This window comes from Bradyrhizobium sp. I71, assembly GCF_022354745.1.
In the GTDB taxonomy this organism is placed as follows: Bacteria; Pseudomonadota; Alphaproteobacteria; order Rhizobiales; family Xanthobacteraceae; genus Bradyrhizobium; species Bradyrhizobium liaoningense.
In genome coordinates this window covers 2,406,463-2,463,416 of sequence record NZ_CP059398.1, presented here as the reverse complement: position 1 = coordinate 2,463,416, position 56,954 = coordinate 2,406,463, and the positions used below count along the sequence as shown (strand labels likewise).

Here is a 56,954-nt window from a genome sequence, read left to right as displayed (position 1 = left end):
CTGGCCGTCCGGGGTGCCCTTGTAGAAGCCGCGCTGGGCCAGCAGCTGCTGCAGTTCCAGCCGCTCGGTGCGCGCCAGCTCGCGCTCCTGTCGCGGCCAGGGCTGCACGAAGGGCTGCCCCCCGCGCAAGCGATCGGCGAAATGGCCGATCGCCAGCGCATAGGCCTCGGCCGGGTTGTACTTCATGATGACGCGGTAGTTCTGCAGCATCAGGAAGCCCGGTCCTTGCGCGCCGGCCGGCGCCAGCAGATAGGCTTTCTCCGCCGGGTGCGGGAAGGGCTGCCCCGTCGCCCGCTTCAGCCCAAGCTTCTCCCATTGCGCGATCGTCATCCCCTTGGCGCGGTCGGCCAGCATGTAGTTGAAGCCCTGGGGCACGACGACCTCGTAGCCCCAGGTCTGGCCGGACTGCCAGCCGTCCTTCTTCAGGTTGTTGGCGGTGGAGGCGATCAGGTCGGTGGGATTGTCGACGACGTCGCGCCTGCCGTCACCGTCGCCGTCGACGGCGAAGCGCTTGAAGGCGGTCGGCATGAACTGGGTCGGGCCGAAGGCGCCGGCCCAGGAGCCGCGCAGCTGCTCAAGCCTGAGATCGCCGCGGTTGAGGATCTCCAGCGCGGAGAGGAACTCGTCCTTGAAATAGGCCTGGCGGCGGCCGATGCAGGCGAGCGTCGCGGTCGATTGCAGTACGCTGCGGTCGCCCATCTGCGTCGAGTAGTTAGACTCGATGCCCCAGATCGAGGCGATGATGTAGCGGTCGACGCCGGTGGCCCTTTCGGTGGCCTCGAACTGCGCCTTGTACTTGGCGAGAATTTCGCGGCCCTTGGCGAGGCGGTTGTCGTTCACCAGGATGTCGAGATAGTCCCAGATCGACTTGGTGAACTCCGGCTGCGAGTCCATGAGGTCCATGATGCGCAGGTCGGGACCAAGGCCTGCGGTGAAGCGCTGAAAATTCTCCTGCGTGATGCCGCGCCGTGCGGCATCGGGCCACATCGCGGCGACGCAATTGCTGAAATTGCCGGCGGCCTCGCGGATCGCGGCGGCCGTCATCAACGGATGGCCCGAGGCGCCGTCCTCGCCGCTCCAGGGTTGAGCGCCGCCGGGGCCGGGCGGCGCTTGTGAAGGTGCCGGACTGGAGCCGGAGAAGATGCCGCCGAACAGGTTGGACAGGCCGTTCTGCGCCTGGGCGTGCGCGCAGGCCGGCAGCAGCGAAGCGGTAGCAACCATCGCTGCGCCGGTCAGAAATCCCGCCCGTTTTGCCAGCCCTGCCATCGTTTGCATCATGTCCCACCCGTCGGCCTGAAAAAATCCGCCACAGGAGGCCCGGTTAGCGTTGCCAATAGCTTAACAAAGGTGAAATTTTGGTGACGGCCTTTTTCTTAACTCTGACCGGGCGAGGCCCCACATCCGCCTTTGTTGGCGGCTGCAAACAGGCTAGCAAGAAGCCATTGCTCCCGTCACATGTGCCCCCAGGTATTCGATCAATCACATGAGAATTCGCAAAGCTGTATTCCCCGTCGCCGGCCTCGGCACCCGCGTCCTGCCTGCCACCAAGGCGATGCCGAAGGAAATGCTGACCATCGTCGACAAGCCGCTGATCCAGTACGTCTATGACGAGGCGAAGGAAGCCGGCATCGAGCACTTCATCTTCGTCACCGGCCGCAACAAAAACGTCATCGAGGATCATTTCGACCGCATGTTCGAGCTCGACACGACGCTGGCCGCGCGCGGCAAGAAGGCCGAGCAGGACATCCTGGCGCAGAACCAGCCGGAAGCCGGCGCCGTCAGCTTCACCCGCCAGCAGGCGCCGCTCGGCCTCGGCCACGCCGTCTGGTGCGCGCGCGACATCGTCGGCAACGAGCCGTTTGCCGTGGTGCTGCCGGACGAGCTCGTGCTCAACACGCCCGGCTGCCTGAAGCAGATGATCGAGATGGCATCCTCGCTTGGCGAGAAATCCAATCTGATCGCGGTCGAGGCGGTGCCCGATCACCTGACCCACCAATACGGCATCTGCGGTGTCGGCAAGCGCAACGGCAAGATGTTCGAGGTCGACGGCATGGTCGAAAAGCCGGCCAAGGGCACGGCGCCCTCCAATCTCTCGATCACCGGCCGCTACATCCTTCAGCCGGAGATCTTCAAGATCCTGGAGACCCAGGAGCGCGGCGCCGGCGGCGAGATCCAGCTCACCGACGCCATGATCGGCCTTGCCAGGACGCAGAAATTCTATGGCGTCGAGTTCGATGGCGAGCGCCATGATTGCGGCTCCAAGCCGGGCTTCCTGCGTGCCAACATCGCCTACGGCATGAAGCGCCCGGAACTGCGCGACGGGCTGATCGCCGAGATGAAGAAGTATCTGGGGCAGGAGTAGGCGCTATCTCTCCACTCGTCATTGCGAGGAGCGAAGCGACGAAGCAATCCAGGCTGGCTCTGCGGAGGCAGTCTGGATTGCTTCGTGGAGCCTGTCATCGGGCCGCGCTTCGCGCGGACCCGGTGGCTCGCAATGACGACGGCGAGAGAGTTCGTTAGGCCACCCGCGACAGCTTCGGAATGCTGGCGACCACCGACTGGTTGCGCCCACCGGCCTTCGCGGCATAGAGCGCCTTGTCGGCGGCAGCGACCAGGACCGGCCAGTCCATGCCGGCGGCGGGCACGAGACTGGCGATGCCGCAGGAGACCGTCGAGGCCGCCTGGCCGTCGGACCAGCCCTGCACCTTGAGGCGGATCTTCTCGGCGACCTTGAAGGCATCGTCGGCCGAGGTGTTCGGCAGCAATACGGCGAATTCCTCGCCGCCATAGCGCGCGGCGCAGTCGCCGGCGCGGCTCACGGAATCTGAAATGCAGATGGCGATGCCGACCAGCACCTGGTCGCCGGCCTGATGGCCGAACGTGTCGTTGTAGGCCTTGAAATGATCGGCATCGATCATCAGGAGCGCGAGCGGCGCCTTCTGGCGCATCGCGCGCCGCCATTCGACGTCGATGACGGTATCGAACTTGCGGCGGTTCCTCAGGCCCGTGAGCGCGTCCGTCGTCGCCATCTCCTCGAGCTTGCGTTCGGCCTCGGCGCGCCGCCCGATCTCGCGCGCGAGCACGAGCGTCGATCCCAGCACGAACAGCGCGAGTGCCAGCACCACGGCGCCGATGCGGAACGCCTCCCTCTGCCAGAGTGCGAACACTGCGGCCAGGGGCCTGCCCGCCACCACGAACAGCGGTCCGCTGTCGCCGCTGCGGACATAGAGCCGCGGCGTCGGATCGACCGGGCCCTGTCCGGAATAGGAGGCACCGGCCGGGAGATTGTCGGCCTTCCAGCTCCGGCGGTCGTTCAGGTTCGTGCCGATGATGTCGAGATCGAACGGCCGCCGCATGATGATGGTGCGGTCGCGCTTGAGCACGGTGATGGTGTCTTCAGGGTCCAGGTTCAGCCGCTCGAACAATTCGTGGAAATAGCTGAAGCGGATCGAGCCGGCGACGACGCCGAGGAAGCCGCCGTCGGTATCGCTGATGCGCCGGCTCAGCACGATGGAATAGGCGCCGCGGAACAGCATCGGGCGGCTGATGAAGAGCCCGGCTCCGGGATTGTCGCGGTGGACCGTGAAATAGTCCTCCTGGCTCCGGTTCTCGGCGAGGGGATCGAGCGTGGAAGCGTCGATGATCAGCCGGCCCTCGGCATCGAACACCTGGATGGCGCCGAAATGCCGGGCCGTCGTCGCGTGGTCGAACAGGATCAGGTGGCGGATCGTCTTGGAGACCGTCGCGAGCTCGGGCAGCAGCATGTTGCCGGCGACCGCCTTCAGCGACAGGTCGTAGATCTCGATGTTGCGGCCGATGTCGGACTCGATGGAGGTCGCGAGGTTCTCCAGCGTCTGGCGGGCGAGCGCCTCCTCGCCGCGGCGCATGTCCAGCATGACGTTGACGCAAATGGCCGAGAAGCCGATCACCGTCACCACGGACGAGATGATCAGCAGCTTCGCCGAAATCCGCCATGGCCGCCGGACCGTGATTTCGCGCCATCCAAAGGGCATCGTTCGCTCCCCCTACCAGTGGATGCGCCCGAAAGCTTGCGTAGTGTTTAAGGCAGGACGGCGCTACCGCAATGAGTTAAGAATCGGTGTATGGGTCGAACGGTTTTTGGCAGATCGGACGGGACTTCGGACGAGAGGACGCTTGTGAACGACTACGACGCGTTGCGCGACTATCTGATGCGGCAGAAGCAGGAGGAGCTCGTGCTGAGCTTCGAGCAGATCGAGGAGATCATCGGCGCCGCGCTGCCGCGCGCGGCGCATCGTGCCTCCTGGTGGGACAGCCTGCGCAGCCCCGACATCCAGATGCCGCAACGCGAAGCCTGCCTCGCCGCGGGCTTCGTGGCGACGCGGATGCCGGACGGTGCGAGCGTGCGGTTCAGGAAGCAGAGGAACGAGCGGCGGCGTTGACCTCGACGAGGCGTGCTCTTCGCCTCTCCCCTTGTGGGAGAGGGTGGCTCGCCGCGAAGCGGCGAGGCGGGTGAGGGGTTCTCTCCGCGCGCTAGTCTCGCGCATTTGAATTCGCGGAACGAACCCCTCATCCGGCGCTTCGCGCCACCTTCTCCCACAAGGGGAGAAGGAAAGACGAGAGCCGTCAGCTCGCCGCTTCCAGCCGCACTTCCGTCAGCAGGCGCATCGCGGCATCGGCGTCCATCGGCTCGCCGAAGGCGAAGCCTTGCGCGTATTCGCAGCCCATCTGGTAGAGCTCGACCGCATCGGAATCGGTCTCGGCGCCCTCCGCCACCACATCCATGCCGAGATCGTGCGCGAGCGCGATGATCGACTTCAGGATCACCGGACGGGTGCCGCGGCTGGTGGTGCGCACGAAGGACTGGTCGATCTTGATGGTGTCGAACGGGAAACGCTGGAGATAGGCCAGCGAAGAATGGCCGGTGCCGAAATCGTCGAGCGACAGCCCGGTGCCGAGCTCGCGGATGCGCGTCAGCATCTGCGCCGCGTGCTCCGGATTCTCCATCACCAGCGATTCCGTCAGTTCGAGCTTGAGCGTGCCGCGCGCCACCGAGGAGCGCGACAGCACGGTGCGGATGTCGTGGATCAGATCGTGGCGCAGCAACTGCCGTGAGGAGACGTTGACGGAGGCGAAGATCGGGTCGCGCGAGCGCATCGCGCGCTGCCACACCGAGAGCTGCTTTGCGGTCTGGTCGAGCACGAACATGCCGAGGTCGACGATCAGCCCGGTCTCTTCGGCGATGGTGATGAATTCCGACGGCGCCATGCGGCCGAGCTTCGGGTGATCCCAGCGCGCCAGGGCCTCGAAGCCGGCGATCGAACGATCCTCCAGCCGCACGATCGGCTGATAAAGGATGGTGATCTCCTGCCGCTCGATGGCGCGGCGCAATTCGCTCTCCAGCGTCAGCCGGTCCGTCTTCCGCGCACGCATGGCGGGCTTGTAGACGTCGATGCGGTCGCCGCCGATGCGCTTGGAGTGGTACATCGCCAGCTCGGCGTCCTTGATGATCTCGTCCGTGAGCTGCGTCTGCGGATCGGACAAAGCGAGGCCGATCGAGGCGGTGAGGAAGATCTCGCGGTCGTTGAAGGCGATCGGCGCGCGGATGGTCTTGCGGATGGTCTCGGCGAAGGCGGTGATGCGGGCCGGGTCCTGTTCCGAGAGCAGGATCAGGCCGAACTGGTCGCCGGCCAGTCGCGCCAGCGTGTCCTGCGGCTTCAGGATGCGGGTGAGGCGGCGGGCGAGGGTGAGCAGGATGGAATCGCCGACCGCGATGCCGACGGAATCGTTGACCTGCTTGAAGCGGTCGAGATCGATCACCATCAGCGTCGGCCGCAGCGTCGGCATGGTCTTGGAGAAGTTGGCGACAGCGCCCAGCCGGTCCATGAACAGCTTGCGGTTGGGCAGGCCGGTGAGGTTGTCGTGCACGGAATCGTGCAGCAGGCGTTCCTCGGCGTTGCGGAGCTCGGTGACGTCGGTGAGCGTGCCGACGACGCGCGAGACCTCGCCGTCGGAGCCGACCACCGGGCGGGCCTTCAGCGCGAACCACATGAAATGACCGTCCGGCGTGCGCAGGCGGAAATCCTGCACCAGGCGGCCGCGGCGCTGGTCGAGCACACTGTCGAGCGCGGCGCGGAAACGGTCCTGGTCGAGAGGATGCAGCACTTCGAGCCAGGACGCCGCGGGTCCTTCCAGCGTGCCGCGCTTGAGTCCGAGCAGGGCCTCGGTCTCGGGGCTGGTGAACACCTTGTCGGCGGACACGTCCCAATCCCAGATCAGATCGCCGGAGCCGGCGAGCGCCAGCGCCCGCCGCTCGATGTCGGAGACGATGCCGGTGGTGGCGCCGCCGCCGGCGAAGGCGTGCTGCATCACCGTGAATCCGATCAGCATCACGATCAGCACGAGGCCGCCGAGCAGGGCCGGGCCGACGATGTCGTTGGTGACGGAGCCCGCGACGGTCATGCCGGCCGCGACCACCCAGACCACCAGCAGGAACCAGGTCGGGATCAACAGCACCGCGCGGTCGAAGCCGTGGGTGGAGAGATAGACGATCAGCGCGAAGCCGGCGAAGGCGATCAGCACCAGCGAGATGCGCGCGATGCCGGAGGCCACCGCCGGATCGAACAGCGCCAGCGCCACCAGCGAGCCGAGGAAGGCGAGCCAGCCGATCGTGATGTGGGAATAGCGCACGTGCCAGCGGCTGAGATTGAGGTACGCGAACAGGAACACCAGCAGCGTTGCCGCGAGGATGGCCTCGCCCGCCGCGCGCCAGATGCGCTCGGCGTTGTTCGACATGTCGAGCACCTTGCCCCAGAAGCCGAAATCGACGCCGATATAGACCAGCACCGCCCAGGCCAGCGCGGCGGCGGCCGGGAACATGATGCTGCCCTTGACGACGAACAGGATGGTCAGCACCAGCGCCAGCAGGCCGGAAATGCCGATCACGATACCCTGGTAGAGCGTGAAGGAATTCACCTTGTCCTTGTAGGATTCCGGCTCCCACAGATAGAGCTGCGGCAGCTTGTCGGTGCGCAGTTCCGCGACGAAGGTGACGACGGCGCCGGGGTCGAGCGTGATGCGGAACACGTCGGCGGTGGCGCTTTCCTGACGCTCGGGCCGGTCGCCGATCGAGGGCGTGATGGTCGCGATGCGCGACAGGCCGAGGTCGGGCCACAGCAGCCCCGAGGAGACGATGCGATAATGCGGGGCGACGATCAGGCGGTCGAGCTGGTCGTCGGTGTTGTTGGCGAGCGCGAACACCACCCAGTTCTGCCCGCCTTCGCGGGCGCGCACCTCGATGCGGCGGACGATGCCGTCGGTGCCGGGCGCGGTGGAGACCTGGATGCGATCGGCATCGCTGCGCTGATGCTCGAGCACGCCGGTGAGGTCGATCGCGGGCGCGTCGCTGCGGACGCTGACGGCGTCCAGCGCGCGCGCGGGATACGCGGCGACAAGAATCATGAGGCCCAGCGCGATGGGCGCGAGGCACCTGATCAGACGCAAGGTCAATTCTCCGCGTTCGACGCAAACTCTGAGTGCAAGGCGAATCTAGAAGGCGATTCAGACCGGACCGAAGTGGTTCGGCGCGTCGCGATAGATGCCACGAAAGCGAGGAAAATCAAAGGGTTTCCGGCCTGGCCTGTGGGCCGGCGGCCTAGGCCTCCAACACAATTTTGCCAATATGTGCGCTGGTTTCCATGCGCCGGTGGGCATCCGCCGCCTTTTCCAGCGGGAAAGCGCTGTCCATGACCGGCTTGATGCGGCCTTCGCGCAAAAGCGGCATCACTTTCGCCTCGATCGCGGCCACCATCGCGGCCTTGTCCGCATTAGTACGGGGGCGCAGCGTCGAGCCGGTATGGGCCAGGCGCTTGACCATCACCTTGGCGATGTTGACGCTGACCTTGGGGCCGTTGAGGGTGGCGATCTGGACGATGCGGCCATCGACCGCCGCGGCATCATAGTTGCGATCGACATAGTCGCCGGCGACCATGTCGAGGATCAGGTTGACGCCAAGGTTGTTGGTCTCCCCCTTGACCACGGCGACGAAATCTTCGGTCTTGTAATTGATGGCACGGTCGGCGCCCAGCTTGAGGCAGGCGTCGATCTTGTCCTGCGATCCCACGGTGACGAACACCTTGGCGCCGAATGCTTTCGCAAGCTGGATCGCCATGGTGCCGATGCCGGAGGAGCCGCCATGGATCAGCAGCGTCTCGCCGGCCTTGAGGCCGCCGCGCTCGAACACGTTGTGCCAGACCGTCATCAGGGTTTCCGGCAGCGCGCCGGCTTCCTTGAGCGACAAGGCCGGCGGCACGCTCATCGCCTGGGCATCCTGGGCGATGCAGTACTGCGCATAGCCGCCGCCGGCGACCAGCGACATCACCTTGTCGCCGACCTTGTGCCGCCTGGCATTGCTGCCGACCGCGACCACCTCGCCCGCAATCTCGAGGCCCGGCAGGTCGCTGGCGCCGGGCGGCGGCGGATAGGCGCCGGAGCGTTGCGCGACGTCAGGCCGGTTCACGCCCGCGGCTTCGACCTTGACCAGGATCTCGTCCGGGCCGGGCTGCGGAACGGGGCGTTGTTCCGGCACCAGCACCTCCGGTCCGCCGGGCTTGGAGATGGCGATCACGGTCATTTGCGCGGGCAGCTTGTCCATGATGTGTCCTTGAGTGCATGGGATCGGCGGATGGCATATCGCCTTTTCCGCCAAAGTGAAACGACATTAAGGCCCGAACCGCGTTGCCAGATGCCGTGCTCTCTCGAGAGAGATTTTCTCGACCAATGGACGGATCGGAGCGACGGCCGTGCCGGCACCGCCATCGAGCAGGTCCGCGAGTGGGCCAACGGGCCAGCTAGGAACAGCGTCAATGCGACCGAAGGCGCGCAGCACATTTTCCGAGAGGCTGGGTATGATACTCCAAGCCAGCACGGCGCAGACGCTGATCAGATTGAGTCCTGTCCGAGTCACGAGCGCTGCGCGTACCGGATCGGACTTGCTGGCCGTCCATGGCGCGGCGTGCTGCAGGTAAGCGTTCGCGACATCCCAGATCGCGCGAGTTGCCGCCGCCGCCGCACGAAACTCGAGCGCCTCGTGGTGCCGTCGCAGCGTCGCGATACGTTGCTCGAGTTCGCGTGCGAGCAGGTGCTCGGCCGCGCCCGGCGCACCGCCTTCCGGAATTCGGCCGTCGAAGGCCCGATGGGCGAAGCGGACGATGCGATTGACGAGGTTGCCGAAGATGTCAGCGAGATCCTTGTTCACGTCGGCGACGAACTTCGCGATACTGAAATCGGTGTCGGCGCTTTCGGGCGCGTTGGCGATCAGCCACCAGCGCCAGAGATCGGCCGGCAGTTCTTCCAGGGCCTGATCGGTGAAGATGCCCCGATTGCGGCTGGTCGAGAACTTGCCGCCTTCGTAATTCAGCCAGTGGAATCCCTTGACGATATCGACTGTTTTCCACGGCTCGTTCGAGCCGATCAGCGTTGCCGGAAAGCTTACAGTGTGGAATGGGATGTTGTCCTTACCGAGGAACTGGATGTAACGGACGTCATCGGCCTGCCACCACCATTTTCGCCAGTCGCGGCCTGGCGCGGCGGCGGCCCATTCCTCCGTGGCTGCGATGTAGCCGATCGGCGCGTCGAACCAGACGTAGAATACCTTGTTCTCGAATCCCTGGCGCGGAACCGGAATGCCCCAGGTCAGATCGCGCGTAATGCAGCGATCGCGCAAATCAGCCGTGAGCCAGCTTTTCGCAGTTGACACCACGAAGGAAGGCCAGCCGGACCGGCTGTCGATCCACTCGCTCAACGCTGCGACAAGCCGCGACTGCCGCAGGAACAGATGGCGGCTTTCGCGGGTCTGAAGCGCGCGGTCGCCCGACAGCGCAGATCTCGGATCAATCAGTTCGGGCGGATCGAGCAGCGTGCCGCAGTGGTCGCATTGATCGCCGCGTGCGGATGGGTCGCCACAATGCGGGCAAGTGCCGAGCACGTAGCGATCTGGCAAGAAACGGCCGTCCACCGGGGACCAGACCTGTTGCAACGCGCGTTCCTCGATCAGTCCGCCCTGTTCGAGTCTACGATAGAAGTGCTGCGTCAGGGCGCGATTCTGCGGCGAGCTGGTCCGCCCGAAATGGTCGAATGACAGGCCGAAGCGGCGGTAGATGTCGGCCTGCTTTGCATGCTGCGTGCTGCAGAAGGTCTGGATGTCCTGTCCGGCGCGAACGGCGCCGAGCTCGGCCGGCGTGCCGTGCTCGTCCGTGGCACAGACGAAGAGCACCTCGTCGCCGGTCTGCCGTCTAAAGCGGGCATGGACATCGGCAGGCAGGAGCGACCCGACCAGATTGCCGAGATGCTTGACGCCGTTCACATAGGGAAGGGCGCTGGTGATGAGAATTTTGGACATGGCTGCGTCTTTCGCGTTTGGTGATGCCGACCCGGAAGAGATCAAACCGGAAAATCAAAAGCCCTCCCGCATGATCGGAAGGGCTTGGGGTCGGCTCATGCCTCACGCGCGTGGACGCGCTCTCATCCCGTCCGGTCAGCCTCCTTGCGGTCGGGCCGGGGCATTCGCGTCAAATGTTGCGCGCTCGCGAAAGTCACTGCACATTTCTCCTTGTACAGAAACGATAGCATTTCGGGATGGAGAACGCCAGATCAGCGTCCTTCAGGACCGCTCGGGAGACACACATGGCCATGGAAGACGACGACCGCCCGCGCAGGAAGATCACGCACGAAATCGGCCAGGATCTTTCACTGTTGTCGGTCGAGGAACTGACCGAGCGCGTCGCGCTGCTCAAGACCGAGATCGCAAGACTGGAGGAAGCCGCCACCAGGAAGCGCGCCTCGCGCGATGCGGCGGACAGCTTCTTCAAGTCGTAGGATTGTCCCGACTCTCGTGTCCCGGACGCGGTGCGGCACCTAGTGACGCGCCGCAGAGCCGGGACCCATGCCTCACCAACACATCGGCCAAAGGGCTGGGCCCCGGCTCAGCAGTGCAGCACTTCGTGCCGCACTGCGTCCGGGGCACGAGACCTCGGCTCGGCCGCTGGCCGACATGGCTAACGAACTCTCAAAAAATTAGCTCGTTTACGGTCGATTAAGCTTTCGGGTTTATGACTGGAACTGTCCTCGTTTGGACACCGAGTGGCTCCTGTCCACTCTGTTTGACGCCTCCCTGTTATCAACTTTCAAAGCCGCCGGTCTCCGGCGGCTCTTTTTTTGCGCAAAGCGCAGCGGATACCGCTTCGCGTCGAGAAGACCTGTCGAAACAAGAATATCCCCTCAGTTGCATTTGCGAGGAATGTCCCGCGGAAACCATATCCGCGCTTGTCACTGGACTCCGCGCTCCGCCCGCGCAATGATTTGTTCATCATAAGCCGGCGCCAAGCCGGACAGTCAAACAGTTGCGTAAGGGGCGTTAACCATGGAACGTTTGCAGGCCGAAGGCGCTCTCGTTCAGCTCAGCGAGCGGTTCACCAATTCTGCGGCGTTCGGCGCTCTGTTCCGTGAAGGCATGGACCTCGTCGAAGAGACCGCCGCCTATCTCGACGGCGCCGGTCGCGTCGAGGCCAAGGCACTCGATCGCGCCGTCAGCCTCACCTATGCGACCGAGAGCATGCGCCTCACCACGCGCCTGATGCAGCTTGCTTCCTGGCTGCTGCTGCATCGCGCGGTGAAGGAGGGCGAGATGACGCTGAGCCAGGCCAACCGCGAGAAGACCAAGGTCAAGCTCACCGCGGCCGATCCTGGTCCCGTCGACACCATCGAGAAGCTGCCCGCGCAGCTCCAGGACCTGATTCATCGCTCGATGAGCCTGCAGATCCGCGTGCGCCGCCTCGACAGCACGATCCACACCCCGCCGGCCGAGCACGTGGCGATCGGCAACCCGCTGGTGCCGCACCTCAACGCGCTGAAGGCCGCGTTCGAGCGGTAAGCCTCTCGCTGTCATTCCAGGGCGGCTCGTAGAGCCGAACTACGGTGCGCACTTGCGCACCTGAGAATCTCGAGGTTCCGGGTTCGATGCTACGCATCGCCCCGGAACGACCGCCTGAAAACAAAAACGCCCCCGGCTTGCGGGGGCGTTTTCGTCTCCAGCTTTTTCGTCTTCAGCCTTGCGGCCGGCTCAATCCTTTTTGAGAAAGCCCGAAAACTTCTTCTGGAAGCGCGAAACGCGGCCGCCGCGGTCCATGATCTGCGTGGAGCCGCCGGTCCAGGCCGGGTGCGACTTCGGGTCGATGTCGAGGTTCAGCGTGTCGCCTTCCTTGCCCCAGGTCGAGCGGGTCAGGTACTCGGTTCCGTCGGTCATGACGACCTTAATCGTATGATAATCCGGATGAATTTCGGCTTTCATGGCAATTCCTCGGCGCTCCGGCGCCTTCTTGGGTGGCTAGCGAATGACGGATTTGGGCGGCTCTATACCGCACGAAACCTTGCAAAACAAGCCGTGTCGGGCCGTCAAACCGGGTTTGCCCCTAAGGGACTTCCCGGATTTGCCACTACCCCTACACCAGCCTATTGGGTGCAAACCAATGCAACAGGTCGGATATCATGAGCGCAGTGGAACGGCTTGATGACCACGATGTCAATCGGCCCGCAATGAACGTCGCGGACATCCCGTCGATCGAGGCCGAGCTGATCGAAGAGCCCGCCAAGGGGCGCGCCAAGCTGCGGCCGCTGCTTGCGCTCGCGCCCTATGTGAGCCGCTATCGCGGCCGGGCGGCGCTGGCTTTCGTCGCGCTCACGGTCGCCGCGCTGACGACGCTGCTGGTGCCGATCGCCGTGCGCAGGATGATCGATTTCGGCCTGACGCCTGAGGGCATCGAGCTGATCAACAGCTACTTCTCGGTGATGCTCGCGGTGGTGGGCGTGCTCGCGCTCGCGAGCGCGGCGCGCTACTACCTCGTGATGACGATCGGCGAACGCATCGTCGCCGACCTCAGGCGCGACGTCTTCGCCCACCTGCTCTCGCTCTCCCCCGCCTTCTTCGATTCCGCCCGCAGCGGCGAGCTGATCTCGCGGCTCACCGCCGACACCACCCAGCTCAAATCGGCCGTCGGCGCCTCGGTCTCGATCGCGCTGCGCAACCTGATGATGTTCCTGGGCGCCGCGGCGATGATGGTGATCACGAGCCCGAAGCTGTCCGGCTTCGTGCTGCTGGCCATTCCCTTGATCGTGCTGCCGCTGGTGGCCTTCGGGCGGTGGGTGCGGCGTCTGTCGCGCAATGCACAGGATACGCTCGCCGAAGCCTCGGCCTATGCCGGCGAGCTGGTCGGCGCGATCCGTACCGTGCAGGCCTATACCAGCGAGCAATTTGCCGAGAAGCGTTTCGGCGGCGAGGTCGAACAGGCCTATGAAGCCGCGCGAACCTCGACCCAGGCCCGCGCCGTGCTCACGGCCATCATCATCTTCATCGTGTTCGCAAGCGTCGTCGCCATCCTCTGGATCGGCTCGCACGACGTGCTGAGCGGCGCGATCACGCCGGGCCGGCTCGGCCAGTTCGTGCTTTATGCCGTGTTCGCCGCGGCGGGCCTCGGCCAGCTCAGCGAGGTCTGGGGCGAGGTCTCGGCGGCGTCGGGCGCGGCCGAGCGCCTGTTCGAGATCCTGCAGGTGAAGCCCGAAATCGCCGCGCCCGCGGCGCCGCGCGTGCTGCCGGTGCCGGCGCGCGGCGAGGTCGGCTTCGATCAGGTCAGCTTCGCCTATCCGGCGCGGTCCGACGTCAAGGTGCTCGATGGCGTGTCGTTCACCGTGCGCCCCGGCGAGAAGGTCGCGATCGTCGGTCCCTCCGGCGCCGGCAAGAGCACGATCTTTCATCTTCTGCTGCGCTTCTACGATCCGCGGAGCGGGACGATCTCGCTCGACGGCGTGCCGGTCAAATCCGCCGACCCGCGCGATTTCCGCGCCCGCATCGCGCTGGTGCCGCAGGACTCGGTGGTGTTCGCTGCGACCGCCCGCGAGAACATCCGCTTCGGCCGGCCCGATGCGACCGATGTCGAGGTCGAGCGTGCCGCCGAGCTCGCGCATGCCGCCGAGTTCATCCGCCGCCTGCCCGAAGGTTTCGAGACGGCGCTCGGCGAGCGCGGCGTGACGCTGTCCGGCGGCCAGCGCCAGCGCATCGCGATCGCGCGCGCCATCCTGCGCGATGCGCCGCTGCTGCTGCTGGACGAGGCCACCTCCGCGCTCGACGCCGAAAGCGAGACGCTGGTGCAGACCGCGCTGGAAGAGCTGATGCGCCACCGCACCACGCTGGTGATCGCGCATCGCCTCGCAACCGTGCTGTCCTGCGACCGCATCCTGGTGATGGACCAGGGCCGGATCGTCGAGCAGGGCACGCATGCCGAGCTCGTGGCGGCGAACGGACTCTATGCGAGGCTGGCGCGGTTGCAGTTCGAGGGGGCGTAGAGGGTCAACGCTGGAGAGAACGCCTACGGCTTCCATTCCATCTTCAGCACCGGCCGGCCCGAGGTCGGGTTCACGTCGTCGCCGGCATGGGCAAAGCCGTTGCGCTCGTAGAAGCGGATGGCGCGGGCATTGTCCTTGTTGACGAGCAGCGTGATTCCTCCCGGCGAGAGGCGCTTGGCCTCATCCACCAGCAGCCGCGCTGCATCCGAGCCCCAATGCTCCGGATCGACCACGAGCTGGTCGAGATAGCCTTCGCCATCGATCGTGACGAAACCGGTCAACGCACCGTCCTGCTCCGCCACCGCGATCGAGGCCTTCGGCACCAGGTCCTTGCGCCAGCGCTCGCGCCACCATTCCAGCCGTGCCGCGAAGTCGATCTGCGGATAGGCCTGCTGCCAGGTGCGCTGCCAGAGCTCGATCGCAGCGGCCTCGTCCTCGGGGCGGTAGGGGCGAAGGTGGATCATGAGGTCGTCATGCCCGGGCTTGTCCCGGGCATCCACGAGCGGCGGCGCACGCGGAAGCAAATACGTGGATGGCCGGGACAAGCCCGGCCATGACGGTGTGGTAAGTATCGCGCGGCCCTCACCACTACCGCTCCGTCAGCTTCAGCTCGATGCGGCGGTTGCGCTTGTAGGCCTCCTCGGTGTTGCCGGGATCGAGCGGCTGGAATTCGCCGAAGCCGGCCGCGACGAGGCGCTGGGCGGGCACGCCGAGCGAGATCAGATATTGCACCACCGAGATCGAGCGGGCCGCGGACAGGTCCCAGTTCGACTTGAAGTTCGGGCCGTTGACCGGACGCACATCGGTATGGCCGTCGACGCGGAGCACCCAGGGGATCTCGCTCGGGATCTTCTTGTCGAGCTCGATCAGCGCAGTCGCCAGCGTGTCGAGCTCGGCGCGGCCCTCGGGCAGCAGCGTCGCCTGGCCGGTATCGAAGAACACTTCGGACTGGAACACGAAACGGTCGCCGACGATGCGGATGTCGGGGCGGTTGCCGAGGATGGCGCGCAGGCGGCCGAAGAATTCGGAGCGGTAGCGCGACAATTCCTGCACGCGCTGCGCCAGGGCAACGTTCAGGCGAGAGCCCAGATCGGCAATTCGATTTTGCGATTCCTTGTCGCGCTTCTCGCTGGCATCCAGCGCCTCTTCCAGGGCCGCCAATTGCCGGCGCAGCGCGCTGATCTGCTGGTTCAAGACCTCGATCTGCGCCAGGGCCCGCGCCGAGACAGCCTTCTCCGAGTCCAGCGCCTTGCCGAGTTCGGCGGACTTGCCTTGCGCGTCGTTGCCGGCGGCGGCAAGGCCGTCATAGAGACCCTTGATGCGGTCGCGCTCGGACTCGGCCGAGGCGAGGCCCGCCTTCAATTGCGAGACCTGATCGTCGAGGCTGAGCTTGCCGAGCTTTTCCAGCGACAGGAGCTCGTTGAGCTGGGCGATCTTGGCGTTGAGCTGCTCCAGCGCCTTGTCCTTGCCGGTGACTTCCTGCGACAGGAAGAACTGTACGACCAGAAACACCGACAGCAGGAACACGATCGACAGCACCAGCGTCGACAGCGCGTCGACGAAGCCCGGCCAGTAGTTGAAGGCGCCTTCGCTGCGGCGGCCGCGCGCTAGAGCCATGTCCGTTGATCTCCACTCTCGTGTCCCGGACGCGCTGCAGCGTGCAACGCTGCTGCGCAGAGCCGGGACCCACTATCGTTCAGAGGATTCCGGGCCCCGGCTCAGCAGCGCATCACTGCGTGCTGCGCCGCGTCCGGGGGCACGAGACCCTCCACTTTACTCTCAACTCTTCTCGGGCTGACGCGCGATGCGCTCCAGCAGGCGCCGGATCTCGCGGTTCTGCTCGCCCTGGCCGTCGGCCCATTCGCGGATCATCTGCTGCTCGGTGCGCATGTGCGAGACCAGCGCCTGGATCGCTTCGGCAAGGCTCGCCATCGCCGCCGTTGTGCCGCGGCTGGCGCTGCCTTCCTCGAACACGGAGCGCAGCCGTTCGACCGCGGCCTGGAGCTCGCCGCTGGCGACGCCGCCGCCGCCTGACGCAACGGGCGCTTCGCCGCTGCCATATTCGCGCACGGTGGTGGCGAGCCAGTCTTCGAGGTCCGTGTAGAAGCGGTTCTGCGCCTGGCTCGATTGCAGGTCGAGGAAGCCGAGGATCAGGGAGCCGGCGAGGCCGAACAGCGAGCTGGAGAACGAGATCCCCATGCCGCTGAGCGGGGCGGCGAGGCCCTCCTTGAGCGTGTCGAACAGCGAGCCGGCATCGCCGCCGACCTTGAGCCCGTCGATCACCTTGCCGACCGAGCCGACCGTCTCGATCAGGCCCCAGAAGGTGCCGAGCAGGCCGAGGAAGACAAGGAGGCCGGTCATGTAGCGCGAGATGTCGCGGGCCTCGTCGAGGCGCGTCGCGATGGAATCGAGCAAATGCCGCATCGTGGTCTGTGTGATGGTCATCCGCCCGGAGCGCTCGCCGCCGAGGATCGCCGCCATCGGCGCCAGCAGCTTCGGGTGCCGGGCCGGCGCCAGGCCGGGGTCGGCGATGCGGAAATTGTTGACCCAGGAGACTTCGGGATAAAGCCGGATGACCTGGCGGAAGGCCAGCACGATGCCGATGAACAGCACCGCCCCGATCAGGGCATTGAGCCCGGGATTGGCGAAGAAGGCCTGGATGATCTGCTTGTAGAGCACCACGCCAACCAGCGTGCACAGCACCAGGAAGACCAGCATCCGCACCAGGAAGACGCTGGGCGAGGACAGTTTCGTGTACTCGATATCCAAGGTGGAGCGGGAAGTGCCAGACGGCATGGCCGGTATCATCCGTTACGTAAGCTTGCTTGCGGTGCGCACTATGGCACAGCGCCCGCCCAAAAAAAGCGCCGGATGCGCCAATTTCGGGGACAGCCTGGGGAACCGGGCCGGAAGCGGCGCTTTGATGAGCAGGTATCTGCAGAAGCTCGCCATTCGGGAGGTGCATGAGCGTCGTTTCCGCGATCATCGGGAGTGCCGAACACGTGCCGCTGCCGGACGTGGTCGTCCGTGCCGCGATCCAGCGCTTGTGCTCCCGCACGGCGAGCCGCCTGTCCGCGCTGGGCGCCGCCGATGACGCCGCCTTCGCCGGGCGGATGATGCTGCGGCCGATTGCCGAGGGCGCGGGGCCCCGGCATGACGAGGCGCCTGCTTGCTTCTTCGCCGAAGTGCTCGGCCCCAACCGCAAATTCTCCTCCTGCTTCTACAAGACCGACGCGAGCACCTTGCGGGAGGCGGAGGAGGAGGCGCTGCGCCAAACCGTCGAGCATGCCGGTCTTGCCGACGGCCAGACCATCCTCGAGCTCGGTTGCGGCTGGGGCTCGCTGTCGCTGTGGATGGCGCGGCAGTTTCCCCATGCAAAGGTGACGGTGGTGTCGGGCTCGCAGGCGCAGCGCGCTCATGTCGAGGAGGAGGCGCGGCGCCGCGGACTCCTGAACCTGCGCGCGGTCACCGCGGACATGAACGTGTTCGCGCCCGAAGGCCAGTTCGACCGCATCGTCTCGGTCGAGATGTTCGGGCAGATAACGAACTGGCGCAAGCTGATGACACGGGTGCGGTCATGGCTGGCGTCGGAGGGGCGGCTCTTCATGCAGGTCGCCACCCATCGCTCGGGCTCGCAGCTGTTCGACCGGCTCGATCGCAACGACTGGATCGCGCAGCACGTCTTCACGGGCGGGCTGATGCCGAGCCATCACCTCGTCAGGCAGTTCGACGATATCTTTGCGATCGAGAAGGAATGGTGCTGGAGCGGTACGCATTACCAGCGCACCGCCAACGACTGGCTCGCCAATTTCGATGCGCATCGCGGCCCCATCGAGGCGTCCTTGCGCAGGGTCTACGGCGAGGAGACTGCTCCTTGCATGCGTCGCTGGCGCTGGTTCCTCCTCGCAACATCCGGCCTGTTTGGCTACGCCGGTGGAACCGAATGGGGAATCAGCCATTATCGGATGAAGGCCGCGGAGTGATTGCGGTGTTCGGTCGCAGCACGCGGCGGTGGAACTGGATTCACAATCAGGTGAGTCGCTAAAAGGCAGCTGAAGTCAACGGGTTACGTCGTGTGACAATGAGCCGCCTGCAACACGCGTTGCGTCGCAGCAAGTCCATTCTATTTTGAGGCCATCGGCGCGCGAAAGGAGTCCAGGACGGGCCCACGGAGCGTGATCAGTATCAACAACATCGGGGCACCACATTTCATGTCAGGACTTCGCGCGCGATCGGCATGCGTTGCATTGATGCTCGCGGCCCTTGCGCCGCTCCTTGGTGCTTGCGACGAATCCAGCTCCGCCGTATCCGCCGCCCAGCCGGCCGCCCCTGACGTGAGCGTCGTCGTCGTCAAGCCGCAGCCGCGCGCCGTGGTGCGCGAACTGCCGGGCCGCATCGCGCCGACGCGTGTCTCCGACGTGCGGCCGCGCGTGTCCGGCATCGTGGTCCAGCGTCTGTTCCGCCAGGGCAGCGAGGTGAAGGCAGGCGATCCGCTCTACCGCATCGATCCGCGTCCGTTCGAGGTCGAGGTGATGGCCAACGAGGCCGCGCTTGCCAAGGCCGACGCGGCATTGATGCAGGCCAAACAGCAGGCGCATCGCATCGCCACCCTCACCAAGGATCGCGCTGCCCCGGAAGCCGAGAACGAGAAGGCGATCGCGGCCGAACGCCAGGCCCATGCCGAGGTCGAGGGCCGCAAGGCCGAGCTCGCGCGGGCCAAGCTCAATCTCGACTATGCCACCGTGCGCGCGCCGATCGACGGCGTGGTCGGTGCGGCGCTGGTCAGCGAGGGCGCGCTCGCCGTGCAGAATGAGACCAATCTCGCCACCATCCAGCAGCTCGATCCGATCTATGCCGACTTCACCCAGTCGGTGAATGAACTCAACCAGCTCCGCCGTGCCTTCGAGACCGGCGACCTCGATCGCATCGCCGCCGATGCCGCCAAGGTGCGCCTGGTGCTCGACGACAACACCATCTATTCGCTCGACGGCAAGCTGCTGTTCTCCGACGCCAAGGTCGACGCCCACACCGGGCAGGTGACGTTGCGCGGCGAGTTCCCCAATCCCAGGCGCGAACTGCTGCCGGGCATGTATGTCCGGGTCCGCATCGACCAGGGTCTCGATTCCGACGCGATCGCGGTGCCGCAGCAGGCGGTCCAGCGCAATGGCGGCGGCGGCAGCGAGGTGTTCGTCGTCAAGGACGACAACCACATCGTGGTCCAGCCGGTGCGCACGGGATCGGTGCAGGACGGACTCTGGTTCGTCACCGAAGGCCTGAAGGCCGGTGACAAGGTCGTGGTCGAAGGTTTCCAGAAGTTCGCGGCCGGCGACAAGGTCAAGCCGCAACCCTGGTCGGAGGTGGAAGCGACCGCGGACAACCGGCACGCCCAGCAGCTCACGCGGTAACGCGCTATGCCGAGCTTTTTCATCGACAGGCCGATCTTCGCCTGGGTGGTCGCGCTGTTCATCTGCCTGATCGGCGCGATCGCGGTGCCGCTGCTGCCGATCGCGCAATATCCGATCATCGCGCCGCCCTCGATCTCGATCTCGACCAGTTATCCCGGTGCGTCGCCCGAAAACCTCTACAACAGCGTCACGCGGTTGATCGAGGAGGAGCTCAACGGCGCCTCCGGCATTCTCAATTTCGAATCGACCAGCGACTCGCTCGGCCAAGTCGAGATCATCGCCAATTTCCAGCCCGGCACCGATACCAACGACGCCTCGGTGGAAGTCCAGAACCGCATCAAGCGCGTCGAGGCGCGCCTGCCGCGCGCGGTGATGCAGCAGGGCATCCTGATCGAGGAAGCCTCCAGCGCGGTGCTTCAGATCATCACGCTGAGTTCGACCGACGGCAGCCTGGATGAGGTCGGCCTCGGCGACTTCATGATCCGCAACGTGCTGGGTGAGATCCGCCGCATTCCCGGCGTCGGTCGCGCCACGCTGTACTCGACCGAGCGCAGCTTGCGCGTCTGGGTCGATCCGGCCAGGCTCGTCGGCTACGGGCTGACCGCCGACGACGTCAACAAGGCGATCTCCGCGCAGAACGCGCAGGTCGCCTCGGGCAGCATCGGCGCCGAGCCGTCGACGTCCAGCCAGCGCACCTCGACGCTGGTGCTGGTCAAGGGGCAACTCTCCTCGCCGGACGAATTCGGCGCCATCATCCTGCGCGCCAATGCCGACGGCTCGACCGTGCGCCTGCGCGATGTCGCGCGCGTCGAGGTCGGCGGGCTCAGCTACCAGTTCAACACGCGCCTCAACGGCAAGCCGACTGCGGGTCTGTCGGTGCTGATGTCGCCGACCGGCAATGCGCTGGCGACCGCGAGCGCGGTCGAAGCGAAGATGAAGGAGCTGTCGCGCTTCTTCCCGGCCAACATCACCTACGAGATCCCCTACAACATCACGCCCGTGGTCGAGGCCTCGATCAAGAAGGTGCTGACGACGCTGGTGGAAGCCGTGGTGCTGGTGTTCGTCGTGATGTTCCTGTTTCTGCAGAACATCCGCTACACCATCATTCCGACCATCGTGGTGCCGGTGGCGCTCTTAGGCGCCTGTTCCACGCTGCTGCTCGCCGGCTACTCCATCAACATGCTCTCGATGTTCGGCATGGTACTGGCGGTCGGCATCCTCGTCGACGACGCCATCGTCGTGGTCGAGAACGTCGAACGCATCATGGCCGAGGAAGGCCTGCCGCCGAAGGAAGCCACGCGCAAGGCGATGTCGCAGATCACCGGCGCCATCATCGGCATCACCTTGGTGCTCATGGCGGTGTTCGTGCCGATGGCGTTCTTCCCGGGCTCGGTCGGCATCATCTACCGCCAGTTCTCCGTCACCATGGTCGCCGCGATCGGCTTCTCCGCCTTCCTCGCGCTGTCGCTGACGCCGGCGCTGTGTGCGACCCTGCTCAAGCCTGTCGCCAAGGGGCACGGTCATTCCAGCAATTTCGTGTTCGGCTGGTTCAATCACATGCTGGAGGCCGCGCGGTTCCGCTACGCGAATACGGTCGGCTTCTCGCTGAAGCGCACCGGACGCCTGATGCTGGTCTATGCCGCGCTGCTGGTCGGCCTGTCCTGGGCCTTCGTCAGCCTGCCCGGTGGCTTCCTGCCCGTCGACGACCAGGGCTTCGTCACCACCGACGTGCAGACGCCGTCGGATTCGTCCTACGCCCGCACCGAGGCCGTGATCGAGAAGGTCGAGAAATATCTTGCCGCGCGGCCGGGAGTCAAAGATGTCACCTTCCTCACGGGCTTCAGCTTCTCCGGCCAGGGCATGAACACCGCGCAGGCCTTCATCACGCTGAAGGACTGGTCGGAGCGCGGGCCCAAGGATTCCGCCGCGGCGATCGTCAACGACATCAACCGCGACCTCTCATCGATCCGCGACGCCAAGATCTCGGCGCTGCAGCCGCCGCCGATCGACAATCTCGGCAACTCCTCCGGCTTCTCGTTCCGCCTTCAGGACCGCGGCCAGAAGGGCTATTCCGCCTTGATGCGCGCTGCCGACCAGCTGATCGCGGCGGCCAATGCGAGCCCGGTGCTTCAGAAGGTCTACATCGAAGGCCTGCCCGAGGCAGGCGTGGTCAATCTCATGATCGACCGCGAGAAGGCCGGCGCCTTCGGCGTCACCTTCGAGGACATCAACAACACGATCTCGACCAATCTCGGCTCGAACTACATCAACGACTTCCCGAACCGCGGCCGCATGCAGCGCGTCGTCGTGCAGGCCGACGCGCGCGACCGCATGCGGACCGAGGACATCCTCAACTACAACGTCAAGAACAGCCGCGGCCAGCTGGTGCCGTTCTCGTCCTTTGCCACGGTGGAATGGGCACGCGGTCCGACGCAGATCGCCGGCTTCAACTATTATCCGGCGGTGCGCATCTCCGGCGAAGCGAAACCCGGCTTCACCTCGGGCGATGCGATCGCCGAGATGGAGCGGCTTGCCGACAGATTGCCGCGCGGCTTCGGCTATGAATGGACCGGACAATCGCTCCAGGAAAAGCTGTCGGGCTCGCAGGCGCCGTTCCTGCTGGCGCTCTCGGTGTTCGTGGTGTTCCTGTGTCTGGCTGCGCTGTACGAGAGCTGGACCATTCCGCTCGCGGTGCTGCTGACCGTGCCGCTCGGCATCGTCGGCGCCGTGGTCGCCGCCATGCTGCGCGGCCTGCCCAACGACGTCTACTTCACCGTCGGCCTCATCACCATCATCGGCCTCGCAGCGAAGGACGCGATCCTGATCATCGAGTTCGCAAAGGATCTGCGGAAGGAAGGCAAGCCGCTGGTGGAAGCCACCATCGAGGCCTGCCGCCTGCGCTTCCGCCCGATCCTGATGACCGGCCTCGCCTTCATCTGCGGCGTGCTGCCGATGGCGATCGCGCATGGCGCCGGCGGCGCCAGCCAGCAGGCGCTGGGCAGCATCGTGATGGGCGGCATGATCGCGGTGGTGATCCTGGCGCTCCTGATGGTGCCGGTGTTCTTCGTCTCGGTGCAGCGCGTGCTGGGCGGGGACCGGGAGCCGGCGCCGGCGAAGGAACATGAGGCCTACGGCCCGCCGGCGCGGGCGCATACCGGGCACTGACAGTTCTTTCCGTCATTCCGGGGCGCGTGTAGCGCGAACTATGATGCGCAATTGCGCATCTGAGAATCCATCGGGCCGCAATCACGGTCGATGAATGGATTCCGGGCCCGCGCCCAGTGGCGCGTCCCGGAATGACGGCGGAGTGTGGAGCGCGAGCTCCCGCCTTACGCCGCCTTCCTCAAGATCTTCACCAGCTCCCCGTGCACGAACTCATTGCCGCACACCACGTGCCCGGTCACCAGCGGATCGCCAGGGGTCTCGATGTCGCTCACCGTACCGCCCGCCTCGCGCACCATGATCTGGCCGGCGGCGATGTCCCAGGATTGCAGGTTGCGCTCCCAATAGCCGTCGAGGCGGCCGGCGGCGACGAAGGCGAGGTCGAGCGAAGCGGCGCCGAAGCGGCGCAGGCCCGCGACGCGATTCTGGATTGCGGTCATCTCGCGGCGGAATTCCTCATGGTCGCCGCGGCCGATATGGGGCAGGCCGCAGGCCACCACGCATTCGTTGAGCTGGCGGCGGCCGGCCACGCGCAGGCGCTGGTCGTTGAGGAAGGCGCCCTTGCCGCGCTCGGCGATGTAGAGCTCGTCATTGGCGGGGTTGTAGATCACGCCGGCGATGATCGTGCCCTCACGCGCGAGGCCGATCGAGATCGCGAATTGCGGGATGCCGTGCAGGAAGTTGGTGGTGCCGTCGAGCGGATCGACGATCCAGGTGTGGCTCTTGTCGGTGCCTTCGCGGGTGCCGCCCTCTTCGCCGATGAAGCCGTAGCCGGGCCTTGCCTTGGCGAGGTCCTGATAGAGGATTTCCTCGGCGCGCTTGTCGGCGAGCGAGACGAAATTCGCCGGCCCCTTCAGCGAGACCTGGAGATGCTCGATCTCGCCGAGATCGCGCTTGAGGCTGCGGCCGGCGCGGCGCGCGGCCTTGACCATGACGTTGATAGTGGCGGAATACAGCATGAGCTCTGGACTTGATCGGGGGCGGGGATCAGGGGCAGGGACGGAACGTCGCGCCTGTTTGAGGGATTGGGTGCCCTGCGAGGGCGCTTGCGTCAAGTCATTGCGTCAAGTCATTTGGTCCCGAGCCATTTCTTGGCGGCGGCCTCAGCCTTGGCCCGCTCCTCGGCCGGCAGATCGGATAGTTGCTTGTCGAGATCGGGGTCGCCCTTGCCGGCCGTTTTGGCCACCAGGTGCCATTTGAAGCCCTCGACCTTGTCCATGGGCGTACCCACGCCGTTGATCAGCACCCATGCCAGCCGGTTCTGCGCGATCGCGCTGCCCTGGCGGGACGCCTTGCGGAGCAACGCGACGGCCGCCGGCTGGTTCTTCGGCGTGCCGGTGCCGTTGAACATCGCGATCGCATATTCGACCTCGGCATCGACATTGTCGGCGAGCGAGGCGGCCTGGAGCAGCCGCACCGCGCGTTCCGGGTCCTTCGGCACACCGTTGCCTTCCTTGTAGAAGGTCGCGAGCGCGTATTGGGCCTCGGGCAGGCCTGCATCGGCGGCCTGGCGCAGCAGCTCCGCCGAGCGCTTGACGTCCTGCGGCAGTGTCTGGCCGTCCAGATAGAGCAAGGCGAGGTTATAGGCGGCCTTGGGCTCGCCGAGCTTGGCGGCGGAGGCCATCAGCTTGACCGCCTCGCCCTTGTCGACCGGGCCACCGCGGCCCGACATGCGCAGCATGGCGAGCGCGAACATCGCCTCGCGATCGCCGGAATCGGCGGCGCGCTTGTACCATTCGGCCGCCTTGGCGTAGTCGCGCCGGATGCCCATGGCGTTGGAATAGAGCTCGCCGAGCATGGTCATCGCCTTGGGATCGCCGGCTTGTGCACGGGTGGTGGCGAGCTCGAACGCGGTCTTGTACTGGCCGCGCTGGTAGGCGCCGTAGACCAGATCGACGTTGGGATCGTCGGTCGGCGGTGCGGGGATCACGGTCGCGGCCGGCTTGGGCGAGGGGGACGGCTTGGGGGAGGCCGAAGGTTTCGGCGCGGGAGCGGCCTCCTTCTTCTTGGTGATCGTGTGCGGCTTGGGCTTCTGCTTTTCGGCGGGTGCGCCCGGCGTTGCGGCCGGCGGCGTGATCTGGAGCTGCGCGGCCGCGGGCGCCGTGAGCAGCAGCGCGGCCAGCATGGTGATGTGCGGAAGCTTCATGTCGGGCGCTGGCCGTGCTCCTGACCCGCAGGATCCTGGCTCGCCGGCGCCGTCGCATGGGCCTTCTTGATCGCAGCGTCGGCCTCGACCAGTGCGGCCTTGGGCCCGCGCGGATCATCCCAGATGAAGTCGCCGACCAGCACGAAATCGGCGCCGCTGGCGGCGAAATCGCGGGCCTCTTCCAGCGAATTGGCAAAGCCGACGCAGGGCGGCTCGAACAGCTCGGCCCACCAGTCCAGCCGTTCGGCGATGGCCTGGGATGACGGGCGCTGGCCTTTCTCGTCGGGCTCGCCGAACAGCACATAGTCGGCGCCCATCTCGCCCGCGCTCATGGAATCGTGCCGCGTGGCGAGCCCGCCGACGCCGGCGATGCGATCGGGCTTGAGCGAGGGCGCCGCCTCTTCCAGCGCGGCAAGACCGGTGAGGTGCGCGCCGTCGGCGCCGCCGCGCGCGACGATGTCAGGATGACCGTCGACGAGGAGAGCTGCGCCTGCCTTCTGCACCGGCGGTGCCAACGCCTTGATGCGCGAGATCATGGTGCGCTGGTCGGTCTCCTTCAGCCGCAGCAGCACGGCCGCGACATCGGCCGAAGCGAGCAGGCCCGGCAAATCGGCGACGAGCCTCGCAGGGTCCTCGACAATAGGCGTCGCGAGGTAGAGACGCGGCGCCGGGCGCGGCGGAGGCGGTTTGTTCGACAAGATCTACGCTGCCTTCTGTTCCAGGCTGCTTTGCCATTCGCCCTTGGAGGCAAGGCCGTTCATCCGCGCGCGATGGCTGAAGGCGCGCTGTCCGGCCGCGACGTTCCCGGCCTTGCCGGACCAGGCCTTCTGCGGCGCGGCCTGGAGCGCGCGGCCGTAGGAGAAGGTCAGGCCCCAGGGCAGCGGGCCGAGCTTGTGCATGGCATTGAGATGCGCGGTCGCCTCTTCATCCGACTGGCCGCCGGAGAGGAAAGCGATGCCGGGCACGGCTGCGGGCACGCAGGCCTTGAGCAGCCGGATCGTCTTCTCCGCGACCTCCTCGACGGAGGCCTGCTTCGGACACTTCTTGCCCGAGATTGTCATGTTCGGCTTCAGCACCATGCCTTCGAGCGCGACGCGCTGCACGCGCAACTCCTGGAACGTCTTGTTGAGGACGCGTTGCGTCACCTCATAGCAGCGGTCGATGTCGTGATCGCCGTCCATCAGCACTTCCGGCTCGACGATCGGCACGATCTGCGCGGCCTGGCACAGCGCGGCATAGCGCGCCAGCGCATGGGCGTTGACGCTGATCGCGGTCATCGAGGGGATGCCGCTGCCGATGTCGATCACCGCGCGCCATTTGGCAAAGCGCGCGCCGCGCTCGTAATATTTCTTCAGCCGCTCGGCGAGCTTGTCGAGCCCGACCGTGACGAGCTCGCCCGGGCACATCGGCAGGGCTTGCGTGCCCTCGTCGACCTTGATCCCCGGGATGGCGCCGCTCTGCTCGATCAGCCTGACCAGCGGCGTGCCGTCCTTGGCGTCCTGCCAGATCGTCTCGTCATAGAGGATCACGCCGGAGATGTACTGGCTCATGGCGTCCTTGGCGCGAAACAGCATCTCGCGATAGTCGCGGCGGTTCTCTTCCGTCGATTCCACGCCGATGGCGTCGAAACGCTTCTTGATGGTGCCGGAGGATTCGTCGGCGGCAAGGATACCCTTGCCGGGCGCGACCATGGCGGTGGCGATCCTGTTGAGCTCAGTCAGATTCATCGAGAGGTCCTCCCAAATCGATTCTGCCCTTGCCCGCAAAAATAGACCGTTCTCGGGCAATTGCCGAGTTAACGTTCGTCGCAGGGCAAAAGCGGGGAGGCTGGGTCTTCGCCTCGCCCCGCTTGCGGGGAGAGGCCGGATTTTGCGCGTAGCGTGAAATCCGGGTGAGGGGGCTCTCCGCGAGTTCGACTGCTACCGTCCCCGGGGAGACGCCCCCTCACCCCGACCCTCTCCCCGCAAGCGGGGCGAGGGGGAAGATGGGGCGGCGTCTGCCTTACGCCACCTTCGCGATCGCTTACGCCACCTTGGGGTCGAGCTCGCCCTTGGCGTAGCGCTTGGCCATCTCGGCGGTGGTCAGCACCTTCTTGACCTTGGAGGCCTGGCCGGCGGTATTGAACTCCTGAAGCCGCTGCTTGCACAGCTTGGTCATCGCTTCCATCGCCGGCTTCAGATATTTGCGCGGATCGAACTCTTCCGGATTGTCCTTGAGCACCTTGCGGATCTGGCCGGTCATCGCCATGCGGTTGTCGGTGTCGATGTTGATCTTGCGCACGCCGTTCTTGATGCCGCGCTGGATCTCGCTGACAGGCACGCCCCAGGTCGGCTTCATCTTGCCGCCATAGGCGTTGATGATGTCCTGGAGATCCTGAGGCACCGACGAGGAGCCGTGCATGACGAGATGGGTGTTCGGCAGCTTGCGGTGGATCTCCTCGATCACGTTCATGGCGAGGATGTCGCCATCGGGCTTGCGGGTAAATTTGTAAGCACCGTGAGAAGTCCCCATCGCGATCGCGAGCGCGTCGACCTTGGTCTCCCTGACGAACTTCACCGCCTCGTCCGGATTGGTCAGGAGCTGGTCGTGGCTGAGCTTGCCCTCGGCGCCGTGGCCGTCTTCCTTGTCGCCCATGCCGGTTTCGAGCGAGCCGAGCACGCCTAGCTCGCCTTCGACCGAGATGCCGCCGAGATGGGCCATGTCGGTCACGGTCTTGGTGACGCCGACATTGTAGCCCCAGTCGCCGGGGGTCTTGCCGTCGGCCTTGAGCGAGCCGTCCATCATAACCGAGGTGAAGCCCGCCTGGATCGCGGTCATGCAGGTCGCGGGCTCGTTGCCGTGGTCGAGATGCACGCAGACCGGAATGTGCGGATAGATCTCGGTCACCGCGTCCATCATGTGCTTGAGCATGACGTCGTTGGCGTAGGAGCGCGCGCCGCGCGAGGCCTGGATGATGACGGGCGCGTCGACCTGGTTGGCCGCGTCCATGATCGCCAGCGCCTGCTCCATGTTGTTGATGTTGAAGGCCGGTACGCCGTAATCGTTCTCCGCCGCGTGGTCGAGCAGTTGACGTAACGTGATCCGAGCCATCTGTGTCTTTCTCCCGTTGGGGCCTGCAAGGCCGCTTGATTACTTGATACGCAGAACTTCGACGCCGGGCAGCGGCTTGCCTTCCATCCATTCGAGGAACGCGCCACCGGCGGTCGACACATAGGTGAAGTCACCGGCCACATGGGCCTGGTTGAGCGCAGCGACAGTGTCGCCGCCGCCCGCGATCGAGACCAGCTTCTTCGCCTTGGTGCGCTCGGCGGCATGCTTGGCGGCCGCGACCGTGCCGCGGTCGAACGGCTGCATCTCGAAGGCGCCCAGCGGTCCGTTCCAGACCAGGGTTGCCGCATCGTCGATCGCCGCGTGGACGCGCGCGACCGATTGCGGGCCGACATCGAGGATCATGCCGTCGGCCGGGATCGCATCGAGCCCATAGGCATGCGACGGCGCGTTGGCCGCGAAATGATAGGCGACGGTCGCATCCACGGGGAGGATGATCGCGCAGTTGGCGGCGTCCGCCTTCTCCATGATGCGCAGCGCGGTCGGCGCGAGGTCCTTCTCGGCCAGCGACTTGCCGATCGCGACGCCCTGGGCGTGCAGGAAGGTGTTGGCCATGCCGCCGCCGATCACGAGCGCGTCGACCTTGGTCACGAGATTTTCGAGCAGGTCGATCTTGGTCGAGACCTTGGCGCCGCCGATGATCGCGATCACCGGCTTGGTCGGGGATCCCAGCGCCTTCTCCAGCGCATTGAGCTCGGCCTGCATGGTGCGGCCGGCATAGGCCGGCAGCTTGTGGCCGAGGCCTTCGGTCGAGGCATGGGCGCGGTGCGCCGCCGAGAAGGCGTCATTGACCCAGATGTCGCCGAGCTTGGCGAGCTCCGCGACGAAGGCGGGATCGTTCTTTTCCTCTTCCTTGTGGAAGCGGGTGTTTTCGAGACAGAGGATGTCGCCGTCCTCTAGGCCGGCCACGGCCTTTGCTGCGGGTTCGCCGATGCAGTCATCGGCGAAGCCGACCGGCTTCTTCACCACCTTCGACAGCGCCTCGGCGACCGGCTTGAGCGAGTCCTTGGCATCGCGCCCCTTCGGCCGGCCGAAATGCGCGAGCAGGATGACCTTGCCGCCCTTGTCGGCGAGTTCGGTGATGGTCGGCGCCACGCGCTCGAGCCGGGTCGCGTCGGTGACGCGCCCGTTCTCCATGGGCACGTTGAGGTCGACGCGCAGCAGCACGCGCTTGCCCTTCACGTCGACGTCGTCGAGGGTGCGGAATTTGTTGGTCATCGGACGCTTCCTTGTCCCGGGCGCATTGCGGCGCAAGGCGCCGCTGTGCAGAACCGGGACCCACGTTGCGGCGAGTCCCGCGGTTAAGATGGGTCCCGGCTCTGCGACGCAGCGCTTCACGCTGCATCGCGTCCGGGACACGAGAGCGGAGTCAGATCACCTTCGCCAACGCGACGGCGGTGTCCGCCATGCGGTTCGAGAAGCCCCACTCGTTGTCGTACCAGGACATCACGCGCACCAGCGTGCCGTTCTGCACCTTGGTCTGGTCCTCGTGGAAGGTCGAGGAGTGCGGATCGTGGTTGAAGTCGATCGAGACGTTCGGCGCGCTGGTGTAGCCGAGGATGCCCTTGAGCTGCTGCTCGCTGGCGCGCTTCATCGCCGCGTTGATCTCCTTGGCGTCGGTGGCGCGCTTGGCGACGATCTTGAGGTCGACCACCGAGACGTTCGGGGTCGGCACGCGGATCGCGACGCCGTCGAGCTTGCCCTTCAGCTCGGGCAGCACGAGACCGATCGCTTTCGCAGCACCGGTCGAGGTCGGGATCATCGACATCGCAGCGGCGCGGCCGCGGTAGAGATCCTTGTGCAGCGTGTCCAGCGTCGGCTGGTCGCCGGTATAGGCGTGGATCGTGGTCATGAAGCCGGTCTCGATGCCGACGAGATCGTTCAGCACCTTGGCGACCGGCGCGAGGCAGTTCGTCGTGCAGGAGCCGTTCGAGACGACCAGGTGATCCCTAGTCAGGGTGTCGTGGTTGACGCCGTAGACGATGGTGGCATCGGCGCCGTCGGCGGGCGCGGAGACCAGCACGCGCTTGGCGCCGGCGGTCAGATGCGCGGAGGCCTTGTCCTTCGAGGTGAAGATGCCGGTGCATTCCAGCGCGATGTCGACGCCGAGATCCTTCCAGGGCAGCTTCGAGGGATCGCGCTCGGCGGTCACCTTGATCTTGCCGTTGCCGAAGCTGATGGAGTCGCCGTCGACGGTGACGGTGCCGGGGAAGCGGCCATGGACGCTGTCGAAACGGAGCAGATGGGCGTTGGTCTCGACCGGGCCGAGATCGTTGATACCGACGACCTCGATGTCCTTGCGGCCTGACTCGGCGATAGCCCGCAGGACGTTGCGGCCGATGCGGCCAAAACCGTTGATTCCGACGCGGACTGCCATGTTTCGTCTCCTTCAATGACCGTTGTCATCCCGCACAACGCGCTTTCGTGCGCCTGCGAGGGTTTTTTAGGGGCGGGCGCCCGGTTCGGCCGGGCGGTGCTTGATCATATGGAAGACTACGTAGTCCTTTTTTGGGGCAAGCTCAACTCTCAGGAAATGCGCTTCAGCACAGCGTTAACCGCGGCCTCGGCGGTAATGCCGAAATGCTTGTAAAGCTCCTTGGCGGGACCGCTTTCGCCGAAGGAATGCATGCCGATGAATTCGCCGTCCTGGCCGATCACGGCATCCCAGCCCCAGCGCACGGCGGCCTCGATGGCGATCTTGACCGGCGCGTTGCCGATGATTGTGGCACGCTTGGCCTCTGGTTGCGCTAACAACAGCTCGAGCGAGGGAACAGAGACAACGCGTGACGCGATGCCGCGTTCCGCGAGCTGCTTCTGGGCCGCGACCGCGATCTCGACTTCGGAGCCGGAGGCAAACAGCGTGGCCTTGGCTTCGCCCTGGGCCGCGACCAGCTCATAGGCGCCGACTGCGCAGGGATTGTCGCTCGGTGCGGTGGTCCGCAGCTGCGGCAGGTTCTGTCGCGTCAGCGCCAGCACGGTCGGACCGTCGATGCGGTTGAGCGCGAGCTCCCAGCATTCTGCGACCTCGATGGAATCGCAGGGGCGGAACACGCGCATGTTCGGAATGGCGCGAAGCGCGGCGAGATGCTCGACCGGCTGATGCGTCGGCCCATCTTCGCCGAGGCCGATGGAGTCGTGCGTCATCACATAGACGACGCCGGTGCCCATCAGTGCGGCGAGGCGCATCGCGGGACGTGCGTAGTCGGTGAACACCAGGAAGGTCGCGCCGTTCGGCGCGAAGCCGCCGTGCAGGAAGATGCCGTTCATCGCGGCGCACATGCCGTGCTCGCGGATGCCGTAATGGATGAAGCGGCCCTTCGGCGTCTTGGCCGAGAACGCGGTCGCCGACTTCGCCTTGTTGTTGTTGGAGCCGGTGAGATCGGCCGAGCCGGCCAGAAATTCCATCGGCATGGCCGCGGCGATCACCTCGATCGCAGCCTCCGACGATTTGCGCGTCGCCGCCGTCAGCGGCTTCTCCAGCAGCTCCTTCTTGTGTGCCTTCAGCGCCTTGGCCAGCGAGGCCGGACGCTCATGGCGCAGGCGGCGCTCGAACTCGGCGCGCTTGCGGCTGCCGAGCTCACTGATCCGTGCTTCCCATTCCTGGCGTGCCGCGGCGCCGCGGCTGCCGGCCGCGCGCCATGCCTTCAGCACGTCGTCGGGCACCGAGAACGGCTCGAGCGAGATGCCGAGATTTTCCTTGGCGGCCTTGAGCTCGTCGGCGCCGAGCGCCTCGCCATGCACCTTCGAGGTGCCGGCCTTGTGCGGCGCGCCGAAGCCGATGGTGGTGCGGCAGGCGATCAGCGTCGGCTTGTTCGATTTTTGCGCGCGGGTGATGGCGGCGGCAATGGCGGCCTGATCCTGGCCGTCGATCTTCTCGGCGGCCCAGCCCGCCGACTTGAAGCGCTTCACCTGGTCGACGGAATCGGAGATCGAGGTCGGGCCGTCGATCGAGATGCCGTTGTCGTCGTAGAGCACGATCAGCTTGTTGAGCTTCCAGTGCCCGGCCATCGCGATCGCTTCCTGCGACACGCCTTCCATCAGATCGCCGTCGGAGGCGAGCACATAGGTGTGGTGGTCGACGATCTTCTTGCCGAACTCGGCGGCCAGCATCTTCTCGGCGAGCGCCATGCCGACCGCGGTCGAGATGCCCTGGCCGAGCGGGCCGGTCGTGGTCTCGATGCCCTTGGTGCGGAAATTCTCGGGGTGGCCGGGCGTGAGCGAGTCGACCTGGCGGAACTGCTTGATCTGGTCCAGCGTCATCTCGGTATTGCCGGTCAGGTACAGCAGCGAATAGAGCAGCATCGAGCCGTGGCCGGCCGAGAGCACGAAGCGGTCGCGGTCCGGCCAGGCGGGCGCTGCGGCGTCGAATTTCAGGAACTGCGTGAACAGTACCGTGGCGATGTCGGCGGCACCCATCGGCAGGCCGGGATGGCCCGATTTCGCCTTCTCGACAGCGTCCATCGAAAGGCCGCGGATCGCGTTGGCCATACGGGTGTGATCGACCTGCGTCATGTCTGAAATCCGTCTGAAATGAGGCGCTTGGCGATGTACGCCCGCGCGGGAGGAGCCTGGCGGCCACTGAAGGTCGGGGCTGGGATAGCACCTCGGTTCCGGGAGTCCAAGGCGGTCAAACGCCGGTTTGGCCGTAAAAGTTGCCGGTCGAGATCAGTTTTCCGCCGGGATCGTGCCGGAAGGAATCGATCGATCGCAACCGCGTCCCGATTGATCGGTGCATAGTTTTGCGGCGGCGTTGCGCTGGGCTAGCTTGCCACGTAAATTTCTGCTTCTAACCGCTTGCCGAACCGAGTCTTTTGCCGGACGGCAAGCTCCAGGGAAAGGCCACTGGGCAAAGGCCGCCAGGTTCCGCCGCTGACTGCATGAACGATCGCGTGTCCAATAGCTCCGCCATGACGGAATCATCCGCCGTCGAGATCGAGATTGCGACCCGCAGGCTCACGGCGGCGCTCGACGCACTCGAAAGCGCGGTCGAGCGGCGACGCGATGCCGATCGCGACGAGAACGAACTCGCGGCGCGGATCCAGGCGCTCGGCGCTGATCGCTCGCGACTCGCCGACGAGCTCGACGGCGCGCTGGTGAAGGCGCGCAAGCTCGAGCGCACCAATCGCGAGATTTCCGACCGGCTGGATTCCGCAATCGTCACGATACGCTCGGTGCTCGATACCGGAGAGGACGGATGAGCCACATCAACGTCACCATCAACGGCCGGCAATACCGCATGGCCTGCGAGGAGGGCCAGGAGGTGCGGCTGCTCAAGCTCGCCGAGAGCCTGGAGACGCGCATCCAGTCGCTGCGCGGAAAATTCGGCGAGATCGGCGATGCGCGCCTCACGGTGATGGCGGCGCTGACCGTGTGCGACGAGTTGATCGACGCCGGCAACCGCATCCGCACCATGGAGCAGGAGCTGGTCGAGCTCCGGGACTTCCGCAACGCCGCCGTCGAGCGCGCCCGGATGACGCAGACCGCGGTGGTGAATGCGCTGAATGCCGCAGCCGAACGCATCGAGAAGTCGACCCAGGTCCTGAACCGCACGGTCGGAGGCGGGATCGCGATCGGGTAGGGGCCGCAGAAGAGGTTGCCTATTGTTGTAGTCGGTTTGGCCGCGGGCGACGCGCCTCTCCCGCTTGCGGGAGAGGTCGGCGCATCCGGGCGAAGCGAAGCTTCGTCCCGTGCGCCGGGTGAGGGTTCTCTCCTCTAGGGGATTGTCCCGTCGCGGAGACACCCTCTCCCCAACCCTCCCCCGCAAGCGGGGGAGGGAGCGCACTTCCGCCGTGGCTCGGCCGAAGCTCGCTTTTCACCGCACTGGCACTTCGTCAGTACAGTTGTTACATTGCCCAAGCGAGGCTGCGACGTGCGTCAGGAGCCATATATCCCCGGGGCCTTATCGATCCTTTAGGGAACTGTCCCTGGCCGGGCCCGTGGGCCCGGACATATGGTGCCCACCTACTTTCGTAGGGAACTCCGGGATCGAGTGCTTCAACGGCGTTCGCGGCTTCGTACTGTTTTCTTCGTGTCTGTCGAATTGCGTCCCCGACACGCTTGCGGTTCAGCTCAAGGTTCGGTGTCATGCCCCGCCTAGTGCGCAATTGCGCACGGAGGGCCGGGGCATCCAGTACGCCGCGGCGTCGAGGTTCTAGCACTGGCGTCTCTGGAATACTGGATCATCCGCATTCGCGGGCGATGACGTGGGGGACCAAAGCGCATGTCCGCTTCCAAAGCCGAGCTCCGTGCCAAAGCCCTCGCCAGGCGTGACGCGCTGAGCGACAAGAAGCGCATCGCTGCGGCCGCAAAGCTCGCCAAGCGCGGGTTGCCGTTCGAGCTGCTGCCCGGCAGCATCGTCTCCGGCTATTCGCCGATCCGCAACGAGATCGATCCCCTGCCGCTGATGAAGCGGCTCGCCGAGCAGGGCGCAAAGCTGGCGCTGCCTTGCGTGGCCGCGCGCGGCCAGTCGCTGATCTTCCGCATCTTCCATCCGAACGACCGCCTGACGCTCGGCCCGCTCGGCATTCCCGAGCCGTCGCCGGCAGCAAGCGAAGTGATCCCCGACATCATGCTGACGCCGCTTGCGGCCTTCGACCGTCTCGGCCATCGCATCGGCTATGGTGCCGGCCATTACGATTTCACCTTCGCGCATTTGCGCAAGACCAAGCAAATCATCGGCATCGGGCTTGCCTTTGCGGCGCAGGAGATCGAGGCGGTTCCGGCACTATCCCACGACGTCGCGCTGGATTATGTGCTAACGGAATCGGACGTGTTCGATTTCCGGAGTTCTGAAGTTGCGCATTCTCTTCGTGGGTGATGTCGTCGGTCGTAGCGGGCGCGAGGCCATCGCCGAATATCTGCCCGGCATGGTCAAGGACTGGTCGCTCGATTTCGTCGTCGTCAACGGCGAGAATTCCGCTGGCGGCTTCGGCATCACGGAGGCGATCTACCAGGAGTTTCTCGAGGCCGGCGCCGATGCGGTGACGCTCGGCAATCATTCCTGGGACCAGCGCGAGGCGCTGGTGTTCATCGAGCGCGCCGATCGCCTGGTGCGCCCCACAAACTATCCGCGCGGCACGCCCGGCCGCGGCGCCGCGCTGGTCGAGACCAAGAACGGCAAGCATGCCCTCGTCGTTAACGCCTTGGGCCGCGTCTTCATGACCCCGTTCGACGATCCCTTCGCGGCGCTGGAGCGCGAGCTTGGCGCCTGTCCGCTCGGCGTTGCCGCCGACGCCATCGTCGTCGATTTTCATTGCGAGGCGAGCAGCGAGAAGCAGGGCATCGGCTTCTTCTGCGACGGCCGCGCCAGCCTCGTCGTCGGCACCCACACCCATGTGCCGACCGCCGACCACCAGATCCTCGCAGGCGGCACCGCCTACATGACCGACGCCGGCATGACCGGCGATTACGATTCCATCATCGGCATGCAGAAGGAAGAACCGCTGCGCCGGTTTACGTCAGGGATTCCATCCGCCCGCTTCGAGCCCGCCGCGGGCGCAGCGACGCTCAGCGGCGTCGCGGTGGAGACCGACGATGCGACGGGGCTCGCGCTACGCATCGCGCCAGTGCGTGTGGGCGGCCGGCTGGAGCCGGCGACGCCGAAGTTCTGGTTGAGCTGAGTAGACTGCCACCCTGCCCCTCCAGGCAGGGCAATCGCATATGATGTGCAGAATGCAGCGGCATCGGCAGTGGGCTCCCTCCCCCGCTTGCGGGGGAGGGTTGGGGAGAGGGTGTCTCCGCGCTGGGCCTATTGAGATTAACTGAGGACGTCCCTGTGCGGCGAGAGCCCTCACCCGCCGCGCTCCGCGAGCGCGTCGGCCTCTCCCGCAAGCGGGAGAGGCGGAGCAAGCCTGCAGACAGTCCCCGTGTCATTCATATGCGATAGCCCTGCCCCTCCAGGGGAGGAGACAAGCCTACTCCGCCGTCTGCCCCCTCAGCTCCGCGACGTCCTTCGCCGTCAGCTTCGAGCCCTTCGTCCCGAACCGCGCCGTGACATAGTTCGCCACCGCCGCGATCTCGTCGTCCGTGTAGGCGTTGCCGAACGCTGGCATCGACAGCGCGCCGTCGGGCGTGTGGCGCTTGGTGCCCGAGAGCACGATCTGCGCGACGTTGGTGGCGGCGGGGTCGTTGACGGCCCAGGTGCCGGTGAGCGTTGCCATCGGCGAGACCGGGCTCTCGCCGCTCCAGCCGTGGCAGCTGGCGCAGGCGCTGGCGAACACCTGCTTGCCGCGGGCGTCCGCCGTGACGCCCTCGCGGTGCGAGGCGGGGGCGACCGGTGCCGTGGTGGCGGGCAGGTCGGGCGAGGGCAGCGGCGGCACGCTGCGCAGGTAAGCAACGATGCTGCTGATGTCTTCGGGGGCGAGCTTGCTCAAGCTGTGGTCGACCGCCTCACCCATCGGACCCGAGGCCGAGCCATGACCCGGCGCATGGCCGAGCGACAGATACGAGATCAGATCCTGGTCGCTCCAGTTGCCGAGACCTGTCGCCTTGTCCGAGGAGATGTTGAAGGCGCGCCAGCCCGCCGTGATGGCGCCGGCGAACTTCCTGCGGTTGTCCAGCGCGAAGCCGAGATTGCGCGGGGTGTGGCACTCGCCGCAATGCGCCAGCGCCTCCGCAAGATACGCGCCTCTGTTCCACTCAGGGCTCTTCGAGGTGTCGGGCGCAAAGCGCGTGTCCGGATTGAACACGGCCGACCAGAACATCATCGCCCAGCGCTGGTTGAACGGGAACGACAGCGTGTTGTCGGGCGCCTTGGCGCGCACCGCCGGCAGGCTGAACAGATAGGCCTTCACCGCCAGCACGTCCTCGTCCGTCATGAAGGTGTAGGACGTATAGGGCATCGCGGGATAGAGCCGCGCGCCGTCACGGCGCTTGCCGTGCTGGACCGCGTTCAGGAAATCCTGGTCGCTGTAATTGCCAATGCCGGTGTCCTTGTCCGGCGTGATGTTGGTCGAATAGAGCGTGCCGAACGGCAGCTTGAAGGCAAGCCCGCCGGAATACTCCTTCTCGCCCGGCTTGGTGTGGCACACCATGCAGTCGGCGGCCTTGGTGAGATATTCGCCGCGCTCGACGATGCCGGCTTTCTCCAGCTTCGCCGGCACGCCGGTCGGCTTGCCCGCGCGGTAATCCGCCAGCGCCACTTTCGTGCCGCCGGCGAAGTCGAGCGGGCCGGGCCCGCGGATGATGAAGACGCCGACTGCTGCCGCGACGATGGCGATCGCGACGACGCTTGTGAGGATACGCATCTTGCCGCTCATGCCTTCTTCCCCGCAGCCAGCAGTGTCCGATCGATCGGCAGGCGCCGCAGCGCCACGCCGGTTGCGGCATAAATCGCATTGCGCAGCGCCGGCGGTCCGGCCGTCGTGCCGGTCTCGCCAATTCCGCCGGGTGCCTCGCCGCTCTTGACGACGTGAACCTCGATCTTCGGCGTCTGGTTGATCCGCAACATCCGGTAGTCATTGAAGTTGGATTGCTGGACGCGCCCCTTCTCGATGGTGATCTCGCCATAGAGCGCGGCGGTCAGGCCGAAGATCAGCCCGCCCTCGACCTGAGCCACGATGGTATCCGGATTGACGGCGATGCCGGTATCCACCACCGAGGTCGCACGGCGCAGATTGATCTCGCCTTGCTCGTCGACCTCAGCCTCCACGACGGTTGCAATGAAACTCCCGAACGACGGCTGCAAGCACACCCCGCGTCCGACGCGCGCGGGCAAGGGTTGACCCCAATTGGCTTTCTCTGCCGCGAGATTGAGGACGGACAGGAAACGCGGCTGATTGGCCAGCATGCCACGGCGAAACTCGACCGGGTCCTTGCCCGCCTTGCGCGCCAGTTCGTCGATGAAGCATTCGACCGCAAACACGTTGTTGTTGGGGCCGACCCCGCGCCAGAACCCCGTTGGTATCGCCGGCGGTTCGGCCCGCACATATTCGACGTGGACATTCGGGATCTCGTAGGGCACGTCGGTGGCGCTATCGATCGCATCGATATCGATGCCCTTCTGGAACGCCGGCGGCAGCCAGCGCGCGATGATCGCAGCGCCGGTGATCTTGTATTTCCAGCCGACGATCTTGCCACCGGACAGGCTCGCTGCGATCGTGTCGCGATACACGGGACGATAGATATCGTGCTGAATGTCTTCCTCGCGGGTCCATACCACCTTGACCGGCCCGTCGACCTGTTTGGCGATGCGAACGGCCGCGACCACCATGTCGGGCTCGAGCTTGCGGCCGAAGCCGCCGCCCAGCAGGTGGTTGTTGACGATCACCTTCTCGACCGGAAGCCCGGCGGCCTTCGCCGCCTCGGACTGCACACGCGCCATGATCTGCGTTCCGGTCCAGATCTCGCATGAATCGGGCTTGCAATGCACCGTGGCGTTCAACGGCTCCATCGTTGCGTGGGCGAGAAACGGCAGCTCGAACGAAGCTTCGAATTTTTCGCCGCTCGCGAGACCCTTGGCGATGTCGCCGGTTGATTTGGCGACCACGCCGTCCTTTGCGCTGGCGGCGCGCAAATCGTCCCAGATCGCTTTCGAATTGATCTTTGCGTTCGCTCCCTCGTTCCACTCGATGTCGAGCGCGTCCAGGCCTTTTTTCGCCGCCCACATGTGATCGCCAACGACGGCGACGAGGTCGTCGAGCACGACGATCTTTCGCACGCCCGGAATCTGCTTCGCGGCACGGTCATCGACCTTGCCGACCTTGCCGCCGAACACCGGGCACTGCGCCAGCGTCGCGAATTTCATGTCCGGCACGATGGCGTCGATGCCGTAGACGGCCTTGCCGTTGACCTTGTCGGGGGTGTCGAGCCGCTTGAACGGCTGGCCGATATAAACGAAATCCTTGGGGTCCTTGAGCGTGGGAGTCTTGGGCGGCGTCTGGCCTGCTGCGGCGGCGGCCAGCGCACCGTAGGAGACGGTCCGACCGCTCGCCTTGTGGGTCACCTCGCCTTTCGATGTCGTGCAACTGGCGGGATCGACGCCCCATTGTGCAGCCGCGGCCTGCACCAGCATGGCGCGCGCGCTGGCGCCGGCTTCACGTAGCGGCTTCCAGAACGCCCTGACCGATGTCGAGCCTCCGGTCGCCTGAATGATGAAAATGGGATTGCCGTACAGTTTCTCGTTGGCGGGTGCGTGCAGCAATTGGACCTTTGACCAGTCGGCGTCGAGCTCCTCTGCCAGGATCATCGAGATCGCGGTATAGATTCCTTGTCCCATCTCGACTTGCGGCATCACCAGCGTCGTCGCACCTTCCGGGTCGATCCGGATGAAGGCATTCGGCGCGAACTTGCCGTCGGTCTTGTCCTCCGGCTGCACCGGCTCGTTGACGGCGGCGCGCAGCGGCAGGTGGAAGGCGAGCAGGAATCCGGTGGCGAGGCCGCCGGTCAGAAGCGCGCGGCGGGAGACGTTGTTATGTGCGTTCATGGCGGACCTCAGGACTGACGGCCGTTGGCGGCCTGCTTGATGGCCTCGCGGATGCGCACATAGGTGCCGCAGCGGCAGATGTTGCCGGCCATCGCGGCGTCGATGTCGGAATCGTCGGGGTTCGGCGTTGCCGCCAGCAGCGCGGCGGCCGACATGATCTGGCCGGACTGGCAGTAACCGCACTGGATCACTTCGGCATCGAGCCAGGCCTTCTGCACCTTCGCGCCCGCAGGCGTGCTGCCGACGTGCTCGATGGTGGTGACAGCGCGGTTCGCGACCGCGCTGACCGGCAGCACGCAGGAGCGCACCGCCTTGCCGTCGACATGCACCGTGCAGGCGCCACATTGCGCGATGCCGCAGCCGAACTTGGTGCCGGTCATTCCGAGGATGTCGCGCAGCACCCACAGCAGCGGCATTTCCGGTGGCGCGTCGAACGATTTCGTTTCGCCGTTGATGGTGAGAACAGTTGCCATATGCATTCCCTTGCTCGGCGATCGCGTGCGGCGATCACGTCGACGAATTTTGCGCGACCATAATCATACCGATGCGAAACGATGAAGCGTCGAAATTTCCGGCAATGCATATTTGCGCGAACGAGGCGTGAGGCCATGACATTCACGAATTTGTGCGACGATCGCTGCAAAGTTTTTGGGCCAATTGATATGATAATCGTCATGTTTTGACCCATTTTCGTCGCGTGCGACATCGGCCGCCGCAGATGATCGTGCGAACGCGCAAAATCATGCAAAGACGAAACTCGTGCGATTGGGAAAGTGGGGCGGCGGGGAACGGCCGACATTGTTGTGCCCTCTCCCCTTGTGGGAGAGGGCGGCGACGTCAGTCAACGCGAATACGTTTGGGGTGAGGGGTCTCTATCCGCGTAGGACCCTCGTCATTATCGAGCAGTTCTGCCCGCGGAGACAGACCCCTCATCCGGCGCTTCGCGCCACCTTCTCCCACAAGGGGAGAAGGGAAGAGGGGGTCAATTTCGGAATAGTCGCATTATGCCCCTGTTTTGCCTGACGGGTCAAGTGTGGGGCGCATCCCGCCCAGCACTCGAATCATCTCCACGTGGGGGAAGAGGTGACCCGCGACCAGGTCTGATTTGATCGCCCTCTTGGCGCACGCCTAAGCCATTGATTCCGCACAACCCGGCTACTGTGCATGGGGTTGTTTTCGAACTTTTTGTTTTGGCGAGAACGGAGCGCGGTCGCGCAGCAACCGTCAGCTCTGCCGAAAGCCCATCCGGAAGGCGCCCCAATGTTTGCCGCGGACCACGATCGGCGAGGACAGATCCTTCATCAGCACGAACTGCCCGCCGCCCATGTCGCGGCGGTAGGTCTGCAGCAGGAACGGCTTCGTGTTGCCTGCGACCTTCTTCACCGTGCGGTCGGTGAACAGGCGGCGGTTGCGGCAGTTGGCGTTGTTCCAGACCGGGTCCTTGCCCTGCGGCAGCCGGTAGTTCGGATTGTGGGTCGGCAGATAGCCGCCCCTGGCCCAGGCGACGCAGAACACGATGCGGGGATCGGATTTCTGGATCGGGTCCTGGATCGCGGGCAGCACGCGGTCGGTGAACTCGACGTAGTCGGTGAGGTACTGTCTTGGATCGGTGCCGGGGATCTCGCGGTAGTTCTCGTCCATGAGCTGGTCGAGCGTGATCTCGCCGCGATCGATCGCAGCTTCGAACTCCGCCGAAATCCGCTTCGCGGTGTCGACGACGACGCGGATCAGCGGCGCGTCCGACGTCTCCACGCCGCTGTCGGCGATCAGCGCGATCAGACCTTCGGAGGCGTCGAGCAGCTTCGCCACCCGCTCGTCGGCGTTCTTGAGATCGCGCGAGGACAGGTCGACGCCCCTGGCGAGCTCGTTGAGCTCGCTGATGACGGTGTCGCAATGTCCGAGATTGGAGGTCGCCGCGCGCGTGACGCTGCCGATCTCCGCCTCCACGGAGGCAAAGCCCTGCTGGACGCGTGAGATGATGCCGGAGATCGCTTGCGCGCCTTCGCCGGCGGTCTTGGCGCGCTGCGAAGCGTCGCTGCTCTCGCCGATCAGGCCTTCGATCTGGCCGTCGAGATCGCGCACGGTGTCGGAGATCTGGTGCGTGGCCTGGCGGGTGGCTTCCGCGAGGTTCTTGACCTCGCTCGCGACCACCGCGAAGCCGCGGCCGGCATTGCCGGCGCGCGCCGCTTCGATGGTTGCGTTCAGCGCCAGCAGATTGGTCTGCTTCGCGATCGCCTCGATCGAGCCGGAGACCTTCGCCACCTGCGCCAGTGCCGAGCCGACGGCGCTGAGGCGCGCCTCGATCCGCTCCACGGCTGCGACCAGCTCGGAGATATGGCTGACCGCGGTGTCGACGGCGCTGCGCGATTGCGCGATCTCGCCGACTGCCGCGGACGTCGTCGTCTGCACGGCCTGCGATGCGTTGGCGATGTCGTGGTTGGCCGACACCATCGTCTCGGCCGTCTTCTGCAGGTGGTGGAAGCGTTCCGACTGGTTCGCGACGCGGCTTGCGACCTCCTGGACGTTGCCGGCGATGTCGGCGAGTTCCACGCCGAGCCCGCCGATGCGGTCGGCGAGCTGGTCGATCAGCCGCTCGGCGAGGGTGCGGTTGGAGCCGGTGTCCATGACGGCAAGGTGTGCGACGGACATGTTCGATGAGTCCTCCAGTCAGAGCCGTTCACCGGCTCACGGCGGCATTCCCATTCCAAATTCGACCTTAGAGGATGATTCGCCGCGGCCGTCTTGCCTGAGCGTGCACTACAGCTTGTAGGCAGTGCGAAATCCGCCCCAGTGCCGGCCTTGCACGCGGATCGGGACGTCGATCTCGCGCATCATCACCGTGTTGCCGTTGCCCATGTCCCGCGCATAGCTCTGGACCAGGTACGAGCGCAGGTTGCGCGCGGCAGCGAGCCCCGCCGGATCGTTGAACATCCGCCGGTTGCGGCTGTTGGCCGTGTTCCAGGCGACGTCGCCGGGCCGCTGCGTGTGCGAATAGATCTTGTTGTGGACCGGCAGGAAGCCGTTGCGGTCGACCATGGCGCAGAACGCCATCCGCGGCTCCCTCGCCAGAAAGGCTTCCTGGAACGGCGGCAGGGCGCGGTCGGCCCAGTCCAGATATTTCGTGCGGAATTGCTGCGGATTGGTGCCCGCAATTTCCACGTAGTCCGTGTCGAACAGGTCCTCCAGCTTGACCTCGCCGCGCGCGACCGCCTGCTCGAATATCTTGGTCAGCGCATTGCCCGCCTCCATGGCACGGGTGACCAGCTCCGTGTTCTCCTCATGGATCGACCAGAGCTTGTCCTCGATCTTCTCGTTGAGCGCGGCGCTGGCACCAACGAATTGCGCGCGGGCGCCTGCCTTGGATTGCTCGACCACGCGCAGGCGGCAGGCGCCGATGTCTTCGAGGGTGCCTTCGATCATCGCTTGCGGTGCAAGCCTGGCTGCATCCGCGCCGCCGATCAGAACGCCGTCCATCGCGATTTCGTAGACCGGCATGACCCCGCGCGTGGTCTCGAACCTGAGATGGCAGGGCAGCCGCTCGGTCTTGCGGCGGTCGGCGTGCTCGCTCTGGCCGAGCAGCACGGCGCAGCGCGATTTCAGCTTTTGAGCAAAAGTGGTAACGGCCTTGCCGGCGCTGGCGACGCTCTCGCCATGGGTCTCGGCCGCCTTGGTCGCGGCATCGATCTCGGCCGCGCTCTCGCCGACCGAGATGATGAACTCCGAGGCGCTGGCGGCATTTCCGGAAACTTCGCTGGTCGTGGCGTTCTGCTCGGCGACCGCGCCGTTGACGGTGTCGAACACCGGGCGGATCGCCTCGATCGCCTGCGAAATGCGGTGCACGGCATCGGCAGAGCCGGCGGCGTCGCGCTGGAGCGCGTCGATCTTCCTGGTGATCTCTTCCGTCGCGCCCTGGGTCTGCACCGCGAGCGCCTTGACCTCGGTGGCGACGACCGCAAAGCCTCTGCCCGCATCGCCGGCGCGTGCGGCCTCGATGGTGGAGTTGAGCGCGAGCAGCGTCGTCTGCCGCGCGATCTGCGCGATCAGATTGACGACATTGCCGATGGCGGCGGAGGATTCGCGCAGGCGCTCGACATTGGCGCGGGCTTCCTGCGCCGCGGCGCTGGCCTCGTCGGCGAGCTTGCCGGCATTGCGGACCTGCGCGCCGATCCCTTGCGCGGACTGGGTGAACTTGTCGGCGGCATGGGCGAAGGTGGAGGCGGTCGACTGCGCCGCGTTGGTCCGGCCGGTCAGGGCGTCGGTGCGGTCGCGAATGGCGGCAAGCGTCGCGGCGGTCGCCTCGGCGCCGCCGGCCACCGAATTGGCGGCGCGTTCGAGCTGGCGGATCATCGCGCCCAGCTCGAGTTCCAGCAGTTCCAGGATTTCCCGGGCCGAATCACTTTCGGCGGCCGGCGCGGTCGCGGAATGGGCCGCCGGCTGCGGAGCCTCCAGGGCTGTCGCAGGCGCAGCCGGGTCCGGCAGACGCTTCCGAAATAATCCGAACGCCATCGGGCCTCTCTTGTCGGAGAACGGTCGGGCGCTATTTTCGCAGTCCGGAATGAAATCAGGGTTAACGGTGCCTGACCTCTAGGCACGGGCGAGTACGGTGTTACCTTAAAGTCGTAGAGCCTCTTTCATTCCGGTGGGTTGGCGGCCTATAAGGCCGCGCTTCCCACGCTCACCTTGGCGCACGATTCCTTAACGAGACCACGCATGGCCGGACATTCCCAATTCAAGAACATCATGCACCGCAAGGGGCGGCAGGATGCCCAGAAGTCGAAACTGTTCGGCAAGCTGGCGCGGGAAATCACCGTCGCGGCCAAGCTCGGCACGCCCGACCCCGCCATGAACCCGCGCCTGCGCGCCGCCGTGATCGCCGCGCGCCAGGAGAACATGCCGAAGGACAACATCGAGCGCGCCATCAAGAAGGCGCTCGGCAGCGATGGCGAGAACTATGACGAGATCCGCTACGAGGGCTACGGCCCCGGCGGCGTCGCCGTCATCGTCGAGGCGCTGACCGACAACCGCAACCGCGCCGCTTCCGACATTCGCTCCTTCTTCACCAAGTCCGGCGGCAATCTCGGCGAAACCGGCTCGGTGTCCTTCATGTTCGACCGCACCGGCGTCATCGAATATGACCGCAGCGTCGCCTCCGACGACGCCATGCTGGATGCCGCGATCGAGGCCGGCGCCGACGACGTGGTCTCGGGCGAGAACGGCCACGAGATCTACGCCTCGACCGAAGGCTACCGCGACGTCGCCAAGGCGCTGGAAGCCAAGTTCGGCGAGCCGCGCAAGGCCGCGCTGATCTGGAAGCCGCAGAACACGGTCACCGTCGATGACGAGACCGGCGAGAAGCTGCTCAAGCTGATGGACCTGCTCAACGAGCACGACGACGTGCAGCAGGTCTACGCCAATTTCGAGATATCGGACGCGCTGGTCGCGAAGATGGGCGGGTAGGGCTCGCGTGTCCCGGACGCGCTGCAGCGTGAAACGCTGCTGCGCAGAGCCGGGACCCATCGTTCTCCGGGTCCAGACGCCTTCTGGGCCCCGGTTCAGCGTCGCGGCACTGCGTGCCGCGCTACGCCCGGGGCACGAGACCGCCTTTCCCCTGTTACTTCCGTTCTGTTTCTGTTTCCCCCGCGGCGGCCAGCCGCTATCACTGGCCCATGACCGCGCTCCCGATTCGTGGCCCCGTTCGCATCATCGGCATCGACCCCGGCCTGCGCCGCACCGGCTGGGGCGTGATCGAGGCCGAAGGCAATCGCCTGATCTACGTCGCCTGCGGTTCGGTGGAGCCGCCGGACGATCTGCCGCTGTCGAGCCGCCTGCTCGCGATCCATGAAGGGCTCGCGGCCGTTCTCTCCAACCACCAGCCGATGGAAGCGGCGGTCGAGCAGACCTTCGTCAACAAGGACGGCGTTGCCACGCTGAAGCTCGGCCAGGCCCGCGGCGTCGCCATGCTGGCGCCCGCAATGTTCGGCATCTCTGTCGCCGAATATGCGCCGAACCAGGTCAAGAAGACCGTGGTCGGCGCCGGTCACGCCGACAAGCAACAGATCGCGATGATGCTGAAGATATTGCTGCCCAAGGCCGAGCCGCCGTCCGCGGACGCCGCCGACGCGCTCGCCATCGCCATCACTCACGCCCATCACCGCCAGAGCACGGCGCTGCGGCTGAAGGTGGCGGGTCTCTAATGCGCGTTGTGAGGCACAGATGAGCCGCATGGACGGTGTGCTCCCTCCCCCCTTGTCGGGGAGGGTCGGGGAGAGGGGTAGCCGCAGCGGCGGTGCCGCCGTCATTGACGAGCCTGGCGCGCAGTCCTCACGCCTTCGAGACAATCCCCGTGTGGCACCCCCCTCCCTGACCCTCCCCCACAAGGGGGGAGGGAACGGACAGATGATGCCGTGCGTCCTTCAAGCGATGGGTGCGCAGCGATGATCGGCAAGCTCAAGGGCCTGATCGATTCCTACGGCGAGGATTTCGTCATCCTCGACGTCGGCGGCGTCGGCTACCAGGTGCACTGCTCCTCGCGCACGCTGCAGCATCTGCCCTCGCCCGGCGAAGCCGCCGTGCTGTCGATCGAGACCTATGTCCGCGAGGACCAGATCAAGCTGTTCGGCTTCCGCACCGACCAGGAGCGCGAATGGTTTCGCCTGCTCCAGACCGTGCAGGGCGTCGGCGCCAAGGTCGCGCTCGCCGTGCTCGGCACGCTGGCGCCGGCCGATCTCGCCAATGCCATTGCGCTGCGCGACAAGGCCGCGGTGGCACGCACGCCCGGCGTCGGCCCCAAGGTCGCCGAGCGCATCGTCACCGAGTTGAAGGACAAGGCGCCGGCCTTTGCCAATGTCGATCCCGCCGTCGTGCATCTCGCCGGCGCCGTCGACGACCAGCGCGCGCCGCGCCCGGTGGCGGATGCGATCTCCGCGCTGGTCAATCTCGGCTACGGCCAGCCGCAGGCCGCCGCCGCCATTGCATCGGCGTCGCGTAGTGCGGGCGAGAATGCCGAGACCGCGCAGCTCATTCGTCTTGGCCTGAAGGAGCTCGCGAAGTGAGCGATCCCAAGGCCAGCCGCATGGTCACTCCCGAGCGCCGCAGCGACGATGTCGGCGATACCGCGCTGCGTCCGCAATCGCTGTCCGATTTCGTCGGCCAGCAGCAGGCGCGCAAGAACCTGTCGATCTTCATCGAGGCGGCGCGCAAGCGCGGCGAGGCGCTGGATCACGTGCTGTTCGTCGGGCCGCCCGGCCTCGGCAAGACCACGCTGGCGCAGATCGTGGCCAAGGAGCTCGGCGTCGGCTTTCGCGCCACCTCGGGGCCTGTCATCGCCAAGGCCGGCGATCTCGCCGCCCTCCTCACCAATCTCGAAGAGCGCGACGTGCTCTTCATCGACGAGATCCATCGCCTCAGCCCGGCCGTGGAAGAAGTGCTCTATCCCGCGATGGAGGATTTTCAGCTCGACCTCATCATCGGTGAGGGGCCCGCCGCGCGCTCGGTGAAGATCGAGCTGTCCAAGTTCACGCTCGTCGGCGCCACCACGCGCGCAGGCCTTTTGACCAATCCGCTGCGCGACCGCTTCGGCATCCCGGTGCGGCTGAATTTCTACACGATCGAGGAGTTGGAGAGCATCGTCAGCCGCGGCGCGCGCGTGCTCAATGTCGGCATGAGCGCGGACGGCGCCAACGAGATCGCGCGCCGGGCCCGTGGCACGCCGCGCATCGCCGGCCGCCTGCTGCGGCGCGTCCGCGATTTCGCCTCGGCGGCCGATGCCGCCACGATCGACCGCAAGATCGCCGACCACGCGCTGAGCGCGCTCGAGGTCGACGCCGCCGGCCTAGACGCCATGGACCGCCGCTATCTCACGACCATCGCGCTCAACTATGGCGGCGGCCCGGTCGGTGTCGAGACCATGGCCGCCGCGCTGTCCGAGCCGCGCGATGCGATCGAGGACATCATCGAGCCCTATCTGATCCAGTGCGGCTATCTGCAGCGCACTCCGCGCGGCCGGCTGCTCACCTCGCACGCCTTCCGCCATCTCGGTCTCGCCGAGCCCAGCCGCGATCCGTCTCAGTTCGGCCTGTTCGGCACCGATCCGTCCGAAGACGACTGACTGCCGCAACCGGTGAACCCGCCGGTTCAATCCCATTACTAATCCGATGTGCGGCGCACGGCATCGCCGCTCTCGCACACGGATTGGAGTAGGAAGAATGGGGCTGACGGGCGACGCTGGATTGCTCGAGGTCATCGCGGCTGCGCCGCAGCTGCAGACGCCTGATGAGACGGAGGCGTTCCTGGACCCGATGCCGCTCGGCGAGCTGGCGTCGATGTGGTGCGCGCTTCAACGCGTCAGCCGGCGCGACCAGGTCGGCAGCATCTGGGCCTTGAAACTCTATTTCGACCGTCTGCCGCACCGCCGGCCGCAACAGGCGCTCGATCTCGTGCTGGAGGTGCTCAAGTCCGAGGCCGACAAGCCGACCGTGATGCAGCTCAACGACAAGTTCCTGCTGTCGCTGCTCTACGCACACGGCGAGGAGGTGATCGCGCGCATCGAGCACGAGGCCGGGCACAATGACCGGTTGCGCTGGCTGCTCGGTGGCGTGCATGTCGATCCCGACGACCCCTTGATGTCGCGTATTGCAGGACTTGCCGACAGCAAGGCCTGGCAGGCCGATCATCTGGCGCAGCGCACGCCGCGCGAGCCGCTCGATTTCGCCAACATGTCGACCGCCAGGCTCGCGCGCGCCTGGGTCGAGCAATATTCCAGATCCGAGCGCGACCGGGACGACAATCTGTTCGCGATCATGGATTTCGAGCGAGACCTGCGCGAGGACGATCCCGATAGAATGATCGATCTGATCCTGGAAATCCTGAAGATCGAGGCCAATCCGGTGTTGCTGTCGCTGCTGGCAGCAGGTCCCCTCGAAGATGTGATCAGCGCCGGCACGATCGACCGCATCGAGCGCGAGGCGCGTGTCAATGAACGTTTTCGCGATCTGCTCGGCGGTGTCTGGTACTACCGGGTGTCGGACGAATTGAAGACGCGGCTGGATGCGCTGGTTGGCGAAAGCCATTGGTGATGCCCGTGCAGGCGTCTGCACGAGGATGCAGACGATCTGCACGAGCGCATCCCAATTCTGCTTCAATCGCGTCGCATCGAGAAGCTGCATCAGAAACGGGCTTCCATGATCACGCGCCGTCATCTCATCCGTTCCATCGGCGGTCTGTCCGCCCTCGGCGTCTCGACGGCCGCCTATGGCGTCGGCGTCGAGCCGATGCTGCGGCTCCGCGTCACCCGCTATCATCCGACGCCGCGGCAATGGCCGGCGGATCTTCCGTTGAAGATCGCCGTCATCGCCGACCTCCATGCCTGCGATCCCTGGATGCCGCTCGACCGGGTCGAGGCCATCGTCGACCGCACCAACGCGCTGAACGCCGACCTCATCGTGCTGCTCGGCGACTATGTCGCCGGCCTGCATCAGGTCACGCGCATCATTCCGTGCAGCGAATGGGCACGCGTGCTGGCCGGCCTCAAGGCGCCGCTCGGGGTCCACGCCGTCATGGGCAACCACGACTATTGGGATGACAGGACGGTGCAGCGGGCCGGGCAGGGGCCGACCGTCGCGCACCGTGCACTGGAAGCGGCCGGCATCCCCGTCTACGAGAACGACGTCGTGCGCCTCACCAAGGACGGCCGCCCGTTCTGGCTCGCCGGTCTCGGCGATCAACTTGCGTTCCTGCCCGCGCGCCGGTTTCGCGGCATGGCGCGGTTCGGCGCTGACGATCTCAGTGCGACGCTCGCCAAGGTCACGGACGATGCGCCCATCATCCTGCTCGCGCATGAGCCCAACATCGCGCCGCGCGTGCCGGCGCGTGTCGCGCTGCAACTGTCCGGCCACACCCATGGCGGCCAGGTCCGCCTGCTCGGCTGGTCCCCCGCGGTGCCGCCGCAGGACGGCGTCCGCCTCGCCTATGGTCATGTCAGGCTGAAATGCGACGTCATCATCTCCGGTGGCCTCGGTTGCAGCATCATGCCGCTCCGCGTCGGGGTGCCGCCGGAGATCGTCGAGGTGAGGCTGGGGCGGGCCGCGCCGGTTGTGTCGTAACACGCTTGCGCGGACCGCGGTTTTTGCGCAAAACGGGCCGGCAGCGACAAGCGAAGAGGCTCACGACGTGACTGCCCATCTGGACGGCGAGATCCGCGACGGCCGCCACCACATGCAGGTCCGCGTCTATTACGAGGACACGGATTTCTCGGGGATCGTCTATCACGCCAACTATCTGCGCTACATGGAGCGCGGACGCACCAATCATCTGAGGCTGATGGGCGCCGAGCAGCAGGCGCTGTTCGAGCAGGTCGAGACGGAGGGCGCAGGCTTTGCCTTCGTCGTCCGCTCGATGCATCTGGATTTCCTCAAGCCCGCACGAATGGACGACGTGCTCGACGTCGTGACCTGGCCGGTCGCGGTGAAGGGTGCGTCCATCATGCTGGCGCAGGAGGTGCGGCGCGGCCACGACGTGCTGGTGAAGGCCGAGGTCCGCGTTGCCTTCATCAGCGGCGGTCGCGCCCAGCCGATTCCGAAGTCGATACGCACGCTGATGAAGGCCGATCTGATTTCGTGATCGCCCGATAAGTGATCGCCTGATTTGTGGTGGCCTATCGACTCCGCCAATCGGGGCGATAAATTCACGGCCCGACCAACCGATGAGGCCATCATGTCGCGCCCGCCGCTTCCACCCTTCACCCGCGAGACCGCTGCGCAAAAGGCCCGCATGGCCGAGGACGCCTGGAATTCACGCGATCCGGTCCGCGTGTCGCTCGCCTATACCGAGGACAGCCGCTGGCGCAATCGTTCCGAAGTCCTTCAGGGCCGCGAGGCCATCGTCGCGTTCCTCACCCGCAAATGGGAGAAGGAGCTGGACTACCGGCTGATCAAGGACCTCTGGGCCTTCGACGGCAACCGTATCGCGGTGCGCTTCCAGTACGAATGGCACGATGCCGGCGGCCAGTGGTATCGCTCCTACGGCAACGAGCAGTGGGAGTTCGATGAGCACGGCCTGATGAAGCGGCGCGAGGCCTCGATCAACGACATCGCGATCGCGGAGAAGGATCGCCGGTTTCACTGGCCGGCTCCGGGGCCAAGGCCTGCTGACGTAGCGGGCCTCGGGACCGATCCGTTCTAGAATTTTACAAGCGGTGCTCTTTCACCCTCTCCCCTTGTGGGAGAGGGTGGCTCGCCGCAAAGCGGCGAGACGGGTGAGGGGTCTCTCTCCGCGCACTCAATGACAGCGAACTCGCGGATGGATACCCCTCATCCGGCGCTTCGCGCCACCTTCTCCCACAAGGGGAGAAGGGAAGAACAGCGCACGGCGGGCTCCGCGGCTAGGGGCGCCTCGCCAGGAACCTCGTGATCGCGCCACCGAGCTTCGCATTGTCCAGCGGCTGCGCCAGCGATGCCCTCGCCGCCAAAACGACGTCATCTGGCGCCTTGCCGTCGCGCAGATCGCAACACACCTGCGCAAACTCCACATCGAATTCCGGATGCGACTGCACGGTCAGCGTCGTGCCGTTGGCGTAGAGCAGGCCGGCATGCGGGGTGAACTCGGACGACAGGATCGTCAGCGCGTCGCTCGGCGCCTCGATCACCTGGTCCTGATGCGAGCAGGGAACGGCGATTGTTTCGCCGTCGATCACGCCGTTCTCCGGCAGTACCTGATAGACGTGCCGGCCGATGCCCCAGCCCTTCTCCGATTTTCGAACAGTGCCGCCGAGCGCCTGTGCGATCAGCTGATGGCCGAAGCAGACGCCGACCATCGGTGTCTGGTTGACGTAAGCCTTGCGCACGAAATCCTCCAGCGGCGCCATCCAGTCCAGCGCGTCATAGACGCCGGCGGCCGCGCCGGTGATCAGGATGGCATCCACCTTGCGTGGGTCGGGGAGCGTATCGCCATTCGGGATGCTGACCACGTCGACCGTGGTTGTGGGGTCCGCAGCGCGCATCATGCGCGCGAACATGTCGGGAAACGAGCCGTGGCGTTCGCGATGCTCTTGAGGAACGAGCCCAGTCTCGATGATCGTGATGTGTGCCATGTGCGCCTCGGGTAGAAGGTTGCGCGTGTGATCGCAAGCTCAGTCGCTTTCTGCACCATGTTGCTGGTGCGGCGCTGTGCGCTCGAGCAGCGCGCTCTCCTTGCGGACCTCGTTGAGAAAGGCCTTGGCCAGACGCGACAGCGGCTCGGCTTCCGACCACAGCATATAGGCGACCGCCTGCGTCGTCGGCGTGAACGGACGGACGACGAGGCCGCTGCCGCCGTTCTGCCGCGGCGAGAACGGATCGACCACCGCAGCGCCGACGCCGGCGGCCGCGAGCACGCAGGCCGTGTTGCAGTAGCGCACCTCGACAGTCGGCCGGAACGGCGCACCGGCACGGGCAAAGCTGTCGCGCACGGCTTCGCCAAGCCGCGTGCCGCGCTCGAGCCCGATGAAGGGCAGGCCGGAAAGATCGGACGCGGATATCACCGGCCTGTCGGCGAGCGGATGCTGCGGCGGCACCACGCACACCATCTCGCCGGTATGCACCACCTCATGCGCGATACCGGGATGATGCGTCAGCCCGAGGGCGAAGCCGAGCTCGGCGACGTGGCTGAGCACGCCTTCGATGATACCCTCGTAGCGACGCACGTCGAAGAACACGCGCGTCTCCGGGCGACGGTGCAGGAAGCCTGACAGCGCGGAAGGGATGATGCTGTAGGCGAGCGGCGGGGTCGCCACGATGGCGAGATGCCCGGAGCGGTTCTCGCGCAGATCGCGCACGCGGTTCTCGAGCTTTGCGTGCAAGGCGAAGATCGCTTCGCTCTCCTTGTACAGCGCCATTGCTTCGGCGGTCGGAAACAGCCGGTTGTTGACGCGCTCGAACAGCGCGAAGCCGGCCTGCGCTTCCATCGTCTTCAGCGCGTTGCTCACCGCGGGCTGCGACAGCGCCAGCTCGTCCGCCGCCGCAACCGTGGTGCGGTGGCGGATGACCGCACGCAGAATCTCGAGCTGACGCAGGTTCATATCACTGCCGATTATACTCAGGGCCAAAACATCATAGCAAAGCGAATTGATTTTGCAGCCCCGCTCGCCCGTAATGGCAGCGGATTTGCGCGTCGCATCAAAGGGTTCATGCGCCCATTGAGGCAGCACTGCGCACAGATTGGAGGCAAACTTGGTTCGTGTCCTTCGCGCCGCCGCCGCTCAGATGGGGCCGACGCAAAAAGCCGATACGCGCGAGCATACGCTGTCGCGCATGCTCGACATGCTGGAGGAGGCGGCCGGCCGCGGTGCGAGCCTCGTGGTGTTTCCCGAGCTTGCCTTCACCACCTTCTTCCCGCGCTGGCTGCTCGAAGGCGAGGTTCTCGACCAGTATTTCGAGCGCAGCATGCCGAACCCGGCGGTGGCAAGGCTGTTCGAGCGGGCGCGTGCGCTGCGCGTGGGCTTCTATGTCGGCTATGCCGAGAAGACGCCGGACGGCCGGCGCTACAACTGCTCTATCCTGGTCGATCGCGACGGTGAGATTCTCGGCCGCTACCGCAAGGTGCATCTTCCCGGGTCGGTCGAGCCGCGTCCGGGCGCGCGCTACCAGCAGCTTGAGAAGCGCTATTTCGAATATGGCGATCTCGGCTTTCCCGCCTTCCGCGCCGGCTCGTCCTGGGCCCACGCCATCATGGGCATGATGATCTGCAACGATCGGCGCTGGCCGGAATCCTGGCGCGTGCTCGGCCTGCAAGGCGTCGAGCTCGTCTGCATCGGCTACAATTCGGCGGCTTATGATCCAAACGGTGGCACCACCGAAGACGGCGCCTTGCGCACCTTCCACTCGACGCTGGTGACGCAGGCCAACGCCTACATGAACGCGACCTGGGCGATCTCGGTGGCCAAGGCGGGCGAGGAGGATGGCTCCGGGCTGATCGGCGGCTCCTGCATCGTCGATCCCAACGGCCGCATCGTCGCGCAGGCCCAGACGCTCGCGGACGAAGTGATCGTCGCCGACATCGACCTCGACCTCTGCCGCCAGGGCAAGGACAAGATGTTCAATTTCGCCGCCCACCGGCGGCCCGAGCAGTACAGGGTGATCACCGAGCGCGCCGGCGTCATCGAGCCGGCCGTTCTCGACGCAGATTGATTTCAAACGGCCGATCGAGGCGTTGGCAAAGGAGCTGACATGACACGCCTCTCGCATTTGCTTGCCTTCGCAGCGTTGGCTGCCGTGACGTCGGCGCAGGCGGCCGAGCTTCCGGCGGAGATCAAGCAGGCCGGCACGCTGAAGCTCACGGTCAATTCCACCTACGCGCCGATGGAATATCGCGATCCCGCGACCGACGAGCTGGTCGGGCTCGATATCGATCTCGCTAAAGAGCTCGCCAAGCGGCTTGGCGGACTCAAAATCGTCTGGAGCGAGACGCCGTTCGCCGAGTTGATCCCCTCGCTCCAGACCAAGCGCGCCGATTTCATCATCTCCGGTATCTCCGATCGCGCCTCGCGGCGCGAGACTGCCGATTTCGTCGACTACCTCGCAACCGGCCCGCAGTTCTTCGTGATGGCGGAGAGCGGGGCCAAGGATGCGACCGATCTCTGCGGCAAGAAGGTCGGTACCACCCGCAGCACCAGCTTCCCGGTCGAGATCGAGAAGTGGAGCAAGCAGAATTGCGAGCCGGCCGGCAAGCCGGCGATCCAATATGTTCCGGGCGAGAACTCGATCGACGTCCGCAACCAGCTCAAGCAGGGCCGCATCGACGCCGCCGTGCAGGGCAGCGAGACGCTGCCTTACGCGCAGACGCAGGAGGCTGGGAAATACCGCGTGGTCGGCGAGCCCTTTGCCAAAGGTTACCAGGGCATCATGTTCCGCAAGGACGATGCGGCCCTGCGCGAGGTCGTGACGGAGAAGCTCGCAGCGATGATCGCCGACGGCACCTACAAGGCCATTCTCGACAAATGGGGCTTAGGCGCCAACGCTGTCGCCCAGCCCATGCTGAACGCGGCGCCGCAATGAAGCCGGCTCCGGCACTCGCGGACGGATTTCCCGATCTGTCGGGAATGCAGATCGCGCGCGAGCCGCACTGGTTTCGCTGGTTCAGCGCGGCCCTGATCGTCCTCGTGCTGGCGGCGATTGCGCGTGCGTTCGCGGCCGGCCAGATCGAATGGTCCTATGTCGGCCGCTTTCTGACAGCAAAGGTCATTCTCGAAGGCATCGTCAACACCATGGTGATGGCGGTGCTGGCGATGGCGCTCGGCATCGTGCTCGGCATCGTCGTCGCGATCATGCGGCTGTCGCCCAATCCGGTGCTGAAGACGGTGGCGGCCGGCTACACCTGGCTGTTTCGCGGCACGCCGCTGATCCTGCAATTGCTGCTGTGGTTCAATCTCGCGCTGGTGTTCCCGACCATCGGCATCCCCGGCCTGTGGTCCGCACGCGCCGTCGACGTCATGACGCCATTCCTCGCCGCCTTGCTTGGGCTCGGCATCAACCAGGGCGCCTACACCTCCGAAGTGATGCGCGCCGGCATGCTGTCGGTCGATATCGGGCAATATGAAGCGGCGCAGGCGATCGGCATGGGGCGGCTGCGCGCGCTGCGGCGGATCGTGCTGCCGCAGGCGATGCGCGTGGTGATTCCGCCGCTCGGCAACGAGTTCATCGGCATGGTGAAGGCGACCTCGCTCGCGAGCGTGATCCAGTATCCCGAACTGCTGCACAACGCCGAGAACATCTACTACGCCAATTCCCGCGTCATCGAGCTCCTGATCGTCGCCGGGCTCTGGTACCTGCTCGTGGTCTCGATCCTGACCCCGCTCCAGATGCTGCTCGAACGCCGCTTTGCGCGCGGCACATTGCGGCTTGCGCGATGACAAGACCCCTCGTCGCGATCCGCTCCGTCAGCAAGGATTTCGGGGAGTTCCAGGCTCTCAAGAACGTCTCGCTCGACGTCTGGCCCGGCGAGGTGATGTGCCTGATCGGCGCCTCCGGCTCCGGCAAGACCACGCTGCTGCGCTGCATCAACCAGCTCGCCACGATCGATGCCGGCGGCATCTGGCTCGACGGCGAGCTGCTGGGCGTGCGCGAGCAGGACGGACGGCTGCGTCGGCTCACCGAGCGCGAGATCGGCCGGCAGCGGCTGAAGACCGGCATGGTGTTCCAGCGCTTCAACCTGTTTCCGCACAAGACTGCGCTGGAGAACATCACCGAGGGCCCGACCCAGGTTCAGGGGCGTAAAGCCGATGAGGTGCGCGCGGAAGCGATCGAGCTGCTCCGTCGCGTCGGACTGTCCGCGAAGGCTGACTGGTATCCGGCACAACTCTCCGGCGGTCAGCAGCAGCGCGTTGCGATTGCGCGGGCGCTCGCCATGAAGCCGATGCTGATGCTGTTCGACGAGCCGACCAGCGCGCTCGATCCAGAACTCGTCGGCGAGGTGCTCGCGGTGATGAAGGAACTGGCGAAGAGCGGCATGACCATGATGGTGGTCACGCACGAGCTCGGCTTCGCGCGCGAGGTCGCCGACCGCGTCGTCTACATGGACCAGGGCGCGATCGTCGAGCATGGGCGTGCGTCCGACGTGTTGGGTGCGCCGCGCGAGGAGCGCACCAAGGCATTTCTTTCGGCTGTGATCTGAAACAGGGGGCGTGGTGATGAAGAGACTTTTGGTTGCGACGGCATTCCTGGGCGCCATGCATGCGTCGGCGATGGCGGCTGAATTGCCGCCGGAGATCGCCAAGCGCGGCAGCCTCAAGGTCGCGCTGGTGCCGAACTATCCGCCGATGGAGTTCCGCGATCCCGCCACCAACGCTCTGTCCGGCTTCGACATCGATCTCGGCGAAGCCATCGGCCGCAAGCTCGGCGTCAAGATCGAATGGCAGGAGACGAGCTTTGCCGAATTCATGCCGTCGATCTCGACCGGGCGGGTGGACGCCATCCTGTCCGGCTTCACGGACTATGCCAGCCGGCACGAGGTCGCGTCCTTCGTCGATTACTTGCGAAGCGGTCCGCAGTTCTTCGTGCAGGCATCGCGCAAGGCCGAGTTCAAGGATGCGTTAGCGCTCTGCGGCAAGAAGGTCGGCGCCAGCCGCCGCACCATGTTCCCGGCGCAGATCGCGGTCTGGAGCGAGAAGAATTGCGGCGGCAATCCGATCCAGTTTGTCGGCACCGACGGCTCGGCCGATGCGCGCACCCAGCTCAGGCAGGGCCGCATCGATGCCGCCGCCCAGGGCAACGAGACGCTGCCCTACATCATGGACCTCGAGCCCGGCACCTACGCGACGGTGGGCGAGCCCATCGCGCAGCAATTCACCGGCATTGCCCTGCCGGCAAAA

General features: G+C 65.7%; 49 protein-coding genes and 1 other RNA gene (2 of these 50 only partly in view). 26 read left to right on the top strand and 24 right to left on the bottom strand.

Features of this window, described 5'->3' with window-relative positions; all coding sequences use genetic code 11:
- Positions 1-1,278, bottom strand: partial view of a lytic murein transglycosylase gene (locus tag FJV43_RS12145; RefSeq protein WP_239627261.1) — the 5' portion only. 108 nt of this gene lie to the left of the window's left edge; only the first 1,278 of its 1,386 coding nucleotides appear in the window; its start codon is at positions 1,276-1,278; the stop codon falls past the left edge of the window.
- A 205-nt stretch (positions 1,279-1,483) separates the two neighbouring features.
- Here FJV43_RS12145 and FJV43_RS12140 point away from each other — a divergent pair, with 205 nt between their 5' ends.
- Entirely contained in the window at positions 1,484-2,362 is an 879-nt protein-coding gene (locus FJV43_RS12140) for a UTP--glucose-1-phosphate uridylyltransferase (protein ID WP_239627259.1), read from the top strand.
- A 154-nt stretch (positions 2,363-2,516) separates the two neighbouring features.
- Here the strand turns inward: FJV43_RS12140 and FJV43_RS12135 are convergent, their stop codons facing one another.
- The gene (locus FJV43_RS12135) at positions 2,517-4,013 is read right to left on the bottom strand and encodes a sensor domain-containing diguanylate cyclase (protein ID WP_239627257.1); all 1,497 of its coding nucleotides are present in this window, start codon (positions 4,011-4,013) and stop codon (positions 2,517-2,519) included.
- 144 nt (positions 4,014-4,157) lie between these two features.
- Here FJV43_RS12135 and FJV43_RS12130 point away from each other — a divergent pair, with 144 nt between their 5' ends.
- A complete protein-coding gene (locus tag FJV43_RS12130) occupies positions 4,158-4,421 on the top strand; it encodes a hypothetical protein (RefSeq protein WP_239627256.1) in 264 nt (87 codons plus the stop codon).
- Positions 4,422-4,605: 184 nt separating this feature from the next.
- On the opposite strand, the gene FJV43_RS12125 is transcribed toward FJV43_RS12130, so the two are convergent.
- From FJV43_RS12125 to metG, 3 genes are all read right to left on the bottom strand, one after another.
- On the bottom strand, positions 4,606-7,482 hold the full coding sequence (locus tag FJV43_RS12125) for an EAL domain-containing protein (RefSeq protein WP_239627254.1): 2,877 nt from the start codon (positions 7,480-7,482) through the stop codon (positions 4,606-4,608).
- A gap of 151 nt (positions 7,483-7,633) precedes the next feature.
- A complete protein-coding gene (locus tag FJV43_RS12120) occupies positions 7,634-8,632 on the bottom strand; it encodes an NAD(P)H-quinone oxidoreductase (RefSeq protein WP_239627252.1) in 999 nt (332 codons plus the stop codon).
- A 66-nt stretch (positions 8,633-8,698) separates the two neighbouring features.
- Positions 8,699-10,423, bottom strand: a complete 1,725-nt coding sequence (metG, locus tag FJV43_RS12115; RefSeq protein ID WP_239627250.1) for a methionine--tRNA ligase — start codon at positions 10,421-10,423, stop codon at positions 8,699-8,701.
- A gap of 239 nt (positions 10,424-10,662) precedes the next feature.
- Between metG and FJV43_RS12110 the strand changes: the two genes are divergently transcribed.
- Both FJV43_RS12110 and FJV43_RS12105 read left to right on the top strand, forming a co-directional pair.
- Positions 10,663-10,854, top strand: coding sequence for a DUF1192 domain-containing protein (locus FJV43_RS12110; protein ID WP_239627249.1), 192 nt, complete (start codon positions 10,663-10,665; stop codon positions 10,852-10,854).
- Positions 10,855-11,398: 544 nt separating this feature from the next.
- Complete coding sequence (locus tag FJV43_RS12105) at positions 11,399-11,908, top strand: DUF1465 family protein (protein ID WP_239627247.1); 510 nt, start codon at positions 11,399-11,401, stop codon at positions 11,906-11,908.
- 189 nt (positions 11,909-12,097) lie between these two features.
- Here FJV43_RS12105 and rpmE read toward each other — a convergent pair whose 3' ends face one another.
- Entirely contained in the window at positions 12,098-12,325 is a 228-nt protein-coding gene (gene rpmE / locus FJV43_RS12100) for a 50S ribosomal protein L31 (RefSeq protein ID WP_028182497.1), read from the bottom strand.
- Positions 12,326-12,522: 197 nt separating this feature from the next.
- Here rpmE and FJV43_RS12095 point away from each other — a divergent pair, with 197 nt between their 5' ends.
- A complete protein-coding gene (locus FJV43_RS12095; RefSeq protein WP_239627246.1) occupies positions 12,523-14,373 on the top strand; it encodes an ABC transporter ATP-binding protein/permease in 1,851 nt (616 codons plus the stop codon).
- Between the two features lie 23 nt (positions 14,374-14,396).
- Here FJV43_RS12095 and FJV43_RS12090 read toward each other — a convergent pair whose 3' ends face one another.
- The 3 genes from FJV43_RS12090 to FJV43_RS12080 all read right to left on the bottom strand — a co-directional run bounded on the left by FJV43_RS12090 (position 14,397) and on the right by FJV43_RS12080 (position 17,169).
- Positions 14,397-14,837, bottom strand: coding sequence for a GNAT family N-acetyltransferase (locus FJV43_RS12090; protein WP_239627244.1), 441 nt, complete (start codon positions 14,835-14,837; stop codon positions 14,397-14,399).
- A 124-nt stretch (positions 14,838-14,961) separates the two neighbouring features.
- Entirely contained in the window at positions 14,962-15,990 is a 1,029-nt protein-coding gene (locus FJV43_RS12085; RefSeq protein WP_239627242.1) for a peptidoglycan -binding protein, read from the bottom strand.
- Positions 15,991-16,152: 162 nt separating this feature from the next.
- Positions 16,153-17,169: a flagellar motor protein MotA gene (locus tag FJV43_RS12080; RefSeq protein ID WP_239627241.1), complete on the bottom strand. Its 1,017-nt coding sequence runs from the start codon at positions 17,167-17,169 to the stop codon at positions 16,153-16,155.
- Positions 17,170-17,336: 167 nt separating this feature from the next.
- Here FJV43_RS12080 and FJV43_RS12075 point away from each other — a divergent pair, with 167 nt between their 5' ends.
- The 3 genes from FJV43_RS12075 to FJV43_RS12065 all read left to right on the top strand — a co-directional run bounded on the left by FJV43_RS12075 (position 17,337) and on the right by FJV43_RS12065 (position 22,943).
- Complete coding sequence (locus FJV43_RS12075) at positions 17,337-18,356, top strand: cyclopropane-fatty-acyl-phospholipid synthase family protein (RefSeq protein ID WP_239627239.1); 1,020 nt, start codon at positions 17,337-17,339, stop codon at positions 18,354-18,356.
- Positions 18,357-18,584: 228 nt separating this feature from the next.
- The gene (locus tag FJV43_RS12070; protein ID WP_239627238.1) at positions 18,585-19,778 is read left to right on the top strand and encodes an efflux RND transporter periplasmic adaptor subunit; all 1,194 of its coding nucleotides are present in this window, start codon (positions 18,585-18,587) and stop codon (positions 19,776-19,778) included.
- 6 nt (positions 19,779-19,784) lie between these two features.
- The gene (locus FJV43_RS12065) at positions 19,785-22,943 is read left to right on the top strand and encodes a multidrug efflux RND transporter permease subunit (protein WP_239627236.1); all 3,159 of its coding nucleotides are present in this window, start codon (positions 19,785-19,787) and stop codon (positions 22,941-22,943) included.
- Between the two features lie 164 nt (positions 22,944-23,107).
- Here FJV43_RS12065 and FJV43_RS12060 read toward each other — a convergent pair whose 3' ends face one another.
- From FJV43_RS12060 to tkt, 8 genes are all read right to left on the bottom strand, one after another.
- On the bottom strand, positions 23,108-23,899 hold the full coding sequence (locus FJV43_RS12060; protein WP_239627234.1) for an inositol monophosphatase family protein: 792 nt from the start codon (positions 23,897-23,899) through the stop codon (positions 23,108-23,110).
- A 110-nt stretch (positions 23,900-24,009) separates the two neighbouring features.
- The gene (locus FJV43_RS12055; protein ID WP_239627233.1) at positions 24,010-25,086 is read right to left on the bottom strand and encodes a tetratricopeptide repeat protein; all 1,077 of its coding nucleotides are present in this window, start codon (positions 25,084-25,086) and stop codon (positions 24,010-24,012) included.
- Positions 25,083-25,784 carry a thiamine phosphate synthase gene (locus FJV43_RS12050; protein WP_239627231.1) on the bottom strand — a complete coding sequence of 234 codons (702 nt, stop codon included), beginning with the start codon at positions 25,782-25,784 and terminating at the stop codon, positions 25,083-25,085. The genes FJV43_RS12055 and FJV43_RS12050 overlap by 4 nt, the downstream gene beginning before the upstream one ends.
- Positions 25,785-25,787: 3 nt before the next feature.
- On the bottom strand, positions 25,788-26,813 hold the full coding sequence (locus FJV43_RS12045; protein WP_239627229.1) for a class I fructose-bisphosphate aldolase: 1,026 nt from the start codon (positions 26,811-26,813) through the stop codon (positions 25,788-25,790).
- A 295-nt stretch (positions 26,814-27,108) separates the two neighbouring features.
- A complete protein-coding gene (gene fba / locus FJV43_RS12040) occupies positions 27,109-28,176 on the bottom strand; it encodes a class II fructose-bisphosphate aldolase (protein ID WP_239627227.1) in 1,068 nt (355 codons plus the stop codon).
- A gap of 39 nt (positions 28,177-28,215) precedes the next feature.
- Positions 28,216-29,412: a phosphoglycerate kinase gene (locus FJV43_RS12035; RefSeq protein ID WP_239627226.1), complete on the bottom strand. Its 1,197-nt coding sequence runs from the start codon at positions 29,410-29,412 to the stop codon at positions 28,216-28,218.
- A gap of 151 nt (positions 29,413-29,563) precedes the next feature.
- Entirely contained in the window at positions 29,564-30,571 is a 1,008-nt protein-coding gene (gene gap, locus FJV43_RS12030; protein WP_239627224.1) for a type I glyceraldehyde-3-phosphate dehydrogenase, read from the bottom strand.
- A gap of 149 nt (positions 30,572-30,720) precedes the next feature.
- Complete coding sequence (gene tkt, locus FJV43_RS12025; protein WP_239627222.1) at positions 30,721-32,706, bottom strand: transketolase; 1,986 nt, start codon at positions 32,704-32,706, stop codon at positions 30,721-30,723.
- Between the two features lie 395 nt (positions 32,707-33,101).
- Between tkt and FJV43_RS12020 the strand changes: the two genes are divergently transcribed.
- The 5 genes from FJV43_RS12020 to FJV43_RS12000 all read left to right on the top strand — a co-directional run bounded on the left by FJV43_RS12020 (position 33,102) and on the right by FJV43_RS12000 (position 35,813).
- A complete protein-coding gene (locus FJV43_RS12020) occupies positions 33,102-33,392 on the top strand; it encodes a DUF4164 domain-containing protein (protein ID WP_008546526.1) in 291 nt (96 codons plus the stop codon).
- A complete protein-coding gene (locus tag FJV43_RS12015; protein ID WP_028182480.1) occupies positions 33,389-33,772 on the top strand; it encodes a cell division protein ZapA in 384 nt (127 codons plus the stop codon). Before FJV43_RS12020 ends, FJV43_RS12015 begins: the two co-directional genes overlap by 4 nt.
- A 278-nt stretch (positions 33,773-34,050) precedes the next feature.
- Positions 34,051-34,211, top strand: a non-coding RNA gene (ssrS, locus tag FJV43_RS12010) — 6S RNA.
- A gap of 203 nt (positions 34,212-34,414) precedes the next feature.
- Entirely contained in the window at positions 34,415-35,011 is a 597-nt protein-coding gene (locus tag FJV43_RS12005) for a 5-formyltetrahydrofolate cyclo-ligase (RefSeq protein ID WP_239627220.1), read from the top strand.
- Entirely contained in the window at positions 34,989-35,813 is an 825-nt protein-coding gene (locus FJV43_RS12000) for a TIGR00282 family metallophosphoesterase (RefSeq protein WP_239627219.1), read from the top strand. Before FJV43_RS12005 ends, FJV43_RS12000 begins: the two co-directional genes overlap by 23 nt.
- A 294-nt stretch (positions 35,814-36,107) precedes the next feature.
- Here FJV43_RS12000 and FJV43_RS11995 read toward each other — a convergent pair whose 3' ends face one another.
- The 5 genes from FJV43_RS11995 to FJV43_RS11975 form a co-directional block, all read right to left on the bottom strand.
- Positions 36,108-37,451 (bottom strand): cytochrome c, encoded by a 1,344-nt coding sequence (locus tag FJV43_RS11995; RefSeq protein WP_239627217.1) that lies wholly within the window; start codon positions 37,449-37,451, stop codon positions 36,108-36,110.
- Positions 37,448-39,616, bottom strand: a complete 2,169-nt coding sequence (locus FJV43_RS11990; RefSeq protein ID WP_239627216.1) for a xanthine dehydrogenase family protein molybdopterin-binding subunit — start codon at positions 39,614-39,616, stop codon at positions 37,448-37,450. The genes FJV43_RS11995 and FJV43_RS11990 overlap by 4 nt, the downstream gene beginning before the upstream one ends.
- A gap of 8 nt (positions 39,617-39,624) precedes the next feature.
- Positions 39,625-40,089, bottom strand: a complete 465-nt coding sequence (locus FJV43_RS11985; protein WP_239627214.1) for a (2Fe-2S)-binding protein — start codon at positions 40,087-40,089, stop codon at positions 39,625-39,627.
- 751 nt (positions 40,090-40,840) lie between these two features.
- A complete protein-coding gene (locus FJV43_RS11980; protein ID WP_239627212.1) occupies positions 40,841-42,265 on the bottom strand; it encodes a methyl-accepting chemotaxis protein in 1,425 nt (474 codons plus the stop codon).
- Positions 42,266-42,373: 108 nt separating this feature from the next.
- Positions 42,374-44,122 carry a methyl-accepting chemotaxis protein gene (locus tag FJV43_RS11975; protein ID WP_239627211.1) on the bottom strand — a complete coding sequence of 583 codons (1,749 nt, stop codon included), beginning with the start codon at positions 44,120-44,122 and terminating at the stop codon, positions 42,374-42,376.
- A 204-nt stretch (positions 44,123-44,326) separates the two neighbouring features.
- Between FJV43_RS11975 and FJV43_RS11970 the strand changes: the two genes are divergently transcribed.
- The 8 genes from FJV43_RS11970 (at position 44,327) to FJV43_RS11935 (ending at position 50,794) form a co-directional block, all read left to right on the top strand.
- Positions 44,327-45,073 carry a YebC/PmpR family DNA-binding transcriptional regulator gene (locus FJV43_RS11970; RefSeq protein ID WP_239627209.1) on the top strand — a complete coding sequence of 249 codons (747 nt, stop codon included), beginning with the start codon at positions 44,327-44,329 and terminating at the stop codon, positions 45,071-45,073.
- Positions 45,074-45,282: 209 nt separating this feature from the next.
- On the top strand, positions 45,283-45,810 hold the full coding sequence (gene ruvC, locus FJV43_RS11965; RefSeq protein WP_239627207.1) for a crossover junction endodeoxyribonuclease RuvC: 528 nt from the start codon (positions 45,283-45,285) through the stop codon (positions 45,808-45,810).
- A gap of 240 nt (positions 45,811-46,050) precedes the next feature.
- On the top strand, positions 46,051-46,668 hold the full coding sequence (gene ruvA, locus FJV43_RS11960; RefSeq protein ID WP_131871891.1) for a Holliday junction branch migration protein RuvA: 618 nt from the start codon (positions 46,051-46,053) through the stop codon (positions 46,666-46,668).
- Positions 46,665-47,723, top strand: a complete 1,059-nt coding sequence (gene ruvB, locus FJV43_RS11955) for a Holliday junction branch migration DNA helicase RuvB (protein WP_239627205.1) — start codon at positions 46,665-46,667, stop codon at positions 47,721-47,723. Before ruvA ends, ruvB begins: the two co-directional genes overlap by 4 nt.
- Before the next feature lie 97 nt (positions 47,724-47,820).
- Positions 47,821-48,690, top strand: a complete 870-nt coding sequence (locus tag FJV43_RS11950) for a DUF6869 domain-containing protein (RefSeq protein ID WP_239627203.1) — start codon at positions 47,821-47,823, stop codon at positions 48,688-48,690.
- A gap of 105 nt (positions 48,691-48,795) precedes the next feature.
- Positions 48,796-49,716 (top strand): metallophosphoesterase, encoded by a 921-nt coding sequence (locus FJV43_RS11945; protein ID WP_239627201.1) that lies wholly within the window; start codon positions 48,796-48,798, stop codon positions 49,714-49,716.
- Positions 49,717-49,783: 67 nt separating this feature from the next.
- The gene (ybgC, locus tag FJV43_RS11940) at positions 49,784-50,233 is read left to right on the top strand and encodes a tol-pal system-associated acyl-CoA thioesterase (protein ID WP_082822106.1); all 450 of its coding nucleotides are present in this window, start codon (positions 49,784-49,786) and stop codon (positions 50,231-50,233) included.
- Between the two features lie 93 nt (positions 50,234-50,326).
- Positions 50,327-50,794 carry a nuclear transport factor 2 family protein gene (locus FJV43_RS11935; protein WP_197969098.1) on the top strand — a complete coding sequence of 156 codons (468 nt, stop codon included), beginning with the start codon at positions 50,327-50,329 and terminating at the stop codon, positions 50,792-50,794.
- Positions 50,795-50,993: 199 nt separating this feature from the next.
- On the opposite strand, the gene FJV43_RS11930 is transcribed toward FJV43_RS11935, so the two are convergent.
- A complete protein-coding gene (locus FJV43_RS11930; protein ID WP_239627200.1) occupies positions 50,994-51,701 on the bottom strand; it encodes a type 1 glutamine amidotransferase in 708 nt (235 codons plus the stop codon).
- Between the two features lie 39 nt (positions 51,702-51,740).
- Complete coding sequence (locus tag FJV43_RS11925; RefSeq protein ID WP_239627198.1) at positions 51,741-52,667, bottom strand: LysR family transcriptional regulator; 927 nt, start codon at positions 52,665-52,667, stop codon at positions 51,741-51,743.
- 184 nt (positions 52,668-52,851) lie between these two features.
- Between FJV43_RS11925 and FJV43_RS11920 the strand changes: the two genes are divergently transcribed.
- The 5 genes in view from FJV43_RS11920 to FJV43_RS11900 are tightly spaced (at most 39 nt apart) and all read left to right on the top strand, a layout consistent with a single transcriptional unit that may run on beyond the window.
- Entirely contained in the window at positions 52,852-53,775 is a 924-nt protein-coding gene (locus tag FJV43_RS11920) for an N-carbamoyl-D-amino-acid hydrolase (protein ID WP_239629398.1), read from the top strand.
- Between the two features lie 39 nt (positions 53,776-53,814).
- On the top strand, positions 53,815-54,642 hold the full coding sequence (locus FJV43_RS11915) for an ABC transporter substrate-binding protein (protein WP_239627197.1): 828 nt from the start codon (positions 53,815-53,817) through the stop codon (positions 54,640-54,642).
- Positions 54,639-55,496 (top strand): amino acid ABC transporter permease, encoded by an 858-nt coding sequence (locus FJV43_RS11910; RefSeq protein ID WP_239627195.1) that lies wholly within the window; start codon positions 54,639-54,641, stop codon positions 55,494-55,496. The genes FJV43_RS11915 and FJV43_RS11910 overlap by 4 nt, the downstream gene beginning before the upstream one ends.
- A complete protein-coding gene (locus FJV43_RS11905; RefSeq protein WP_239627193.1) occupies positions 55,493-56,257 on the top strand; it encodes an amino acid ABC transporter ATP-binding protein in 765 nt (254 codons plus the stop codon). Before FJV43_RS11910 ends, FJV43_RS11905 begins: the two co-directional genes overlap by 4 nt.
- Positions 56,258-56,273: 16 nt before the next feature.
- A protein-coding gene (locus tag FJV43_RS11900; protein ID WP_239627192.1) for an ABC transporter substrate-binding protein crosses the window boundary here: on the top strand, positions 56,274-56,954 show its 5' portion. Its footprint extends 135 nt past the window's final position; 681 of the gene's 816 nt are visible here — the first part of the coding sequence; the start codon lies at positions 56,274-56,276; the stop codon falls past the right edge of the window.

What these genes read in the sequence shown, in the direction of transcription:
- FJV43_RS12015 (WP_028182480.1), top strand. Translation starts at nt 33,389, where the DNA reads ATGAGCCACATCAACGTCACCATCAACGGCCGGCAATACCGCATGGCC.
- ruvC (WP_239627207.1), top strand. Translation starts at nt 45,283, where the DNA reads ATGACCGCGCTCCCGATTCGTGGCCCCGTTCGCATCATCGGCATCGAC.
- FJV43_RS12020 (WP_008546526.1), top strand. Translation starts at nt 33,102, where the DNA reads ATGACGGAATCATCCGCCGTCGAGATCGAGATTGCGACCCGCAGGCTC.
- FJV43_RS11925 (WP_239627198.1), bottom strand. Translation starts at nt 52,667, where the DNA reads ATGAACCTGCGTCAGCTCGAGATTCTGCGTGCGGTCATCCGCCACCGC.
- FJV43_RS12080 (WP_239627241.1), bottom strand. Translation starts at nt 17,169, where the DNA reads ATGCCGTCTGGCACTTCCCGCTCCACCTTGGATATCGAGTACACGAAA.
- fba (WP_239627227.1), bottom strand. Translation starts at nt 28,176, where the DNA reads ATGGCTCGGATCACGTTACGTCAACTGCTCGACCACGCGGCGGAGAAC.
- FJV43_RS12095 (WP_239627246.1), top strand. Translation starts at nt 12,523, where the DNA reads ATGAGCGCAGTGGAACGGCTTGATGACCACGATGTCAATCGGCCCGCA.
- FJV43_RS12070 (WP_239627238.1), top strand. Translation starts at nt 18,585, where the DNA reads ATGTCAGGACTTCGCGCGCGATCGGCATGCGTTGCATTGATGCTCGCG.
- FJV43_RS11915 (WP_239627197.1), top strand. Translation starts at nt 53,815, where the DNA reads ATGACACGCCTCTCGCATTTGCTTGCCTTCGCAGCGTTGGCTGCCGTG.
- FJV43_RS12035 (WP_239627226.1), bottom strand. Translation starts at nt 29,412, where the DNA reads ATGACCAACAAATTCCGCACCCTCGACGACGTCGACGTGAAGGGCAAG.
- FJV43_RS12060 (WP_239627234.1), bottom strand. Translation starts at nt 23,899, where the DNA reads ATGCTGTATTCCGCCACTATCAACGTCATGGTCAAGGCCGCGCGCCGC.
- FJV43_RS12120 (WP_239627252.1), bottom strand. Translation starts at nt 8,632, where the DNA reads ATGGACAAGCTGCCCGCGCAAATGACCGTGATCGCCATCTCCAAGCCC.
- FJV43_RS11985 (WP_239627214.1), bottom strand. Translation starts at nt 40,089, where the DNA reads ATGGCAACTGTTCTCACCATCAACGGCGAAACGAAATCGTTCGACGCG.
- FJV43_RS12135 (WP_239627257.1), bottom strand. Translation starts at nt 4,013, where the DNA reads ATGCCCTTTGGATGGCGCGAAATCACGGTCCGGCGGCCATGGCGGATT.
- rpmE (WP_028182497.1), bottom strand. Translation starts at nt 12,325, where the DNA reads ATGAAAGCCGAAATTCATCCGGATTATCATACGATTAAGGTCGTCATG.
- FJV43_RS11980 (WP_239627212.1), bottom strand. Translation starts at nt 42,265, where the DNA reads ATGTCCGTCGCACACCTTGCCGTCATGGACACCGGCTCCAACCGCACC.
- FJV43_RS11930 (WP_239627200.1), bottom strand. Translation starts at nt 51,701, where the DNA reads ATGGCACACATCACGATCATCGAGACTGGGCTCGTTCCTCAAGAGCAT.
- FJV43_RS11970 (WP_239627209.1), top strand. Translation starts at nt 44,327, where the DNA reads ATGGCCGGACATTCCCAATTCAAGAACATCATGCACCGCAAGGGGCGG.
- FJV43_RS12110 (WP_239627249.1), top strand. Translation starts at nt 10,663, where the DNA reads ATGGCCATGGAAGACGACGACCGCCCGCGCAGGAAGATCACGCACGAA.
- FJV43_RS12075 (WP_239627239.1), top strand. Translation starts at nt 17,337, where the DNA reads ATGAGCGTCGTTTCCGCGATCATCGGGAGTGCCGAACACGTGCCGCTG.
- FJV43_RS11950 (WP_239627203.1), top strand. Translation starts at nt 47,821, where the DNA reads ATGGGGCTGACGGGCGACGCTGGATTGCTCGAGGTCATCGCGGCTGCG.
- ruvA (WP_131871891.1), top strand. Translation starts at nt 46,051, where the DNA reads ATGATCGGCAAGCTCAAGGGCCTGATCGATTCCTACGGCGAGGATTTC.
- gap (WP_239627224.1), bottom strand. Translation starts at nt 30,571, where the DNA reads ATGGCAGTCCGCGTCGGAATCAACGGTTTTGGCCGCATCGGCCGCAAC.
- FJV43_RS12090 (WP_239627244.1), bottom strand. Translation starts at nt 14,837, where the DNA reads ATGATCCACCTTCGCCCCTACCGCCCCGAGGACGAGGCCGCTGCGATC.
- FJV43_RS11920 (WP_239629398.1), top strand. Translation starts at nt 52,852, where the DNA reads ATGGGGCCGACGCAAAAAGCCGATACGCGCGAGCATACGCTGTCGCGC.
- tkt (WP_239627222.1), bottom strand. Translation starts at nt 32,706, where the DNA reads ATGACGCAGGTCGATCACACCCGTATGGCCAACGCGATCCGCGGCCTT.
- FJV43_RS12085 (WP_239627242.1), bottom strand. Translation starts at nt 15,990, where the DNA reads ATGGCTCTAGCGCGCGGCCGCCGCAGCGAAGGCGCCTTCAACTACTGG.
- FJV43_RS12105 (WP_239627247.1), top strand. Translation starts at nt 11,399, where the DNA reads ATGGAACGTTTGCAGGCCGAAGGCGCTCTCGTTCAGCTCAGCGAGCGG.
- FJV43_RS12005 (WP_239627220.1), top strand. Translation starts at nt 34,415, where the DNA reads ATGTCCGCTTCCAAAGCCGAGCTCCGTGCCAAAGCCCTCGCCAGGCGT.
- FJV43_RS12140 (WP_239627259.1), top strand. Translation starts at nt 1,484, where the DNA reads ATGAGAATTCGCAAAGCTGTATTCCCCGTCGCCGGCCTCGGCACCCGC.
- FJV43_RS11905 (WP_239627193.1), top strand. Translation starts at nt 55,493, where the DNA reads ATGACAAGACCCCTCGTCGCGATCCGCTCCGTCAGCAAGGATTTCGGG.
- FJV43_RS11975 (WP_239627211.1), bottom strand. Translation starts at nt 44,122, where the DNA reads ATGGCGTTCGGATTATTTCGGAAGCGTCTGCCGGACCCGGCTGCGCCT.
- FJV43_RS12055 (WP_239627233.1), bottom strand. Translation starts at nt 25,086, where the DNA reads ATGAAGCTTCCGCACATCACCATGCTGGCCGCGCTGCTGCTCACGGCG.
- FJV43_RS12045 (WP_239627229.1), bottom strand. Translation starts at nt 26,813, where the DNA reads ATGAATCTGACTGAGCTCAACAGGATCGCCACCGCCATGGTCGCGCCC.
- FJV43_RS11910 (WP_239627195.1), top strand. Translation starts at nt 54,639, where the DNA reads ATGAAGCCGGCTCCGGCACTCGCGGACGGATTTCCCGATCTGTCGGGA.
- FJV43_RS11935 (WP_197969098.1), top strand. Translation starts at nt 50,327, where the DNA reads ATGTCGCGCCCGCCGCTTCCACCCTTCACCCGCGAGACCGCTGCGCAA.
- FJV43_RS11945 (WP_239627201.1), top strand. Translation starts at nt 48,796, where the DNA reads ATGATCACGCGCCGTCATCTCATCCGTTCCATCGGCGGTCTGTCCGCC.
- FJV43_RS11995 (WP_239627217.1), bottom strand. Translation starts at nt 37,451, where the DNA reads ATGAGCGGCAAGATGCGTATCCTCACAAGCGTCGTCGCGATCGCCATC.
- FJV43_RS11990 (WP_239627216.1), bottom strand. Translation starts at nt 39,616, where the DNA reads ATGAACGCACATAACAACGTCTCCCGCCGCGCGCTTCTGACCGGCGGC.
- FJV43_RS12065 (WP_239627236.1), top strand. Translation starts at nt 19,785, where the DNA reads ATGCCGAGCTTTTTCATCGACAGGCCGATCTTCGCCTGGGTGGTCGCG.